Source organism: Pseudomonas sp. Sample_20 (assembly GCF_004307585.1).
In the GTDB taxonomy this organism is placed as follows: domain Bacteria; phylum Pseudomonadota; class Gammaproteobacteria; order Pseudomonadales; family Pseudomonadaceae; genus Aquipseudomonas; species Aquipseudomonas atacamensis.
The window spans coordinates 1-56,627 of the sequence record NZ_RCOA01000067.1; the positions used below are offsets into that span (position 1 = coordinate 1).

The following is a 56,627-nucleotide window of genomic DNA, read 5'->3' on the forward strand; positions in this document are numbered from 1 at the left end:
AGTCGGGGCGTAGCGCAGTCCGGTAGCGCACTAGCATGGGGTGCTAGGGGTCGAGTGTTCGAATCACTCCGTCCCGACCATATTTTTCAATGACTTAGGCCAATGTTCACAGCATTGGCCTTTTTCATGTGTGCGAGATTTTCGGGGCTACTCGATCACGCCTGCGACTCGCATCACCAAGTGTTTGGGTTAGTCAGAATGTCCGCTCGTCGAGCAAATAGCACTCTCTGTGCGCTGATCTCCTCTCACTTATTAAGCGCAGCCCCTGCGCCACTGATGGGAGAGAATGATGATCGACGACAACAATGGCCCTGAAGCGCCATATCCGGGACCAAGTGAGCAAAACCCTGACACTGGCGAGGGCCATCATTCCGGCCTGGAGCAAGCTGACTCTGAGCCAAAGCAGGGTACCGACGAACGACCAGAGGACTGGAATCCGCCACCCGGCAATCCTGGTTCAGATCAAGATGCCCAGACGGTCCGAAATAACGGCGGCGCAAAATAGACGCGTCGAATTATTTCGTGTACGAGACCCGGCCATCGCGCCGGGTTTTTTATTGCCACCGAATCCGCTCCCAACGTAGCCGAGATGTATGTGGGGACGGTTATCTGGGTTTTAAGGGCGAAGCCGAGCGGCGCCGTCGCCTGAATGATCAATCCAGGCGCCGGCAACAAGCATGTTCACTCTACGATGCAGATCCAGCGATGGTTGTATCGGTACGGCGCGCGAGTGAAATGAACATCTGAAACCAGCTTCATGCCGCGCTCTTGAAGCGCTTCAGTCAATTGTACGAGTGTCTCTGCCTGGATAGTCATTGCTGTCACCTCGTCAGATTTACTGCGTTCATAATTCTTGACCGAGAGATCAGGCGGCTAATTCATTTTTTCTACAGTGGTCATTAGCGCCGCATAAGCAGGAACGCAGCGTTACTTCGCGCCAACTACCTCACCCCATTCAAGCCCGAACCGCCCCAGATACTTCCTCAAGCGATCGGCATCATTGGGTTGCGCCTTGGCCTGCCGGGAAACCCCGAATAACTGTCGGCCGGCATCCGACAGGCTGTCCGCCTGCTGGCACACCTCAATGACAGCCTTCAATTGCAAGCGATCGAACAAGTCCATGCTCTCGCCATCTCCTGGCAACTCAGTCGATAGCGCAGAGGGATGCGCCAAGCCCCACGCATATCGCAATCGTTCGATCTCATCATCGACCTGCGCTTCATCGATGCGCCCGCTGTCGGCCAAAGTCGCCATCCGCGTAATCGATGCGGACAGCTCGCGAAAGTTGCCCAGCCAGGCTGCTGCAGGTGAGCTGGCGAAGGCCAGGTAGCGTCGGCGTGCTTCGAGATTGAAGCGCACCCGTTCACCCTGTTCTCGAGCATGGCGTTCCAGTTCGAAGTCGATGTTCGGTTCGATGTCCTCGCGGCGGCCGGCGAGGCCGGGCAGGTCGAATGTCCAGAGGTTGATCCGCGCATACAGGTCCTCGCGAAACGCGCCTTCGGCGACCCGGCTGCGCAGGTCGCGGTGGGTGCCAGCGATGATCAAAAAATCACTCTCGACTTCCTTGTCCGAGCCCAGCGGGAAGAAGCGTTTCTCTTCGATTGCTTTCAACAGCATCGCTTGTTCGTCTGCGCCGAGCTCACCGATTTCATCGAGAAACAACATGCCACCATCGGCGGCGCGCAGCAGGCCATCGCGAGAGTTCTGCGCGCCGGTGAAGGCGCCTTTGACGTGGCCGAACAAGGCCGACATCGCGCCGTCGCCACGCAAAGTGGCGCAGTTGACTTCGACAAAGCGTCCCTGCATCTGATGGCGATTGCGTTTGAGTTCGTAGATGCGCCGCGCCAGGAAGGATTTGCCGGCGCCGGTCGGGCCGATCAGCAGCATGGGGGCTTTGGAGCGCAGCGCAACGCGCTCGATCTGTTCAATGGAGCGGTTGAAGGCCGGGTTGCGCGTGGCGATGCCGGACTTGAGAAATTCCAGGCCTTCCAGACGTTTGCTGGCGAAGCGTGAAGCAATCCGATCATAGCGCGACAGATCGAGATCGATCAGCGCGTGAGTGCCACAGGCGGGCTCGTTCTCGCTCTTGCGCTTGGCTGGGGAGGTCTGGATCAGTCGGGCCGGCAGGTAGCGCGCCTCGGCGAGCAGAAACCAGCAGATCTGTGCGACGTGGGTGCCGGTGGTGATGTGGACGAGGTAATCCTCGTGCTCGGTGTCAAAGTTGTAAGCAGTGGTGAAGTCGTGCAGGGCGCCGTACACCTCTTCGAAATCCCAAGGGTTGCGCAGCGACATTGGATGCAGGCGTACTTCGGTGCTTGGAGAAATCTGCTGGATGTCCGCTCGGACGCGCTCGGCGAGGCTGACGTCGCGCGCGTCGAGGCCGTGAATCAATTCAAGCCGATGGATAGGGAGGTCTGTTTGTTGGCACAGACCTACGCTTGGTCGCCAATAATTCCACCGGCTGGCGCCTTTGCCGACACGATCCAGGGTGGCTCCGATAAATCCGATGGCGACCGTGCGTTTGTTGGGCATGCTTATCTCATAAGATAAATGACGATATGCAATGATAATTTTGCTGGTCTGATTTGTCTTCCATAGATTACCGATACTCGTCGCATCAGAGAATAAAAGCTAATAAAATCAAAAACATAGCAGAAACAACCATAGCCGCATCCAAAGCTGGCACAGCGGCTGCAATGCTGATGGAAACGAACATGGACACCAAGATATGAAAGACCAAACCTACCAGCTTCTCGAAGTCGCCAACGGCAAGCCCATCAAACTCTGGACCGAAGGTGTCCCGGTTGAAAACGAAGCCCGCGCACAGTTGATGAACACGGCAAAAATGCCGTTCATCTTCAAGCATCTGGCGGTCATGCCCGATGTGCACTTGGGCAAGGGCTCGACAATTGGCAGCGTGATTCCAACGGTCGGCGCGATCATTCCCGCAGCGGTGGGCGTCGACATCGGTTGCGGCATGATCGCTGCGCGTACGTCGCTGACGGCTGCAGATCTGCCAGACAACCTGCATGGATTGCGTACTGCAATCGAACAAGCGGTGCCGCACGGCCGCAGTTCGAATCGTTCGCGGCGAGACAAAGGCGCCTGGGACGAGGTTCCGCAGCAAGCCGATCAGGCCTGGGCGGGGTTGCAGCCGCGCTTCAAATTGATCACCGACAAGTATCCGAAACTGGCCAATACCAACAACCGGGCACATTTGGGGACGCTCGGCAGTGGCAACCACTTCGTCGAAGTGTGCCTGGATGAAGCCAACCGTGTCTGGTTCATGTTGCACAGCGGTTCGCGTGGCGTCGGCAACGCTATCGGCAACCTGTTCATCCAGATGGCCCAAGCCGATATGCGTCAGCACATTGCCAACCTGCCGGACCGTGACCTGGCCTATTTCGAAGAGGGCAGTCAGCATTTTGATGATTACGTCGAGGCGGTTGGCTGGGCGCAGGACTTCGCCAGACAGAACCGTGAACTGATGATGCGCGCAGTGATTCAGGCCACGCGGCAGATCATCCATAAGCCTTTCGAGGTCGCGCTCGAAGCGGTCAATTGCCATCACAACTACGTGCAGAAGGAACGGCATTACGGTGAAGACGTGCTGATTACCCGCAAAGGCGCCGTGTCAGCGAAGAAGGGCGAGCTGGGGATTATTCCGGGCTCGATGGGCGCCAAGAGCTTCATCGTTCGCGGTCTGGGCAATGAAGAATCATTCAGTTCCTGCAGCCATGGCGCCGGGCGCACGATGAGCCGCACGAAGGCCAAGAATACCTTCACCGTCGCCGATCAGATTCGCGCCACGGCCCACGTGGAATGCCGCAAGGACGAAGCGGTGATTGACGAAATTCCGATGGCCTACAAGGACATCGACAAAGTCATGCACGCCCAGCGTGAGCTGGTGGAAGTGCTGCACACCCTGCGTCAAGTGGTGTGCGTCAAAGGATAAGGAACTGCGGCGCTGGCGAGAGCACGTCATCGTTCAATACGCCGGTTCATCACGGCTGAGCTGAAGCGCGAATGACGAACTTTGGTCAAAACTCAGGAAGACCCACGACGGCTAAACGGTACCTCAGGAACACCGTCGGGCTGTACGCGTAAGGAATTGCAATGAAACAAGATGTAATTGAACTGGACGGTGCCATTGGTGGTGGCCAGGTGTTGCGCAGTGCGCTGAGCCTGTCGATGGTGACAGGCCGGGCGTTTCGTATTAAACAGATCCGCGCCAGACGCAGCCGTCCGGGATTGCTGCGTCAGCATCTGACAGCCGTGATGGCGGCGGCCGAGGTTTGTGGTGCAGAGATATCTGGTGCGCATCTGGGGTCGCAAGCCCTGAGCTTCGAACCGGGCGAAATTCGCGGAGGCAACTTTCAGTTCGCTATTGGCACGGCGGGCAGTTGCACGCTGGTGCTACAGACGCTGTTGCCAGCCTTGTTGCAGGCGCCGCAGGCCAGCCGAGTGACGATCTCCGGTGGCACCCACAATCCGCTGGCACCGCCGACGGATTTCCTCTCGCGCAGTTGGCTACCGCTGCTGCGGCGCATGGGCGGCGATGTCGAGCTGGAGTTGCTGCGTCATGGTTTCGTACCGGCTGGCGGTGGCGAGATTGCCGTGACGGTGCAGCCGTCGCGCCTGACGCGACTGGATGTGTGTGAGCGCGGCGAGGCGATTTCACGGCAGGCTCTGGCGCTGACTGCCGGACTTGCGCCTACCGTCGCTCAGCGAGAACTGAGCCAAGTGGCCAAGCGGTTGAACTGGCTTGCGGAGGCGCTGCAAGCGGTGACGCTTGATCCGGCGCGCGGCCCGGGCAATGTATTATTGCTGGAGTACGTTTTCGAACACGTCACTGAAGTGTTCAGCGCATTTGGCCAAGTGTCGTTACGCGCTGAGAAAGTAGCGGATGCCGCGATCAATCAGGCTGCTGACTGGCTGCGTAGTGGTGCTGCGGTGGCTGAGCATCTGGCCGATCAGTTGCTGTTGCCGATGGCGCTGGCCGGTGGTGGATCGTTCACCACGCCGCGCATGACTGATCATTTGCGCAGCAACATTGAAGTCATCCAGCTGTTTTTGCCCGTCCGTATCGATTGCCAGGAGGGGGGCGGTGATCGCTTGCGGATAGCAGTTTCACAAACTCATTAGTAGCGACCTGCGATCCCGAAGGCAGTCGCAAAACTTCACTGAGAGCGCCACTAGCCTTCAGCCATTAGCACATCCGACCTAATTGCCCCTGTTCCGGCTCGACCTTAAAGTCCTGTCGCTTGGCAGCTGACTGTCAAATTTTTCCGGTACAAAATCAAAAAGGTCGATCTGCAATGAACTCATCAAGGACTATTCCGGTTCTCGCTTTATTCGCAACAATGGTCCTCGCGGTCACTGGATGCCAGACCGTAAAGCCGGGGGAGAGTGATCTCAAGAATCGAGCACAGACCACCATCGGCAAACCCGTGATCAAGGTTTCCAACATCCGCAGCGACTTCAATACAACGTTCTACACCGCTCAAACCGAGAATGGCGAATATACCTGCGAACTACCGAGCGGTCCGATGGTAGCTCTGGGTTCCATGGGCATGGGACTTGGCGCTCAGTGCACCAAACAATGACGAACCAGTCTCTTCGCCGCTAAAAAAAGGCCAATGTCGATGACATTGGCCTTTTCTCTTTAGCGAATACTCGGCGCAGATCAGTTGGTTTTCGAGTTCAACTTGCGCAGTTCTTCATAGGTCGCCGATTGCACGAACCAGAAGCCGGAGACGATGCACCAGCCCAGGGTGCCGCCTACGAACATACCTAGACCCGAGAGAAAGCTCTGGCTCATCATGAAGAGGGAAACGATCAGGATGACCGCCAATGCGATGTAGAGAACGATGTTGTTGACGCCGATGACGAAATCTTTCATTTGCATTCCTTGGATGTATTTTCCTCTGGCCGCCCTCTATGGCGGCCAGTGCGCGCATCATATTGATATCACCCGGTGTTGCGCTAGTTTCGGTGTCGGATTTTCGTTACTAAAAGCGAAACCACTCTTACTGAGCGGGTTTTTTATCCAAGTCTTCGGAATCGCTCGACGTCGCCGCATCCTTCTCTGTCTCATGCGGCTCTGATCCCGCGTTGGCGCCTGAGGACTCTTCGCCTTTCTTGTTCGCCTTCTCGTCATGGTCGCGAGAGCTTTCTGCATGATTGACGCCGGGCAGGGCCGTGGCAGGGGTGGCGGCGCCCGCGGTGGATTCGGCTGCCGAAGCGTGAATCGGGCCGATCAGGCACAGGCTGAAAAACGACAGGGCGAAAATTTTCTTGTTCATCACGTGGGCCTTCTGCGCGGTGGGATGTACAGCGTTGGATAGGCCTGTCTGGCGAAGGTGCGCGGTATTGGACGAACGGCGAATTTCACCCTGATGAGAAAAATCCTGAGAGCAGGCAAATTGCTGGCCCCCAGAGACATTTCGCCCCGGCAAAATCGCCTTTTTTCAAAAGGTTAGGTTGGCTTATGCGGACGATTGTCATCACCGTTGCGATGCTTTCCCTGGCTTTGATCGCCTCGGGAGTGCAGGCAAAAGAGTTAAGCAAGGGCCATCGCTTTGCCTGCACTTGGGGCTCGGATATCGCTGCCGGGGCGCAGCGATCAAAATTGTCAGGAGTTTCACTGTATGGCGCGCGCAAGCAATTGCAGGTTCGCCGGTTCCAGCAGCCTTGGATGCGCATGACAGCGATGGGGATTACCGAGCAGACCTACAACAGCAGTTCCAAGCTCAAACCGGCAGCGGTCAAGCAGACCTATTATGAGCAATGCGTACGCCATGAGTTGGCTCGGCGCTGATGCCTCTTTATCCAGCACTGGTAACACAGCTTAGGAATCGCCAGAACCCTTGGCGACTGCCGGCCCGGCCACCCGCGGCAACGGCTTGCTCTGCATCAACGCATCCAGTGCCTTGCGATACCCCTGACCGCCAAGCGCCATGCTGTTGTTGTGCGTTGCTCCGGGCACCAGCAACAGGCGCTTGGGCTGCTCGGCGGCATTGAACAGCTGCTCGCTGAAGCGCGGCGGCACGAAGGCATCAGCCAGGCCATGCACCACCAAAAGCGGCATATGAATATCGGCGATCTTGTCGATGGAATCGAATTTCTGCGACAGCAACCAGCGCACCGGGAGCGAGGTGTTGGCCACGGCGGCGGCCACATCGGCCAAGGAAGTGAAGGTTGATTCGATGACCAGACCGCGAACCGGCAGAGGTGTGTGGTTGCGGGCCGCGTTCTGTCCCAGTTCGGCCGCCAGATCAATCGCCACCGCGCCACCGAGAGAGTGGCCGTAGATCAGGCGCTTGTTCGGGTCCGGTTGCAGCAACTGGAAGCGCTCCCACGCCACGCGGGCATCTTCATAAACGCTGCTTTCGGATGGTAAATCACCCTTGCTTTGTCCGAACCCTCGATAATCGATGGCCAGCACTGAATAACCCGCCGCTCGCAGTTGTTCGATGCGAAACAGTTGCCCGGTGAGGTTCCAGCGCACGCCATGCAAGTAAAGGATTGCCGGGGCATTGGCACGTTCCGCCGGCCACCACCAGGCATGGATGTTCTGCCCGGCCTTGAAACTCTTCGGTTGCAGATCGAGTTCCTGAACGCTGCCGGGCAGTCCGCGATACCAGCCGGCGGTGCCCGGCTCGATACGGAACAGCAGTTTGCGCTCGGTGTGTTCCAGCACCGCACAACTCGTCGGCACGCCAATGATCAGCGCGGCCATCATGGCGAATGCCAAGCGGCGGCGTCGCAGACGAGTCAGGAAGGACAGGAACATTAATCGTTTCACCACGGCGCAGACAAAGAACGCTTTTTAACAGATGCCTCGGTCTGCGCGTGATTATTTTCGACCACCGTGCATGTGCAACGATTACAAGATGCTGCAATCACTCACGCCACTTGCAGGACGATCTTGCCGATATGATCGCCGCCCTCCATGCGGGCATGGGCCTGAGCCGCGTCAGCCAGCGGGTAAACCTTGTCGATGATCGGCAGGCAGCGCCCGGCGCTGAGGGCAGGCCAAACGTGTTCTTGCAGTTGATCGGCGATCGCGGCTTTCTCCGCAGCGGTACGCGCGCGCAGCAGCGAACCGGTGACCACCGCGCGTTTGCCGAGGATCGCCAGCAGATCGATGTCGTTGGCGCGGGCGCCGCCGAGGAAACCGAGCATCACCAGTCGGCCGTCCATCGCCAGTGCGCTGATGTTGCCGTTCAGATACGAGCCACCCATGATGTCGAGAATCACGTTCACGCCTTGATCTGCGGTCTTCTCGGCAATGACTTTGGCAAAATCTTCTTCCCGATAGTTGATCGGCTGCCCGCCAAGTTTACTGATTGCGGCGCATTTTTCAGGACTGCCGGCGGTGGCGAACGCCTCAATACCGAATTCACGACAGAGCATCAGCGCGGTGGTACCGATGCCGCTGGTGCCGCCGTGAATCAGCACGCGCTGGCCGGCCTTGGCACCGCCGAGGCCGAACAGGTTGGCCCAGACGGTGAAAAACGTTTCCGGAATCGCGGCGGCCTGGACCCAATCGACTCCATCCGGCACAGGCAAAGTCTGGCCGGCTGGCACCGCGCAATACTCGGCGTATCCGCCGCCATTGGTCAGCGCGCAGACCCGATCGCCGACCGCGAAACGCGTTACTCCAGCGCCAACCGCGACCACTTCGCCAGCCACCTCAAGTCCGGGAATCGGGTCCATCCCGGGTTTCATCGGATATTTGCCGGCGCGCTGCAAGGCATCCGGACGATTGATGCCGGCAGCGTGAACGCGGATAAGCACTTGGCCTTCGGCAACGGTAGGCAGAGGCACGCGCCTGGCTTGCAATACTTCAGGGCCGCCGGGTTCGGTGATTTCAATACGGGTCATTTCGTTGGGCAGTGACATTGTCGATTCCTGTGAAAAAGGTCGTGTAGATGGGAACGCTGGCAGCGCGCAATGATTCCCTTCAGTTCGCCGCGCAACGGGGTTCAGTTGTAGAGGGCAGCCAGCGCATGGCTTGCTCCAGCAGTAGAGCGACGACGATCGCGCCAGCGGCGATCACAAACAGCAGCGTGTGCTGGCCGCCCGAGGCATTGAACAATGCCGAATAGGCAAACCCGGCCAGCGCCTGAAAGGTTGCGAATGACACAGTGGCACGGCTCCAGGCGATCTGCTGACGGTGATGCGACGGCACCAGTTCATGCACCCGGGCCAAGGCCAGCGGCACGATGCCCGGCGGGAAAGAGCCGAGAATCACCGCCAGTAAAGCCAGCGCCAGAAATGAATGGGAGACGGCAAGCAAACCGAGGGCGATGGCTTGCACTACCAACACCAGTCGAATACCAGTACGGGCGCCAAGCTGGTCGGCCAGAAAACCGTACGTCACCGGCCCGACAATCGCCCCCAAGCCATACATGACCCAGACCATCGCGCCGATATGCGCCCCGGCACCCAATCCACGCGCTACGTAATCCACCAGAAACACCATGGCAGGCACCAGCCCGGCGGCCATGAACGCGTATTGAGCGAATAACAGGTAGACGCCCGACGGTGTTGGCTCATCAGTCGACGTTGCGTGCGCAGCCACGGCATGCGTGGTATCCGCAGGCCAGCCGAACCAGCTCACCGCGGTCAGCAACAACGCCAGCGCGCCCAGTCCCAGCCATGTTGCCTGCAAGCCAAGAGTCAGCAGTGGCGGCACGATGGTGCCGGAGCCGGCAATCCCCAGGCCGATGCCAAGGAAGATTGCGCCACTGGCCAAGCCTCTGCGAGAAGCCGGAACGTGAGGCAGCACGGTTGCCGCCACCAGCACCATGATCGCGCCACCAGCAATCCCGGAGAGCAAACGCCAGCCGAAGAACCAGCTCACCGACAGCGGATAAGCACAGGCAAAAAATGCCGCCGTGACTACCAGCATCATCAGGCGCAAGGCGTTGCGGTTGCCTGTTCGGTGAGCCATGGGCCGACCGAGCAGGGCGCCGATCAAGTAGCCGACCAGATTGGCCGCGCCGAGGTAGACGACATCATTGGCCGAAAACCACTGCGCCTGAATCAGCGAAGGGATCAATGGCGTGTAAGCGAAACGCGCCAGACCAATGCTGACCAGACTGGCGCAAAGCCCGGCGAAGATCGGCAGCCAGATGCCGGAGGAATTTGCAGTACGCATGATAGCGATCTCACAAGAGGTGTATGGCGCTCAGCTTATCGGCTATCGTTGCTGCGCATACGCAGCGATTAAGCGGCACAATGATGCAAAAATGCTTCAAAGAGGATCCGTATGAATTGGGATGATGCGCGAGTGTTTCTGGCGGTCTGTCGCGAGTCGACATTGCGCGGGGCTGCGCGTGTTCTGGGCGTCGATCAGGCCACGGTCGGACGGCGCATTACTGCGCTGGAGAAGGCATTGAGCGCGACGCTGTTCCTGCGTACCTCCGACGGTTATGCGCTGACCGCCGTTGGTGAAACGGCGCGTAAAAGTGTGGAAAAAATGGAGCATTCGGCGCTGGAACTGGAGCGACACATCCACGGGCTGGATGACCGTCTGACCGGTAACGTACGGGTCAGCACCACCGACTCGATGGCCATTGACTTCATCATTCCGGCGATGGCACGCCTTCATGATCAACATCCAGATGTGCAGATCCAGCTGGATGCGTCGACGCAAATCCTCAGTCTGGCCAAGCGCGAGGCCGATATCGCGGTGCGCAATACCCGGCCGGATAACCCTGATCTGATCGCTCGACGAATCGCCCGTTGGCCTGTAGGACTTTTCGCAGCACAGGCCTATGTCGATCGCCATGGAGAACCGCAGCCCGGCAGCGCTTTCGAGGGCCATGATCTGGTGGTCTATCAGCCGTACTTACAGAGCAAAAAAGACCTTACGCTGGTCTCTGAACCGTTGACCCGCGGACGCATCGTCACCACGCTCAGCTCCAGCCTTCTGGTGCGCCGCTCGATTGCCGCTGGCCTCGGGGTAGGCGAGATACCTGTTTACATGGGCGAACGCGATGGTCTCGTCAGACTCTGGCCGGAGCGGACCCGGCCGCAGCCGTATGAAGTCTGGCTGGTCACCCACGCCGACCTGCGTCACACCGCGCGGGTACGGGCGGTCATCGAGCAGATCGTTGAGGCTTTTGCGCTGGAAAACGAATAAGTGGTTCAGGGTTTTGCCGAGGCTACAACTGCTGACGAAACAGCCTACGTCCGAGGCAGAATGGGCCGGCTTGTTGTAGGCAGTGATGAGTTCTATTGTGACTGCAGCTCGATGCGAACCTCAGTTACGCATCGAAACGAAGAGCCAGGGAAGGCCGCGTAGCCATAGAAAGGTGCCGAATTGAAAATCAGGGAAGTGAATCAATATGCGGTCACGGACAGATCGAATGCAGGGCGGGACAGGCAAACCATGAGCAGCACAAGTCGCGAAGAATTCGATGCCAGGATAGAGACCATCGAGACGAGGATGGACGGCCGCGTGGCAGAAATGCGCGCCGACATTCGCGGGTTCCTGGCTGCTCAGGCAGAGCGGGACAAGGTCTATCTTGAACGGGACAAGGCACTACAGGAACGGGACAAGCGTTATGACCTGATGTGGATGGGCGTGCAGAAAATTGCCGACGAATCGCGGGAAGCGATCAGGCAGGCATCGACGGTAAAGGCCAATTACTGGGCGGCCACCACTGTGCATTTCCTCGGCGTGGCTTCCTTGCTGGTTGGCGCACATTTCGCCAATCAGGCGGCGGTGTTGACCACCATACAGACCACGCTGGCAGCGATTCAGATTGGCAAAGAGGTATCGTCACCCAAACCTGTCGTACAGCCCTCAACAGTGCCGCCGCAATAAAAAACGGCCTTCAGTGGAAGGCCGTTCTGCGTCGCGCCAGATCATGGCATTTCCGGCAACTCCTGAGGGCGCAAGTCGAACACCAGCACTTCGGCATCGATACCGTTGCTCAAAGTGAGCAGCTGTTCTTCACGAACCCGCACGCCGTCGCCTTCCTGCAAGGCTTGGCCATTGAGTTCGACGTTGCCACGCGCAACGTGGACGTAGGCGTAACGATTGGCCGGCAATTTCAGCGTGGCACTCTCGTTGCCGTCGAATAATCCGGCATAGACCCGCGCATCCTGACGGACTTTCAGAGAACCGTTGCTACCGTCCGGCGAGATGATCAGTTGCAGGCGACCACGTTTTTTCTGCGCGCTGAAGTGTTCCTGTTGATAGCGCGGCTTGGCGCCACTGACATCCGGCACGATCCAGATTTGCAGAAAGTGCACGGGCTTGGTGGCCGAGTGGTTGAACTCACTGTGCGCCACGCCGCTGCCGGCACTCATCAATTGCACGTCCCCGGGACGGATCACCGAGCCAGTGCCGAGGGTGTCCTTGTGTTCCAGCGCGCCTTCGAGCACATAGGAAAAGATCTCCATGTCGCGGTGCGGGTGCTGGCCAAAACCTTTGCCTGCCGCGACCCGGTCATCGTTGATCACCAGCAGATCGGAGAAACCCTGTTCACGCGGATTGCGGTAGCTGGCGAAAGAAAAGGTGTGAAACGACTTCAACCAGCCGTGATTGGCGAGGCCGCGATCGGAGGCTTTGCGAAGAGTCAGCATGATGAAATCTCCTGGTTGGACGTGAATTCGTCCGAGTGAGGAGAAGGTTACTGGTTACCTTGGGAGGCAATAAGTAGATGGAAATTGAAAGACTGTCCGGATCAGGTTGACAGTTTTGCGTTATGGTTCACGCATTCGAACACGCTCATGACGACACAGTCGGCCATAATGCCCCGGCCGTAGCGTGCGTATTGACCCTTGAATATGTGTGATGCCTCCCATGAAAACCGTGGCAATGGTGCTGTTCCCCGACTTTCTGATGCTCGACATGGCCGGGCCGCTGGAAGTGTTTTCAGTCGCCAACCGTTATCTGAAACCTGATTTGCACTATCAACTGACGACACTAGGGACGGAGCGCGGCTTGCTCAAGGCTTCCAATGGTGTACAGGTTCAGGCTGATCTGCACATCGACGAGGCGGCCGAGCGCTATGACCTGTTATTGGTGCCCGGCGGCCCCGGCGCCTATAACCAGAGATTTCCCGAGCTGTTTGGCTGGCTGAAGCAAGCCGTGCCGCGCGCGGAGCGTTACGGTTCGATTTGTACCGGCGCATTCATCCTCGGCCATGCCTGCCTGCTTGATGGTTATCGCGTCACCACGCACTGGAACTACACCGAGCGCCTGATCAAGGCTTTCCCGAAAACCACGGTGACCACCGACCAGATCTACGTTGAGGATCGCAATCTCATCACTTCGGGGGGCGTAACCGCTGGCATCGATCTGGCGCTGGCGGTGGTGGCCAGGGATCACGGCAAGAAAATCGCCCAGGACGTCGCCAAGGTGTTGTTGGTGGTCATGAAGCGTCAGGGCGGGCAAGCGCAGTTCAGCCCGTTGATGGCGGCAGTCTCACCGCAAGAAACGCCCATCACCCGCGCGCAGAATTACGTACTTGAACACTTGGATGAGCCCTTCACAGTGGAGCGCATGGCCGGATTGGCCAATATGAGCGCACGGCACTTTGCTCGCCTGTTTGCTCGTGACATCAACATGACGCCGATGGAGTTTCTGCAGAATGCCCGCATTGACTGCGCGCGAAACCTGTTGGAAACCAGCGATCTGCCACTGAAAACCATCGCCTACAAAAGTGGTTTCGGCAGTGTCCGGCACATGCGCTCGCTGTTCGCCGAGAAGCTCGGTCTTACGCCGTTACAATACCGCGAACAGTTCAGCTAGAGCGGTTGTGTCCGTCAGACGCAGCCGGATGTCCGTGCTGCGTCGGCTCCGGCGGTTGTATCGTCACGCAACAGTGCCAAGATGTTTGGCATGAATAATCACAACGACACAAGCCAAGGTTCGGTGCTGCGTTTTGGCCCTTACGCCTTTCATGTGCGCCAACGTCTGGTCCTTGAAGGCGAGCAGCCGCTACGCATGGGCGGGCGCGCCATGGATATTCTGCAGGTGCTGCTTGAATACGCGGGGCAGGTGGTCAGCAAAGAGCAGTTGATTGCTCGTGTGTGGCCGACATCGATCGTCGAAGAGATCAACCTGCGGGTGCACATCGCAGCGTTGCGCCGCGCACTGGGTGACGGCATAAACGGTCAGCGTTTCATCATTCACGTGGCGCAGTGCGGCTACAGCTTTGTCGCCCCGGTGGAGCAGGGCACCAGTGATGCGCTGACCATGCCCGCTGCCGCGCTCACGCCCCTGCACAATCTTCCGGCACGACTGACGCCAGTCAGTGGGCGCGACGCCCTGATCGGTAGTCTGGTTCGACAAATGCCGGTGTGCCGCTTGATGACCATTACCGGTGCGCCGGGTGTTGGCAAAACCACTGTGGCACTGCGCGTGGCGGAGTTGCTGCTGCAATACTTTCGTGATGGCGCCTGGTGGGTCGACCTTGCCAGGCTCGAAGATGACAAACCCTTGCTCGACCACCTGTTGCACACCCTGAACGCAGACTTTTTCACACTGACGGGCCGGCACGCCTTGTTGGTGCTGGATAACTGCGATCACCAGCGCGACAGTTGCGCGGCTCTGGTAGAGACCCTGTTGCATGTCGCGCCTCGCCTGTCGATTCTGGTCACCGGCCGCGAAGCCTTGCACATTCCACAGGAAGCCGTTCATTACGTGCCGCTGCTGGCGATTCCCAAGCGCTCGACATTGAACACCGTCGAAGAAACCATGGGCTATCCGGCGGTGCAGTTGTTCGTCAATCGCGCGCGAGCGCGGCAACAGGGCTTCAGTTTGCGTCAACAGGATTTGCCAGGTGTGCGCGAAATCTGCCGCCAACTGGACGGTCTGCCGCTGGCGATCGAGCTCGCCGCTGCGCAGATCGACGCGCTGGGCTTGATCGGCTTACAGGCCCAGGTTGAAAACGGTCTGCAGTTGCTTGGCCAAGGCCGGCGCACCGCGGAACCACGCCATCAGTCGATGGCCGCTGCGATCGATTGGAGCTTCCAGTACCTGACGGAAATGGAACAGCGTGTGCTGCTGCGTCTGTCGGTGTTCAGCACGGGCTTTACTCTGGAGGCTGCGCTTAGCGTGATCAGCAGCGTGGATCTGGCGGGATCCAGGTTGAGCGCAATTATCGAAGGGTTGGCGCGCAAGTCGTTGCTCATTCAAGAACCCAACCGGGCAACGGCGCGCTATTGGATGCTCAACACCGTACGCCGCTATGCTCGTGATCGCTTTGAGCGCAGCGACGACAGGCTCGAACTGCAACAGCGTCATGCGCGCTATCTCAGCCGCACGCGCAATGCGTCAGGCCGGGCACTGCTCGCGCAGGCTGTCGAGTAGCAGGCGGACCTTGCGCAAGTCCGGTGTGGCGTAGCCTTCGGTGAAGCGCTGGTAGAGGGGGCTGAGCAAATCCAAAGCTTCGCGATGGCGGGACTGGCGTTGCCATAGCTGAGCAAGGTCCGTGGCGCTGCGCAGTTCCCAGGCCAACGCGCCTTGGCTTCTGGCGATGGTCAGCGCTTGTTGCAGGATTTGTTCGGCTTCTCGGGTTTCAGCGGTGTCTGAGCAGGCCGATTCGCGAGCAGGCTCGCTCCCACAGGAAACAGCGCACAACTCGGAATTTGCGCCCGACACCGACCCCTTGTGGGAGCGAGCCTGCTCGCGAAGGGGCCACTCTGAACCCTTCACTAATGCCGCCGCCCGTGCCCGCAGTATTTCCGCTGCACTCCATCCCGCATCGCCATTGCGCGCGCGCTCCACCAGTGCCTCATCGACAAAACGCTCATCCAGCGTAACCATCACTTCCCGGATCAGACCGCTGCTCTGCGTCGATATCGGCGCGGGATTATCCGGATCGATCACCTGCGCGTAGTGCCGCGCCCAATTATTGAACAGCAGCACCGAATGCTTCTGCGACTGCTCCAGCAACAATTGCAGGAGCGCGCGGGCGTTAGCAGCGTCACCGTTGTAATGGGCGATCAGACAACTGGCCAGCGCCAGGGTGTAACAGATCGATGTGCCATGGTCGATCTGCACGGCAATATCCAGCGCCTGCCGTGCCGCGCGCCATGCCTGTTCTGGCAGACCCTGCAACCACAGCACGCGAGCCAGCACCGTCAGCGAAGCGACGCTTTGGTCGTACTGCACGCCAAAGCCATGGGTGAAACGATTGAGATGGCCGCTGTGGGCCATGCGTTGCAGCACCTGCTCGGCATGTACGCGGGCCTGCGGTTGGTCGCCGGCATAATGCAGGGCCAGCACCCGCAAGCGATGCGTGCTCAGCGACAGCAATGGCTCGCCGTGCACGCCGATGCGATCAAATTGCTCACTCTGCGCCAGCGCCATGCGGTAATGCCCGCAACTCAGATTGACCGCCATATGCCCCGATATCGCCCGCAGTTGCCCGGCCAGATCGCCGTGTTCTTCGGCTAAGCGGCAGGCGTCGACGAAGGCCTGGATGGTTTGGGGCGTGCCGCCCCAGGTGTGGTAGCTGGCGCTGCCGAGCGCCAGTTTCAAGGCGATTTGCAGGCGAGGGCAGGGCGGCAGGAGCGAGCCTGCTGGCGAAGCCTCCAGCAGACTCAGTGACCGGCGCACATAGCGGCTGTAATCGCGCAGCAACGACAGCTCCTGCCACAACGGTGCCGACGCGGCTGCCAGTTGCACACCCAGCTCATCCGGGCCCGGCCCGTCGAGGCTCCAGTCCAGCGCCGCGCGCAAATCCTCCAGCCCCCTGGCATAGCGCTCCATCCACAATACAGTCGGAGTATTGTCCCAATCCGCTTGCGCCTGCTGCATCAATGTCAGGCAGCGCTCGGCGTGGCGTTGGCGGGTTGCGCTGAGCTCGTCGGCCTGCTCGAGTTTCTCCAGTGCGTAGTGGCGCGTGGTGTCGAGCAACCGGTAGAAAACATCTTCGTCACCCACTTCGACGCTCAGCAGGGATTTCGCCACCAGTTGCGTGACAGCGGTGAACACCGCGCCGGGGTCGATCTGTTGGCCGATGACCACCGCTGCCGCCGAGGCGAGCGTGAAGCTGCCGCGGAAAATTCCCAGTCGCCGCAGACAGGTTTGCTCGCAGGCGTTGAGCAGGTTGAAGCTCCAGTCCATCGTTGCGCGCAGGGTCAGGTGGCGCTCGGCGCTGCTGTGGTGTCCGGCCGACAATGGCGGCAAACCCTCGCGCAATTGCTTGAGCAATCCGTCCATGCCCAATTCGCTGACCTGCGCGGCGGCCAGTTCCAGAGCCAGCGGAATGCCGTCCAGGCGCTGGCAGATTTCAATCGCTTGCGGCAGCTGTGCAGGGCTCAGTTCAAAGCTTTCCCGCGCCGCGGTCGCGCGCTCGACAAACAGTTGCAGCGCGGCAAAGCCCAGCGCCTGAGCCGGCTCCATCGGCGACGACATGGACGGGCATTCGAGCGTTTCCAGACGCTGCACGAATTCGCCCTCAGCACGCAGGCTCTCGCGGCTGGTGGCGAGAATATGCACTTTGGGCGCGCCGCGCAGAATCTGCTCGCTGAGCGACGCGACCGCATCGATCAAGTGCTCGCAGTTGTCGATCACCAACAACATTTGCCGTTCTCGCAGGCCGTCGACCAGACTAGCCTGCGCATCGCCTTCTGGCGCGGACAGATCAAGCAGCGTCGCCAGATGCGAGCCGATCAGCGCGGGATCGGCGATGGGCGCCAAGTCCACCAGGCGGATGCCGTCGCGATACTGGTCGAGCAATTGTTCGGCGACGCGCAGGGCGACGGTGGTCTTGCCGATGCCGCCGGGACCGACCAGAGTGATGCAGCGTCGGCGCGGCAGTTGCGCGATCAGGTGATCGATCACGGGCTGGCGCCCAATCATCCGCGTACGACGCAGCGGCAGGTTGTGTCTGGCGACGGGCATCGCCGGTTTTTGTTCGATGCTGTCGAGCACGATCGGTGCGACAAAACTGTAGCCGCGCTGCGCCACGGTGACGATGTAGCGCTGGCCGTTCTGTCCGTCGCCCAGCGCCTTACGCAGCGCCGCCATGTGCACGCGCAGGTTGATGTCTTCGACGACGCTGTCTGGCCAGACCCCGGCCATCAATTGCTGTTTGCTCACCACTTCACCGGCGTGGGCCAGCAAAATCAGGAGGATATCCATCGCCCGCCGTCCCAGGCGCAAAGGCTGTTGGCCTTCAAGTAGCAATCGTTGCCCGGGATGAATCCGATAGGGGCCAAAGGCAATGGCCTGATTCGGGGAAAAGCTCAACAGCGCGCTCCTGCGGTGATGCGGCGGACAGGGCGAATCAGTCCCTGGCGCATGCGCAGGCCGTCTGATCCGGGGTGTCCGGGCATAATCCTCAGGTTTGAGCATCAGTGCAACGGGTGGCGTAACGGCAGCAGTCAAAACACCGCAGGCTGTGCTGCGGTGTTTTTCGGCTTGCCCATGACTCGACAGCGCCAGGCGAAGGGGTTGATGCCCTCGCTGCGGGTGAACATGTGGCAGAAGTGCGCCTGATCGCAGAAGCCGCATTCGAGGCTGATTTGCGTCAGGCTCAAGTCGGTGTGCTGGATCAGCAACTTGGCCCGGGCCAGGCGCTGGGCGCGGATCCAGTCCTGTGGCGACAGGCCGGTGCTGCACTTGAATGCGCGGGAGAAATGACTGCGCGACAGTGAGCAGGCACGGGCCAGTTCAGCCACTTCGAGACTTTCGCCCAAGCGATCGAGGATCAACTGTTTGATCTGGCGTTCGCGCTGCGGACTGAGTCCGCCAGTCGTGTTTTTACGCGGTTCGCTGGCAGGGGCGAGGGCGACGGTTTGCTGTAGATAAGCCATGGCCAAGGTCCGTGTCGGTGGGGAAGGCACGGTCGGCGCATTCCCTCAGGTCAAAAAAGCAACGCTGCGCAGAGGGCTTCATTGTTGGGCGATGCCTTGAGGCTGACGAGTTAATCGTTGTTAATTTCCTCGCTCGGGCTGGAACTCAGCACATCCTTGCAAGTCAGCGCCGGGCACTTTGCGCGACGATGTCGACAAAGCGCGGCCGCCGTTGGCCAGGTTTAAAGGGGAATGCAATGAAAGGCTTGGTGAAAGCAGCAACGGCCCTGGCGGTCGTGCTGGCAATGTCCAGCGCGATGGCGCAGGCACCGCAGGTTGGTACTCAGGCGCCGGGTTATTTCCGGCTGGCTGTCGGCGATTACGAAGTCACCGCGTTGTTCGACGGTTACAACGATTTGTCGCCAAAGTTGTTGCAGGGCATGAGCCAGAGTCAGATTCGCGCGCTGCTTGCGCGCCGTTCGATTGAAACCCCGGGCGTGCAGACGGCGTTCAATGCCTTTCTGGTCAACACTGGCAAACAACTGATTTTGGTCGACACCGGCGCAGGACAGTGCATCGGCGCCACCGCAGGCCAACTCTCGGCCAACATGCAGGCCGCCGGTTACAAGCCTGAACAGGTCGACACGATTCTGCTGACGCACCTGCACCTCGATCACGTCTGTGGTCTGGTCGATGCAGAGAAGAAGCCGCTGTTCGCCAATGCCACCGTCTATGCGGCCAAGGCCGAGGCCGATTACTGGCTTGATCCGGCAGCACTGGCCAAGGCTGCGGCCGGCGCCAAAGAGTTTTTCAAGATAGCCCAGGACTCTACGACGCCCTATGTTGCCGCTGGCCGCTTCAAGACGTTCGCCGCCGGGCAGTCGCCATTGCCGGGACTGGTCGAAGCAACCCTCGAAGCAGGGCATACGCCGGGCAGCACCACCTACCGCTTCACCTCGCAGCAGCAGAGCATCGTGTTCATGGGCGATCTGGTGCACAACCTCGCGGTGCAGTTCTTGCACCCGGAAGTCTCGATCGGTTTCGACGTCAACAGTCAGCAAGCGATCGCCAGTCGGCAGGCAGTGTTCAGTGCTGCGGCCGCGAGCAAGACCTGGGTGACGGCAGCGCATCTGCCGTTCCCGGGCATCGGCCACATCACCGCCGAGGGCAAACATTTCCAGTGGGTGCCGGTGGAGTACGGCCCTTACAAACGCGCGGCGAAAGTGCCGTTGATCGAGTAAAGTGCCCAGCGCCAGTGGCAAAAAGCGTCTGACACCGATAAGGAAACCACGCCCATGAACCGTAACGATCTGCGCCGCGTCGACATGAACCTGCTGGTGATTTTCGAAGCGTTGATGTTCGAAAAGAACCTGACCCGCGTTGCCGAAAAACTGTTCATGGGCCAACCGGCGGTCAGTGCTGCGCTGGGGCGCTTGCGTGATCTGTTCGACGATCCGTTGCTGCTGCGCAACGGTCGCGGTATGGAACCGACGGCGCGGGCGCTGGCGATCCTCAAGGAGCTGCAACCGGCGATGGACGTGATTTCCGGCGCGGTCAGCCGCGCCAAGGAATTCGAACCGGCGAGCAGTTGCGACGTGTTTCGCATCGGTCTGTCGGACGATGCCGAGTTCGGTCTGTTTCCGCCGCTGTTGCGCCAGCTTCAGCAGGAGGCGCCGGGGATTGTCGTGGTGGTACGCCGCGCCAACTACCTGTTGATGCCGGCGCTGTTGGCCTCTGGAGAAATCTCCGTGGGCGTCAGCTACACCACGGATCTGCCGGCCAATGCCAAGCGCAAGAAGCTGCGTGATATTCCCTGCAAAGTGCTGCGCGGCGACGACCGTCCGGGGCCGCTGACGCTGGACGAATATTGCGAACGTCCGCATGCAATGGTGTCGTTCTCCGGTGATCTGAGCGGCAATATCGACCTGGATCTGGCCAAGATCGGCCGCTGCCGCCGGGTGGTTCTTGGTGTGCCGCAGTTCAGCGGCTTGCGCGCCTTGCTCGCCGGTACCGAGATGATCGCCACGGTGCCGGATTACGCCGCCTGTGCCCTTGTTGAAGGCTGCGCCCTGCGTGCCGAAGATCCGCCATTCCCGATCGATGCCGCGCAATTGTCCATGGCGTGGAGCGGGGTGCACGACAACGACCCGGCAGAGAAATGGCTGCGCTCGCGGATCAGCCAGTTCATGGCGGCGCCGCTGGATATTCCGGCGATATAAATCCCGCGCCGATCTCAGATGCTGATCGTTCCCACGCGCAGCAAAGGAATGCCTCAACGGACGCTCCGCGTTCGGCGTTGGATGGGACGCGGAGCGTCCCGAGCTGCATTCCCACGCAGAGCGTGGGAACGATCAAACGCAGGGAATTCCGTGGTCTGAAAAGCAACTAAGCACACCCATCCAATTTCTCCCGCGCCGGCCTTGGCATGATTCCCGTCAATGACATTCAAAGGGTCGGGTCATGATTGCTACGAGGGATGAACAGGCGCGCGACATCGGGTTGCTATTCCTGCGGGTCAGCGGCGGGTTGTTTCTGTTGTGGGTGCACGGCTTGCCGAAGTTGCTGGACTTCACCGCGCAGCTGCAACTGATCGAGGACCCGTTCCATCTCGGCGCCCACCTGACCCTGATCCTGGCGATTTTCGCCGAAGTCCTCTGCCCGTTGCTGATCGTCGCCGGTGTGCTGGCGCGTTTGGCCTGCTTGCCTATTCTCTTTGTACTGCTCGTGGCGCTGCTGGTCGTGCATCCGCAATGGAGTGTGGCTGAGGGGCAGTTTGGCTGGTTGCTGTTGATTCTTTTCACCACCGTATTGATCGCCGGGCCCGGAAGGCTGGCGATTCCTGTTCGTTTGCCCGGAGTGCTGCGTTATGCCTGAAGTCCTCAATTCACAAGCACCGGGGGCCGATGAGACCGTCACGTTGATCATCAAACACTCGGTCAAGGCCGGTTTCGAATCGGCGTATGAAGCATGGCTGCGCAACATCGTGCGCGTCGCCGGCCAGCGCGAAGGGCATTTGGGTGTGGACGTGGTGCGCGGCAAGCGCGGGCGTCTGGATTTCTACACGTGCGTATTGCGCTTCAGCTCCACCGAAGCGATGCAGGGCTGGCTGGAATCCTCCGAGCGTCAGGCGCTGGTGGCTGAAGCCGCACCGATGCTGGCCGACGGCGATCAGACCGAAGTCGCGCCGGTCAATGAATTCTGGTTCACACCGCTGGCCGAAGCCGGCTCGCCACCGCCGCGCTGGAAGCAGGCTGTCGTCACGCTGTTGGTGATTCTGCCGCACACCCTGCTGGTGCCGCTGATCTGGGGCCCGCTGCTGGCGCTGCATCCGCTTCTGTCCAACTACGTGGTCGCCACGTTCCTGATTACCCTGACCATCGTCCTCTCGGTGGTCTACGTGGTGATGCCGCCGGTCACCCGTTTGTTTACCCCGTGGCTGGAAGCCAGTCAGGCCCATGAACACCTCGATTCCCAAGAAACCTCGCCGCGTTGAGCGGGGTTTGCTTCTTTTCACTTTCGCTTGAGGAACTGCGATGAGCGCCGATCTGATTTTATTCAATGGCCAGTTTCATACCGTGGACCGGGAAAAACCACTGGCCAGTGCGGTGGCGATCAAGGACGGCCGCTTCGTCGCCGTCGGTAACGATGCCGAGGCCATGGCCCTCAAAGGCAACGCCACACAAGTGGTCGACATGAAGGGCCGCTGCGTCATCCCTGGCCTCAACGACTCGCACTTGCACCTGATTCGTGGCGGTTTGAACTACAACCTCGAACTGCGCTGGGAAGGTGTGCCATCGCTCGCCGACGCACTGCGTATGCTCAAGGACCAGGCCGATCGCACACCGACCCCGCAATGGGTGCGCGTGGTCGGTGGCTGGAACGAATTCCAGTTCGCCGAAAAACGCATGCCGACCCTGGAAGAAATCAACCAGGCCGCGCCGGATACTCCGGTGTTCATCCTGCACCTCTACGACCGTGCGCTGCTCAACCGCGCTGCCCTGCGCGTAGCCGGCTACACCCGCGACACGCCGAACCCGCCGGGCGGCGAGATCGTGCGCGACAGCAACGGCAACCCGACCGGCATGCTGGTCGCGCGGCCGAACGCGATGATTCTCTACTCGACCCTGGCCAAGGGTCCAAAGCTGCCGCTGGAATATCAGGTCAACTCGACCCGCCAGTTCATGCGCGAGCTCAATCGTCTCGGCCTGACCAGTGCGATCGACGCCGGCGGTGGTTTCCAGAACTATCCGGACGATTACCAAGTGATCGAACAACTGGCCAAAGACGACCAGTTGACCGTACGCATCGCCTACAACCTGTTCACCCAGAAGCCGAAAGAAGAACTGACCGATTTCCAGAACTGGACCGGCAGCGTCAAGCTGCATCAGGGCGACGATTACCTGCGCCACAACGGCGCCGGCGAAATGCTGGTGTTCTCCGCCGCCGACTTCGAAGACTTCCTCGAACCGCGTCCGGACCTGCCGCAGACCATGGAACAGGAGCTGGAACCGGTGGTGCGCCACCTCGTTGAGCAGCGCTGGCCGTTCCGTCTGCACGCCACATACAACGAATCGATCAGCCGTATGCTCGACGTGTTTGAGAAGGTCAACCGCGACATTCCGTTCAACGGTCTGCCGTGGTTCTTCGACCACGCTGAAACCATCACCCCGCAAAACATCGAGCGCGTGAAGGCGCTAGGCGGCGGCATTGCGATTCAGGATCGCATGGCGTTCCAGGGTGAATACTTCGTCGATCGCTACGGCAAACAAGCTGCCGAAGCCACGCCACCGATCAAGCGCATGCTCGCCGAAGGCGTGCCGGTCGGCGCCGGTACCGACGCCACGCGCGTATCGAGCTACAACCCGTGGACCTCGCTGTACTGGATGGTCAGCGGTCGCACCGTTGGCGGTCTGGCGTTGTACGAAGAAGGTTTGCCACGTAGCACCGCGCTGGAGCTGTTCACCCACGGCAGCGCGTGGTTCTCCTCGGAGCAGGGCAAGAAGGGCCAGATCCGCGTCGGCCAACTGGCAGACCTCGCGGCACTGAGCGCGGACTTCTTCAGCGTTGAAGAAGAAGCGATCAAGTGGATCGAGTCGGTCATGACCGTGGTCGGCGGCAAGATTGTCTACGCCGCCGGCGATTTCGAAGACCTCGGCCCGCGCTCGATTCCGGTGCTGCCGGACTGGTCGCCGGTAGTCAAAGTCCCGGGCCACTGGCGCCCGAACTCGCCACTGCAAGCGCAGGTTCACCAGTGCAGCGGACCGTGCGCCGTGCACACCCACAGCCATGAAAAAGCGCGGATGTCGAATGCGCCGGTCAGCGATTTCGCCGGTTTCTGGGGCGCGTTCGGCTGTTCCTGCTTCGCGTTCTGAGTTTGAAAAAAAGCGCCGGGCATCAGGGCCGGCGCTTACCGCAACAACCATCCATCCAGGAGTTTTGCCATGAGCGTTCCTTACAAGCGTCTGAACAAAGATGATGCCGTCGTCCTGCTGGTCGATCACCAGACCGGTCTGATCTCGCTGGTGCAGGATTTCTCGCCGAACGAGTTCAAGAACAACGTGCTGGCACTGGGCGACATCGCCAAGTTCTTCAAGCTGCCGACCATTCTGACCACCAGCTTCGACGCAGGTCCAAACGGCCCGATCGTGCCTGAGCTGCTCGAGCAATTCCCCGACGCGCCGTTCATTCAGCGTCCAGGCCAGATCAACGCCTGGGACAACGAAGACTTCGTCAAAGCGATCAAGGCCACCGGCCGCAAGCAACTGATCATCGCCGGTGTAGTGACCGACGTTTGCGTAGCTTTCCCGACCCTGTCGGCGATCGCTGAAGGCTTCGAAGTGTTCGTCGTCACCGACTCGTCGGGTACCTTCAACACCACCGTGCAACAAGCGGCGTGGGCGCGGATGTCCGCCGCCGGTGCACATCTGATGAACTGGTTCGCTGTGGCCTGCGAGCTGCAGGGCGACTGGCGCAACGACATGGAAGGTCTGGCGCATCTGCTGTCCGAGCGTCTGCCTAACTATCGCAACCTGATCAACAGCTACACCAAGTTCACTGCCAAGTAATCTGGTCGAAAGTCAAAAGCCCCTCACCCTAGCCCTCTCCCGGAGGGAGAGGGGACTGACCGCGTTGTTTGCTAGAGTTGCATCGACCTGCAATACCGAGCCGAGCTCCGCTCTTGAAACGCATGGAGATCGGCTCCCTTTCACCCTCGCCCCCTTAGGGGGAGAGGGCTGGGGTGAGGGGGTGAGCTTTTGATCTTCAAAGTTTCAGATCAGCGTTTTTGCAACCAACCCAAGAAACCACCTTTTTTCACCGCCACCGGTTTGGCCATCAACGCGAGGCGACTGTTCTGCTGACGCACCGCCTGCAACTTGTTCAAGGCCCGGCCGACTTCGCTGCGCTTGTCCATGCACTCACGGGTCAACTGTTTGTCGAGACGATAGATGATGCTCGACGTCAGCGCTGTGAACGTCGCCTGCGACGGTGTATCGGCAAGAATGCTCTGTTCGCCCATGACCTCGCTCGGCCCCATGCGCCCGGCCTCGGTCTGGCCATTGCCGTCCGGCACCGTCGCGCTGACCACGCCCGTGGCGATCACAAACAGACTGTCCGGCACCTCGTCCAGATCCAGCACCACCTGACCCGCCGTGTACTGCTGCGCGACCATCGACTCAGCGAGGCGATCGCGCTCTTCACTGCTCAGCGAACGGAAAATCTTCACCTCATCCAGCAATGCACGAGCACGGCTCGACGGTTCGATCACGCCGTCGGGATGCCGGGAAATACCCGCCGCTTCGAGATGGCGGTGGGCGAGGTCGAACAGTTGATTGCGCACTTCGCTCTTCTTGCCCAGCTCAGCGATGAAACCGCTGGCAACGTATTCCGACATGGTTTCGCCGGCCTCTTTGAGCACGGCTTTCGGCGCCGGGCTGAGCAGCAGCGAACTGCTGCCCTGCAAGGTGCGATCAAGGGCATCCAATACCCGACGCGGGCGGATGTGGTTCGGCACTTTGATACTGATCGAGACGCCGTGCATGTTGCTCGGCCGGCTGAGGTTGACGATTTTCGCCTTGGCCGCCACCGAGTTCGGTACTACGGCCATGGTGCCGGCGCTGGTCAGCAGGTGCGTGGCGCGCCAGTCGATATCGAAGACCTTGCCTTCGACGCCGTCGATCATCACCAGATCGTCCACCTGATACGGCTTGGTGGTGTTGAGGACGATGCCGGAAAACACGTCGGCGAGGGTGCTTTGCAGCGCCAGACCGACCACGATGGCGACCACCCCGGAGGTGGCCAGCAGACCTTTGACCGGCAGCTCCAGCACGTAACCGGCTGCCGCAACAATGGCGACCAGAAACACCAGCGCGCCGATGACATCCTGCAACAAGCGCCCGCTGTGACCGATGCGGCGCATCAGCGCCAGGCCGATCACTTCGGTCAGCACCCGTGCTGCGTACAACCACCAGAGAATCCCCAGCGCCGTCGCACCCAGCTGCGCCACGCGATCATCGGCGAACAATGGAGCCTGCAACGGGCTGACACCGGCGTTGATCACCAGCGCGCTGAATGCCAGAAACAGTGCCAGACGTACGCCGACTCGCGGCGCGCGATGGCTGAAGGGCGAGAAATGCCAGAGCGCGGCGTCGAGCAGCAACAGCACAGCGCTCCAGGACAGCAGGTGGGCGTAGAAAAGAGTCATGACCGGTACTCCGCGACGCTGATGAGAAAAAAGATCGCAGCCTGCGGCGGCTCCTACAGGGAATCGTATTCCCGGGTAGGCGCTGCCGAAGGTTGCGATCTTTTGCTTTTATGGATTCAGATGAGTCTTCAGTTCAGCCGCCGCCTGACGCACCGCGGCCTTCACTTCCGGAATCTGGCTCAGCGGATTGAGCAGACCAAAGTCATGAATCATCCCGTTGTAACGCACCGAGGTCACCGGTACGCCGGCCGCATCCAGATGCCGCGCATAGCCTTCACCTTCATCACGCAGCACGTCGAACTCGGCGGTCTGCACCAGGGCAGCGGGCAGGCCCTTGAGCTGTTCGGCGCTGGCTTTGAGCGGCGAGGCATGGATCTGCGCACGCTCGGCCGGGTTGGTGGTGTAGTTGTCCCAGAACCACTGCATCATGCCCTTGGTGAGGAAGTGGCCTTCGGCAAATTGCTGGTACGAACCGTCGTCGAACTGCGCATTGGTCACCGGCCACATCAACAGCTGGAAGCGCAGGGCAGGGGTTTTCTGCTCCTTGGCCATCAACGCCACGACCGCTGCCATGTTGCCGCCGACGCTGTTGCCGGCCACCGCCAGACGCTTGCCATCGACACCGATGTCCTTGCCGTGCTCAGCCACCCATTTCGTCGCAGCGTAAGCCTGATTGATCGCGGTCGGGTACTGCGCTTCCGGCGATGGCGTGTAATCGACATACACCGCAACAGCGCCCGAGCCGACCACCAGATCACGAATCAGGCGCTGGTGCGTCGGGAAGTCACCCAGTACCCAGCCGCCACCGTGAAAGAACATGAAAACCGGCAACTCGCCTTTGACCTTGGCCGGGCGCACCACTTTCAGGTTGAGGGTCTGGCCATCGACCTTGATCGCCTTGTCGCTGACTTCCACACCGGACAGATCAACCTTCACCGAAGCCTGCGCACCGGTCAGCACCGCACGGGCGTCTTTCGGGCTCAGTTGCTCCAGCGGACGACCGCCGCCAGCGGCGAGGGCATCGAGGAACGCTTGGGTGTTGTGTTCGACGCCAGGGCTGCCAGCGGCGAAAGCGCTGCTGACGGAGAGGGCGAGGAGGGACGCGGCGAGGGTTTTCTTGACGATGTTCATGGTGAAATCCTTTTGAATGATTTTGATTTTCTGATCGTTCCCACGCTCTGCGTGGGAATGCAGCCGGGGACGCTCCGCGTCCCAACGATCAGATGGCTGCCTTCGGCAGCTCTTTGTGTTCAGGATTGTTTTCAAACCGTGAGCACAGATTAATGGGCTGCTGAAAAGCGAAAAAGCGGCTATAAAGCGTTTAACTGTCCACCAGAGAGTGACAATGAACCCGTTCGAAGACATGCGTATTTTTTGCCAGGTCATGGACTCCGGCAGCTTCACCGCTGCGGCCGATCAGTTGGGCCTGTCCAAGCAGTTCGTCAGCCGCCGTTTGATGCAACTGGAAGAGCGCCTCGGTGTGCGCTTGTTGAATCGCTCGACCCGCCGCCTCGACGTCACCCCGCTGGGGCAGAGCTATTACGAATCGGCGTTGCGCTTGTTGGGTGAGGTGGAACAGGTCGAGCAGGGCATCGCCGGCGAAACCGCCGAGCCGCGCGGCACGATTCGCCTCAGCGCGCCGCTGTCGTTCGCGGTGGCGCATCTGGGTTGTCTGCTGCCGCTGTTCCTGCAGCGTTATCGCGAGGTCACCGTCGAGGTCGACCTGAGCGATCGCCCGGTCGACCTGCTCGGCGAAGGTTACGACCTGGCCCTGCGCATCGGCGTGCTGGAAGACTCGACACTGATCGCCCGGCGCATCGCCAGTATCGAACGGGTCTACTGCGCCAGCCCGGCCTACCTCGCCGAACGCGGCACACCACTCAAACCTGAAGACCTGCACAGCCACGATTGCCTGCCTTACGGCCACGGTCGCTCGGTGCAATGGCGCTTCAACGAAGCACCGGGCAAACCGCTGCTGATCAACGTCACCGGGCGCATGCGCGTCAACAACGGCGAACTGCTGCGGGACGCCGCGGTGCAGGGGATGGGAATTACTTATCTGCCGACCTTCATCGTCGGCGCGGCGCTGAAGGATGGGCGGCTGGTGCCAGTGCTGGATGATTTACGCCCGGAGCCACTGACCCTGTCGGCGGTTTATCCGCAGCATCGCCAGGCTTCGCGGCCGGTGCAGGCGCTGGTGGAGTTTTTGCGTGAGCGGCTTAACCAGAGTCATGTGAATCTTTGATTTATTTACCGTCGAGTATCGCGTTCTGTCGGGCCAAATAGCGGTGCATGGGCAGTTATGATTAACTTTGATTCAATTTGTATCAAAGCTGAGCGAACACAAGGGGGCAGGACTACTCTGATCAACGGTGAACCCCCGCTGCCCGCAATCTCAAGGAGTCAACTGACATGGCCGCGCCAATGAAAACCCGATCCGTGACTGCCCATGTACCCGTGCAATTGGCCGAAAAGGTCGATCTGATGGCTGAGCGTCTGGAACGCTCGCGTAACTGGATTGTGAAACAGGCCCTGAGCGCCTGGATTGATCAAGAGGAAGAGCGCAGCCGTTTGACGCGCGAAGCCTTGGCTGATGTGGACGCCGGGCGCGTTATCGATCATCAATCAGTGCAGGCATGGGCGGACAGCTTGAGTTCCGATACGCCTCTCAAGGCTCCACTTTGATATGGAGTTGAAGTGGACCAGCAAAGGGCTTTCCGACCTGACCAGGCTTTATGAGTTTTTGGCAGCAGTTAATCAACCTGCCGCTGCGCGCACTGTGCAACAGCTGACCGCCGCTCCGATAATGCTGCTAGCCAATCCGCGCTTGGGTGAACGTCTGGAAGAATTTGAACCGCGAGATGTTCGAAGGATTCTGGTCGGGCACTACGAAATGCGCTACGAAATTGTCGATTCGACTATCTACCTGCTGCGCCTTTGGCACACTCGCGAAGAACGATAATTCATCGCCAGAATCGCGCTTACAACATCGCAACAACCCCAACTCCGGGTCTGTTCTAGACTCACGCCGCTCAATCACGAGCCTCACCCGGAGTAGCGCCATGGAAGTGCCCACCCCCAAAACCGCCATCGAAAGCAATCGACAGGCGTGGAACGATTCCGCCCGTCATCATCAGGACTCACCGGACTGGCAGGCATTGCTCAGCGATGTCGCGCAGGCAGAGTTTTGCTGCCTTGATGACACTTTGCGCGGCTTGCTGGACGTCGACGGCAAAGACGTGATTCAACTGGGCTGCAATAACGGTCGGGAAAGCCTGTCGCTGTTTGCGCTGGGTGCGCGCAGTGTCGTCGGCGTCGATCAATCGGCAGCGTTTCTTGAGCAGGCCCGCGAGCTCAACAGCCGCTCGCCGCATACTGCCGAATTCGTCGAGAGCGACATCCACCATCTGCCCGCATCGCTGCATAACCGCTTCGACGTAGCCCTGATCACCATCGGGGTACTCAACTGGATGCCTGACATCGGCGAATTCTTCCGTCATGTCGCGCAGGTGCTGAAGCCGGGCGGCAAAATGGTGATCTACGAAACCCATCCGTTTCTGGAGATGGTTGATCCGCAGGCTGAAGATCCCTACCGCCTCGCCAGCTCGTATTTCCGTGTCGAGCCGTTTGTGCAGCAAGAGCCGATCGTTTACGTAGGTAAAGTCGAGCAGCCGGCGGCAAAGTCGTACTGGTTCGTGCATACGCTGGGCGCGATCTTCAGCGGCGCCATCGGAGCGGGGCTGAGCGTCGTTGATTTTCAGGAGTATGCGCATTCGAACCGGGAAGAGGTGTATGACTGCTATCTGAACCAGCAGGCGCAGCTGCCGATGTGCTTTAGCCTGGTGGCGAGCAAGGCCTGAGAACCTTTTTTGCGACGGCTGGCCTCTTCGCGAGCAGGCTCGCTCCCACAGGGAAACGCATTCCAGTGTAGGAGCGAGCCTGCTCGCGATGGCGGCCTTGCGACCGCTACAAAATTCAGGTAACGGCGCGATTGAGTACGTGCCCCGGCTGCGCATAAAGATCAATGCCCAACGCATGAATCACCTTCAACACTGTGTCAAAGCGCGGCTTCGCTCCGGGAGCAAAAGCCTTGTACAAACTTTCACGACCCATGCCTGAATTCTTGGCGATCTGCGTCATTCCTCGCGCTCTCAAAACGTGACCGATTGCGCGAAGGAATTCTTCGCTGTCTCCGTCTGCAAGCACCTGTGACAGGTACTCACTGATGGCTTCATCACTGTCGAGCAGCGCGACCATGTCGAAATTCGTCAAAGTCTGGCTCATGGTTAAACCTCCTTTGCCATTTTTTGTGCGCGTCGGATGTCTGCGCTTTGTGAGGATTTGTCGCGCCCGATGTCGTGCTTGACTCTATCCAAGTGGATACAGATAAACAGTCGGCCAAGTCTTTTCCGAATGTTGGAAGTGTCGTCACAGTTTGTAGGCAACCAGCCAATCGCTTGTGAGAGCTGCGGGTGCAGCTACTGGCCTTATCGCAAGCAGGCTCGCTCCCACAGGGAAACGCATTCCAGTGTGGGAGCGAGGCTGCTCGCGATGGCGGTATCAAAACCGCCGCAAATATTCAGCCTGAATCAAGCCTGCGCGGGCGTACTTACTACTGGTCTTTCCGGCTTGCGCAGCGCCTCCAGCCTCGACTCGCTGTAGCGCGTTTCGCGGAAGAAGCGCCAGTGGCCGAACAGGTCGTAAACATGCGTGATCCGCCCTTGTTCCTTATAGCCCAGGCGCACATGCATCTTCAGGGCCTGGATATTGGCGTTGTCACAGATATCCACCACCTTTTTATACCCCACGGCGTCCATGACTTGCCAAAGTGCGGTCTGTGCGTCGACGGTCAAGGTGCTGCCGAAATAGGGCCGGGCAATTTCGGCACCGAACTGGAAGTATTCACCGGGCTGGATCGTGAACGTGTAGCGGTAGAAGTGCCGATCGTAATAGTCGCGGGTACTGGCCCAGACGAACCCGACGGTGTGGCCTTCCTGGTCCAGGTACATGTGCCCCGTGTGCCCTTCAGCGGCCAATTCGGCCATGGTCTGCACACGGTCACCAAAGTACTTGCCGAAAGCCTTGGCGTTGTCCTCGGTGATGTCGACTCTATGCAAACCTTCACAGGGACGCAGTTTGTTCGGCGCGATCGGCGTGACCAGATCGCGCTCCATCCACAGCAATTCACGGTGAGCGAAGACATAACGTTTGCCGAAAGCGCCAAGGGTGCGGCGCAGGCCTTTTTGTTTGATGCGCAGAAGCAGTTTGTCGATGACGTTCATGATGCTCTCCGAGGCGCTAGCCCTGGTGTGGTGGATGATGTTGCCGGTTGAGTTGCGCAGGTATTTACCGCTTTCGGTTTGCCGGCACGCTGTGCGCGCCATTTTTGCAGGGCCGGTTTGACGCAGTACCAAAGACGCAGGCCCAGGCCCAGCAGCAAGCCACTGGGGCGCCATGAGTAGAAGCTCCAGCGCCAGTGTTCCAGTTGTCCGGTCATGCGCTCGTGCAGTTGATGACTGGAGTTTTCCAGGCTGACCCGCGAGGCATCGATCCAGTGCCATTGCTCGTCCAGGCCCCAGCGAATCCATTCCTCCAGCAGCACTCGACCACTGCCCAGATCGGCATGTTGCGGCAGGAACGCCAGGTTGTAGTCGTAGAGGCGGCCCTGCTCGAGCAGGCCCAGCCGATAACTGATGCAGCGGCCGTCCAGCTCCAGTGTCACCACTCGCACCAGCCCTTGAGCGGCGAGGGCGGTGAAGGCGTTCTGTATCCATTGACGACTGTGGTCAGTTGCGAAAATGCCGACGCCCTCGTCACCTTTCCAACTGACCGACTCGACTTCTTGCAACGCCTGTAAAACCGTAGGCATCGACAGCGCATCGGGGATGATGCGCCGCACTTGGGCGCCGCACGCGGCAATCCGTTTGCGCGCCCGGCGCAGTTTGTAGCGCGGGTCGCCGGAAACTTCCTGCTGGTCGGCGTCGCTGATCAGATGCACCGGCACCCGGCAACTCAGGCGCCGTTCAGCCGTGGAGCTACGCGCCATCCAATCGGTGAGGGCACTTTCTTCCCCGGCAGGTTCCGACAGTTCGTTGAGTTGCAGCAGCGCGTGGGGCAGGCGCTGACGGATCAGCATCAGCGCATCGCGCATATCCTCTGCGCCGAGCAACGACAGCAGGGCCAACCGATCGGCCAGCGGATAACCCAAGTGGCGCAAGACGCGAAATGGCACGCCCGCGAAGCGTTCGCGGCTGGACACCAGGGGCAGGCACAGGCGCAAAGCCTCTGCTTCCCAGCCGAGCAGAACGTGCAGGCACTGATTCTCTTCCAACGCCTGTTCTGCCGCGCACAACCAGCCGAGATTGTTGAACGGCGTGTGGTCGGTCACGCGCAGGCGCAATGCCTCGTAGGCCGTCGCCGGGAAGTCGGCAGCGCACAGCGATGTGCGCCATTCGAATCGCATCGCCATGGTTCAGGCCGCCGTTGCTGGGACAGGTGGACGGGAAGTTTTGCGCAGTGCGTTCAGGCGCGACCCGCTGTAACGGGTTTCGCGATAAAAGCGCCAGCGACCGAACAGCGTGTAGATATTCATGATCCGCTGTTGTTCGGTATAGCCCATGCGCAGGTGCAGCTTGAGCGCCGGGATGTTTGTCGATTCACAGACATCGACCACTTTGCGGCAGCCTTTCACGGCCATGGCTTTCCATAAGCGTAGTTGCAGATCTACCGACAATTCGGTGCCCCAGTAGGCGCGAGTCAGTTCGCCACCGAACTCGAAAAACTCGCCAGGTTTCACCGGGAACCGGCAACCGTAGTAATGCCGATCAAAATAATCACGCGGCGAGCCCCAGATAAACGCCACGGCATCGCCATGCTCGTCGACATGCATATGCCCGGTGTGACCTTCATTGGCGAGTTCGGCCATGACGCCGACACGGTCGCCGAAGTAACGGGTGAAGGCGCTGGCGTTGTCTGCGGTGATCCGCATTAATCGCAGTGGCGGGTATGGTTTGAGGTTGTGCGGCGGCACGGGGCTGACCAGATCCCGTTCCATCCACAGCAGTTGCCGATGGGAAAAAATGTACATTCTGCGGATCTTCGCCAAGGTCGCTCGCAGACCTTTGCGACGGATATGTCCGCTGAGTTTTTTAAAGATATCCATGGTCTCTTCTCCTGATGAAAGTGCCGCGCGTAGCATCACGCTCGCAGGGCAGAAGGGCGGTTCATGAAGCGTTCCAGTTCAGGGCAAACAGGGTTTGCCCGGGTAATTCGAAACGCACGCGCCCGTGTTCGCAGGCAAATGGTGCGTCGCGGGCGCGATTGTCAGCGCCGAAGAAATGCAGGGCGCCTTGGTTGAGCGGGCACTTGGCACCGCTCAGAGCAACGCGTTGCAGGCGCGTGCCTTTGTTCACCCCGAGCAACGTGCGCTGCTCGTCGCCGGCCATCGCCAGTACGTCCACTTCGAAGGCGTCGTTATCCAGTTGCAGCACGTGCGGCAGCCAATGCCGGGCGATGAATTGCTGGGCCAGGCCCACCGGTTTCAGCTCGAAGCGATCGCCGGCCAACACGCGCACCATGCCCTTGGCGTAGGGCGGTTCGTCGGCCGCCTGAAACCAGTTGAGCATGCTCAGCAAGCCGTCCTGAGAAGCATTGATGACCACCGATGCCCACCACAGGGCGGCGTAATGAGTTTCCTGGTCGTACGGGCTCAGGCTCGAGCCACTGGACAGATTGGTCTGATCGAGCAGCAAGGCTTTGCGCGGCTGACCCTTTGCGTCGAGGCCGACCAGTTGCGCGGCGCGGCGCACGCTGTCGCGGTAGACGCGAGTGGCGAGCAGGTCGCGGATCATCCATTCGTGCCAGGCCAACGCGTCAATCTGATCGGGCGCTTCACTGAGCAGACGCCGTGCCCAATCGATCCCGCGTTTGTCTGCGGCGTTATTGGCGAACGGGCCGTTGACCAGACGCGAAGTGGCCGGCATGGCGATGCGCACACCGGCACTGGCATTGGCCGGATTGCTGCGCACCTGGCGGGCCATGCTGACGAAAATCGAGCGGTATTCGTCGTAGCTCGAATAGTTGAGGTTCGGCTCGTCGGCGAAGCCGATGTAATGCGTGCCTTGACCACCCAAGGCACGAGTGCCGGCGAGCCACGTCTCAAGGCCGTTGCTGCTTTGCACATCGGCGCGCAGATTGGCCTGACGCCCGGTGCCGGCGAGCAGGGTGATGTCCTGGCGGATGCCGAAGCGCGTCTGATAAAGCTGACGAACCGGGTCTTCGAAGCGGGCACTTTTCGACGTTATGTCAACGTAGCTGTAGTAGCTCGCCGCACTCGGTTTCAACGCATCCAATGCGGCATGACTGCTCGCGGGCGGCATCAGATTGGGCAGCGCGATGCCCAGATCCGGAGTGCGCCCGAGCACCATGGCGTGCAGGGTCAGGCGGACCTCACCCGATTCTTCATGCACTGGCTGCAGCTGCTGCGGATTCTGCGCAAACAGGTTGGCCGTGCCATCGAGCCAGAACGCCGCTTTGCCGCTGCCCTGCAGGCGCAAGCGCCAGGCCTGAGGCCGGTCACTGACCGGCAAGGCCACTTGATCGAATTGCCAATAGGCGCGGTGGGGCTTGAGGGCCAGCGACAGCTGTTGTCCATCGTCCACACGCTGTGCTTGCAGCGCGTTGACGCCGCCATGGTACTTGCCGTTCAGCACCGCATGCTCTCCCGGTGCGACCTGGAAAAACAGCTCAGTACCATTGCGGGTTTCGACGCTGAAATGCACTTTGGCCGGACTGAACAGCGCCACGGTGGTTGCGTCATGCTCGACGCGGTAACTACGGAAGCTGTAGCCGGGAATCTCCAGGCGATAACCGGCAGCTCCCGGCACCAGCGGCCAGCTTTGCGAACCGCGAACCTCACTGGCCTTGATGAAGCGATCACCTTGCAAGCGGCCATGGCCGTCAAGCAGGTAGATATGCTCTTCATTGGCCTCGGCCTGCCACGCCGGAACCCAGCGCACGGTGACTGTATCCGGGCGGTCGGCTTGCAGATACAGGCTGCCATCGCGGATGTCGCCCCACTGCATGGGCGCAGCGAAGGCATTCAGCGTCATGCCGAGTCCGAACAGCAGGGCCAGGCGCTTCATGCGGCTTTCCTGCGGTGCAGCATCAGCCACATCGGGCTGAGGTCGCCGGGCAGAATGAACAGCGTGTGCCAGAACGGTACGCCGCTCAGCCTGCAATAAAGCACCAGCATCGCCAGGGTCACTGCCAGATAGGCAATCGAGGACGCCGCCGCTGCGCCGACGATGCCGTAGCTCGGGATCAGCAGCAGATTCAGGCCCAGATTCAGCAACGCGCCCACCCCCATCATCAGCGAGACGGTGGCAGGGCGATTCTTGCCGATCAGGTCCAGGCGCAGAATGCTTGCGTAGCACAGGCCCAACAGCCCCGGCAGCAAAGCCAGCAGCGCCGGATACGCGGGTTGGTAGGCGACGCCGAACAGGATGATGATCAGCCATTCGCCGATCAGCGCCATGGTGATGCAGGCGCAAAGCATTACCGTCGCGGTCAGGCGCAGCGCCAGCGGCGTGACCTTGTCCATGCCCTTGTCCTGTTGCAGCAGACGCTTCATCAGCGGTGTGGTGACCGCTTCCGGAACGATCAGCAACAGTTCAGCAGCGGCGCTGGCCATGGCGTAATGGCCGAGCGCGCTGCTACCGAGCAGGGCGCCGATAAACAAGTAATCGGAGCGCAGGATCACCTGTTGGAACAGCAGGTCCGGATGGCTGCGTGCACTGAATTTCAGCAGCTCCTTCTGGCTTGCACGATCCCATTGCAGTTGCAGCGGCTGTGCGCGTTTGAGCCACATCCAGCCCACCAGTACCACCAGGCTGATACCGGCCAGCCAACTGATGAGCGCCGCTTCGAGTGCCGCCTCTTTCCACATCCAGAACAGCGCAACAAAAAGCAGTAATGGTGCCAGCGATTCGATCAGACGCAGGACATTGAAGGCGACCACGCCACCCGACGCGTTGTGCAAGGTCAGCAGGCCGCTTTTGAGCACGGTCAGCGGTACCGCCAGCAACAACAGCCACGCCAGCAGACCGAGCTGCATCGTGACGTCGAGTTCGCTGCCGAATTCTCGCGCCAGCGCCACCACCAGCAACGTCAGCAGCCCGGCCAGCAGACAACCGAACACCAGCACCTGGGCGAGCAACAGCCCCATCGGCCGCTGGTTAGCCGCTTGATAACCGACCGCTGAATTCAGGCCGCCGCTGGTCGCCGCACTGATCAGATCCGGCAGGGTGCTGAGCAGCGCGAACAGACCGCGTTCGCTCGGCCCGAGAATCCGCGCCAGCAACACATTGCGCAGCAGGCGCAGGGCGATCATCGCCAGTTTGGTGCCCATGCTCAGGGCGAGGTGCTTGATGTAGCTGCCGCGACTCATGACCGTGCCCCGCGAAAGATCCGTAGCGACAGCAGCTCCGGATTGCGCGCGGTACGTTGGCTGACGCCGAAGCGCGGCAGGTTCAGCGGGTCGCCGGCGCCGCGATAGAGTCCGGTGGACGTGCCAAGCGCAAACGGATAATCGTGATTGGCGACCTGCTCGCGCACGCGCTCATCGTTGTCGCCGTTGGGGTAGCAATACACCGGCAGTGGCCGATTGCAGCCGTTGTGCAGGGCGTCGCGGCTGCGGCTGATTTCTTCGTGCAGACGCATGTCATCCAGGCCAGTGAGGATCGCATGACTGGCGCCGTGGGGGCCGAAGCGCACCAGACCGGACGCTTCCATGGCGCGCACCTGATGCCAGTCCAGCGCTTGTGGCAGAGAATCCGGCGGACACTCATTGGTCAGACGTTCGAGTTCCTGCGGATCGAGGCTCTTCAGCTCTTGCAGGTAATGCAGCAGTGCCAGGCTGCGCCGGTCGACATCGATATCGTCGAGCAGCACCGGCAGCGGATGACCGGTGATGCGCAGGTGCTCGATCAGGTGCATGCGCGCCTTTTCGCCATGGCTGCCCCACAGCGTTTCACCGACGCTTTCCCACCAGAACCGTTGCCGACTGCCAATGAAATCGGTGGAAAGAAAAATGCTCGCCGGCACCTGATATTTTTGCAGCAGCGGATAGGCATTAACCGCGTTGTCACGCCAGCCGTCATCGAAGGTCAGCGCCACGCGTGGGCGCTCGGTGCGCAGGGCGTTGGGCTGCAACAGCTCCATTAGCGGCACGCAATCGAAATGCTTGCGCAACCATATCAGCAAGTGTTCGAACGCCTGCGGGCCTACGCACAGTTCATTGCGGTGCGGCAGGTTGGCGGCACGGTCGTTGGCCAGCACTCGGTGGAGCATCAGGATGACTCCGGCCCCGTGCAACTGGCTGCGCCCCACGGACGAGTTGAGATAGAGCCAGCCGCTGGTGCGTTTTATCAGTTGTTTGATAGCCATGGCATGCGCCCCCTCAACGATTCTGGTCAGGATTCCACTGTGCGTACCGTTGCCCGCGCAGGAACTGCCACAGGCCGACGCTCATGCCTGCCAGCGTCACCAGCAGGAAGGCCGCGAGGCGGAACGGTTTCGGTAAACGGTGTTGCGAATCCAGCAGGCCGGCGATGGCAATCGAGTAACCGAGCAATTGCGCGAGCAGGCTCAGGCGATAGAAACCGTGCTGGTTCCACAGCCAGAAATTGCTCAGCAGCAGCGGCAACAACAGCACCGGCGCCAGTCGACGAATCAGTTTGTGGCTGATCAACGCGATCGAATACAGGCCGTGCTTGAAGGGATTGAGCAGTTCACGGCGTTGCGCCAGGCTCTGCAGGCCACCGACGGTGACCCGCTGGCGGCGACGCCATTGCTTGTCCGCTTCGTCGACGCCCTGATCGATCACCTGCGCCTCGGGCACGTAGACGATGCGTTTATGCGCCACCGGTGCGCAGGTACTGATGAAGAAATCATCGTTGACCTCGGCCGGCACGGTCTGGAACAGCTCGCGACGCAAGGCGAGCAGGGCGCCGTCGGCGGAGACCATGCAGCCGGTGCGATTCTCGACCCGGCGCAACCAGCCTTCGTAATGCCGATACAGGCTGTCGCCGATGCTCAGGCCGCCACCGGTAACCGGGATCACCATGTGCCCCGCGCAGGCGCCGACCTGCGGATCGCTCAACGGCGCGAGCAAGTGGCCGAGGGTGTCGCGCGACCACTGGTTGTCGGCATCGGTGAACACCAGAATGTCGCCGCTGCTCAGGGCGGCGCCGGCATTCAGCGTGGCGGCTTTGCCCTGGCGCGGCAGGTCGAGCACGGTGATGCGCGGATCAATTACTTTGTGCGCGCAAGCCACGGTGTCATCGGTCGAACCGTCGCTGGCCAGAATGATCTGCAACGCGGCCGGCTGATAGTCCTGAGCCAGCAGCGTGCGCAGCTTGTGCTCGATATGGCGTGCCTCGTTGTGCGCGGCAATCACGATGCTGACGTTCAGCGGCGGTGCGGGGGCATGTCGCCAGGCCGGGAACAGTGGCGCGAGCAAGGTGAGCAGCAGCGGATAGCCGATGTAGGCGTACGCTGGCAACAACAGGCACAGGCAAAAAATGAGTTCAGCCACGGGCAGGCCTCCTTGCATTCCAATGACACAGACCGAGAATCAATGCTGCGCTTGCCAAGTGCAGGCGCACCCAGTGCAGGCCCCAGAGCTGCAAGGTCAGGCTGAGGTTATGCTGGCGAATGCTTTGCCGCAGGCTGAGCAGCAGACTGGGCAGCAGGCCTGCCGTCAGCAGCAGTAACGCCTGCTGCGCGTAGCCGCCCAGCAACGCAAGAATCGCCAGAGCATCAATCAGCCACACCAGTAACGAGAGCAGCGGAAACCGCAGCAGACGCAAGCTCATGCCGTGGGCCCGGACCAATTGCAGATGACTGCCCTGACGCCACAGTTCCTTGCCGACCCATTCGCGCCAGGTCATTTCGTAGCCCCAATGCAGAGCGACGCTGGTATTGACCGACAGCAGACGAGCACCGTGTCTGTGCAGACGCAGGGTGTATTCCTTGTCCTCGCCGGTGCGCAGGGTTTCGTTGAATCCGCCGACGTTGTCGAACCACTGCTTGCGCATCAGCAGGTTGGCACTGGGCAGCCATTGCACAGTGCGCGTGGCGCCACCCGACGGGCGCAAAGAGCGGCGCTGCCACGCGGCGGCGAACCATGGCGCGGCAGCAGGGGTGTGCAGGTCGAGGCCGAAAACGTCGCCCTGGTCGCCCGCAGCCAAAGCCAACATCTGCTTCAGCCAGTCTTCCGGCATCTCGATATCGGCATCAATGAACGCCAGCCATTCACCACGGGCAACCGTTGCGCCACGATTGCGCAAGGCGCCGATCAGCAGGCCGGGCAGCAGCAGAACCTGCGCGCCGAATGCGCGGGCAATCTGCGGCCCTTCGTCGGTGGAGCCGTTGTCGACGACTATCAATCTACAGTCGATGTCGGCTGCGTGCGCGGCCTTGCTGGCGGCCAGCAGCGTGCGGCCGATGTGCCGGGCTTCGTTGTACATCGGAATGACAATGCTGATCCGGCTCATGCTTTGGTCTCCGTCAGCGCTGCCTGCTCGGCTTTCAGGCGCAGCACCCAGGTCAGCGCCAGCATGATCCACAGGTATTTCAGGTTCGGCGCACTGAGGAACATCAGGAACAGCGTCAATGACAGAAAGCTCATGCCCAGATGGGTAACCATGCCTGCGTGCTGCCACTCGCGCCGCTGCAGCCACGTGCGTCGTGCGCGGATCAGGTTGTAGAAACCCTGCACCAGCATGCCGACAAACAGCAGGCCGGCGGGAATCCCCAGTTCGCTGAAGATCTCCAGATAAGTGTTATGCGCCCGGCGATACAGGTCGCCGATCTTGCGGTTGGCCGAGAACGCCTTGGCATAACCGGTGGTCGCGTAGTGCAGCGGGAAGGTGCCAGGGCCGGAGCCGAGCAGCGGATGCTCGCGAATGATCTGGCTGCCAACGACAATGTAGGAGGCGCGACGGCCGAGGGATTCGTCCTGGGCCTTGGCCCCGGCGCTGAGGATGCTCAGCGATTGAATGCGTGCCAGATAACCGGCCGGCATCGCATAGATCGCCAAGGGCAGGATGATCGCAGCACCGAGCATGGCGAAGCCGAAATGCCGTGGACGAATGCGGGTCAACTGCTGGCGGTAGTGCCAGACCCCGATTGCCAGACTCAACGCCAGTACGACCAGCCCTGAGCGCGACTCGGTTTTGGTCATGCCGCCGAGCAGCAGCAGACAGCAACCAGCCCAGAACAAACGGTGCAGCAGGTTCGGGCTGCGAATCACCAGCAGCAGGCCCAGCGGCACGGCGAAAGCGATCAGCAGGGCAAAGGCATTCGGGTCTTCGAGCAGGCCGGCGGCGCGGCCCTTGTCCTGGAATCGGCTGGAAAACATCGCCATCGCGCAGGTCGCGCTGACACTGAGCGTGACCAGTCGGGCGAACAGATCCAGATTCAACTCACGGCCGATCAACAGGGTGATCACGAACAGGACCAGACCCACGCTCAGTTCACGCAGATGAGTCTGCGACATGCCCAGATTGTCGCTGGCGAACAGGCTCAGCAGGTATAGCGCCATGAAACCGATCAAGTAACGCCACAGATTGCTGCGCAGGCGCTGCGAGGGGATCTGGTGCAGCGCCAATTGCAGCATCACGATCACTGCCAGCGAGGCGCCGAGCAACTTGCTGCCCGACACCGAGCTGTCCTTGAAGAACCCTTCGAACGGCACCAGCGCGGCAATGCCGAGCAGGCCCCAGGTCGGCTTGCGGTACAGAACGGTGAAACCGACCAGACCAATAACCGCCCCCGGTGCCAGATACGGCCAGGGACTGGCCAGCAGACCGAGGCTGACCAGGGCGAACAGACTGACGATCGAGAGCGGGAAAATCATGCGCGTGTCTCCCGTGCCGTTTGGATGTACAGCTGCGACCAGCGTTCGGCCAAAGCCTTGAGGTCGTAGCGCTCCTGTTGGGTGCGTCTGGCGTTGTCGCGCAACTGCGCGGCCAGCTTCGGTTCGGCCAGCAAGGTGTCGAGCTGGCGGGCGAGGGCGGCGGTATCCGTCGGCGCCGCGAGCAGGCCGTTGTGACGGTCCTGCAGGACATCGGGAATGCCGCCGACCGCGAACGCCACCACCGGCACGCCGGCCTGCATCGCTTCGAGCAGAATCATCGGCGTGCCCTCGGTGCGCGAGCTGATCACCAGCGCATCGAGTTGCTGCCACCAGCCTTGCATCGCCGTCTGGTAGCCCGGCAAGCGAATCCGCTGCTGCAACCCGGCAGCATCGATACGCGCCTGCAAGGCCTCGCGTTCCGGGCCGTCGCCGAGCATCACCGCGTCCAGTTGCGGATGCTGGTGACACAACGCAATCAGCGCATCGAGAAACAGGTCCGGGCCTTTTTCACTGCTCAACCGGCCGACGTAACCGGCCAGCCAGCGTTGCCGCTCTGCCAGCGGCGGCATCGCTGGCGCCGCTGGCAAACCGTTGGGAATCACCTGCAACTTCTCCGCGCTCACGCTGGCCTTCAGATGCAGCGTGGCGATGCTGTGCGCCACGCAAACCACCCGTTTCACCGACGCCGTGCGGCACAGTTGCAGGCTCAGCCAGGTGTAGAACTTCTGCTTGCGACTGCGCGGCGTGAAGCCGTGCTGGGTGATCACCAGCGGCACGCGCAACAGCGTGGCGCCAACCCAGCCGAACAGCAGACCTTTGAAGTTGTGGGTGTTGAGCAACGGTTGGTCGCCACGGCGCTGACGCAAGTGCCGCAGCAATTCGCCGAGCCCGGCACAAGCGCGAGCGTCCACCCCGGCTTCACGAAAGCGCGCGATCAGTTCTGGCGGCGCGTCGAGGAACAGCACCTGGTGCTGCCCCGGCGTGGCCAGGCAATGATCCAGCAACATTCGCTCGGCCCCGTAGAAGCCGCCGCTGCTGAGCAAATGAATGATCGGCAGGGCGACGATTGGGGTGGACACCGCGTTCAATTGCGCACCCAGTGAACCAGGCTCGGCATGGTCCAGTTCTTGTGCGGATTGCCCGGCTGCGACGTTTCTTCGTTGAGCACCAACAGCACTGGCACGCCCAGTTCATGGCTGATTTGCGCCGGATGCTTGAACCGATGGTCGAAGAACTCACGCACGTAGACGAACGCGATTGCCAGCAGCAGCCCGGTGAACAGCCCGAACGGAATGATCAGCATCGGCTTGGGAAAAGCCGCCTCGGTCGGCTCGAACGGTGGACTCAATACCCGGGCGTTGGACAAGTCGTTGTCCAAAGCGCGTGTCGTGCTGCTCTCGGCGAAGCGTTGCGCGTAGGTGGAAAACGCTGCGTGCAAGGCGCCGATCTCGGTGTCCATCTGGCGCAGCTTGCTTTGGGTCTGCTGCAATTGATGGATGCGATTCTTGAACTCGGCAATGCGCGCGGTTTTCTGCTCGATGACCTGGCTCACCACCGACAAGTCGATTGTGCGTTCCTGGATGCGGTTGTTGACCACTTTGAGGAACTGTTGGCGGGTGCGGGCAATTTGCTCGCGGGCCAGCAACATCGGCTCGCTGCCAGGCTGGAATACCGCCAGGTCATTCATATAGCGGCTGACTTGAGTGGTCAGCGCCTCGCCCATCTGCCTGATCTCGCGGTCCTCGAAGGCAATGTTGTCCACCGTCGTGGTGAAGGTGAACGGGAAGGTGTAGTCGTTGAGTTTGTTGGTGTTGGCGGCGGCCAGGCTGGTTTTCAGATAATCGAGCCAGCGCTGACTTTGCAGCAAGCGATCGCGATACAGGTTGAGTGCCTGCTCTTCGGTGTTGATCGCGTTGAGGCGAAAGGTGATTTCCTCTTTCGGGTCGGAAGAACCGACGCTTTCCAGCAGGCTCAGCCGCGCGCCTTCTAGACCATCGAGGCGCACCTGATACTGATGCTTCTTGGTTTCGTAGAACGAATGCGGCAGCTCGATCGACTGCAACGCCTGACGATCGACCAGATAGTTCTGCAGCAACGCGGCAACAAACGTTGTGCCCTGGGCCGGATCGGGAAAGCTGTAGACGATCGAGATCACATTGGAACCCGGCAGGGTTTCGATCTTCAGGTTGTCGATGGCGTCCTGGGTCAAACCGTCCAGTGCCGTGTCGCGCACCGGATCGGTTTGCATGCCCAGCGCATCACGCAGCGGATTTATCACGTATTCGCGCAGCGGCGTGCTGACGTAACGCTTGAACGGCTCGCCCGCCAGCTTGCTGAGCATCCCCGGCGGCGGGTTGTACTGACCCATGTCGCGCAGTTCGCTGATGGTCTGACGGATCAGCGCCGGCGAACGGAGGATATTGCTTTCGGTTTCCATGTCCGCCAGCGATGGCGGAATGAAGGTGGCGCTGTCCTGGGTCAGCGAGGTGGTCGCATCGCCCTGAGACAGCTTTTTCGACTGCACGATGACCTGCGCGGTGATATCGAAGCTCTGTTTGAGCAGCAACGGCAGGAGCAGGGCGATCACTGCAAAGGTCAGGAAGATGCGCTTCACCGTTTGCTTGTTGGCGAAGAAAATCCTGAAGAACTCGTGCAGGTAATTTTCTTTTGGGTTCATGTCGGTCACCTGAGAGTCAGTTGTCACTGCCTTTGTTGTCGACGCGGTAGCCGAAGCTGAAACCGACGCCCTGGAACAGCACCACATCAGCCAGTTGGCGGGCGAGTTCGCCGGCGCTGGCCAGTTTGGTTTTTGGCACGTAGAGCATGTCGTCCGGCTGCAGATACGCGATTTGTGGCGCGTCACCCGACAGCGCTTTCTCGACGTCGTAGTTCATCGCCTGCACCTGATTGCCGTTGCGCCGCATGATCACCACCGAATCCAGCCGCGCCTTGACGTTGGTACCGCGCGCCAGAGTCAGCGCCTCAAGCACCGACACCGGCCGGCGGATCGGGTAGGAGCCCGGTTGTGCGACTTCGCCGAGCACGTAGATCTCGTTGCCGGCGGTGGACTTGAGCAGCACGTCCACGGTCATTCGCCCCGGCAGTTGCGCGTATCTCTGATTGAGGAAGGTTTCCAGCTGATTGACGGTCATGCCTTGCAGCGGCACCGCGCCGATTTCCGGAAAACTCGCGTAGCCATCAGTGCCGACGGTGATCTCCCGGCTCATGCCGGTGGCCGGATGGTTCAGCGCACTTTTAAGGTTCTGCTCGTTGCTCAGCGGGCTGAGAATCTGTACCGAGAGCTGATTGCGGTTGGGCTGGAACAGTTGCTTGCGCTGATACGCACGCTGAATTTCCTGGCGCGCTTCTTCGCTGGTCAGCCCGGCGATTTTTACCGAGGTGTTGGCGCCCGGCAGTTCGATGGTGCCGTCGGGCAGCACCAGTTGCGTGCCGTTGAGCTGACTGGCGGCGGTGAAATTCAGGCCGATCTGGTCACCTGATTGCACGCGGTAAGCGTCCGAACCGCTGGTGCTGATGTGAAAGATCACATCCAGCACGTCTTTCGGGCGCAGGGTCTGTTCGACCCGCGGCATGTCGGTGGCCTGGGCGTTGGCCGGTGTGGCGGTGAGAATATTCACCGGCATGTTGCGGGTCTCGGAAGTGCTGGTGCAGCCCGCAAGCGGCAGCAACAGCAGGACAAGCATTCTGGCGTTCATGGCGTCATCCTTTGCGTTCGCTTACAGGTTTTTGTAAAGCCATTTGGGCATGTAGTACTTGCGCCGGTTGAACACGCTGCCGACCACTTTCGCCCCGGCCTGAGTCAGGCGTTGCACAGCGGCCTGGGCGACTTCCCAGCGGGTGTCTTCGGCGCGCACGACAAACACCACGCCGTCGACCTGAGTGCTGATGACCAGGGTGTCGGCGGCGGAATACACCGCGTCGCCGTCGATCACCACAAAGCGGTACTGGCTGCCCAACTGGTCGAGCAACGGGCTCAGGCGCTCGGCGGTCAGGTGTTCCAGCGTGCGGATCGGCCGGCCGTTGGGCAGCACATGGAAGGGCAGGCTCGAGACCTGCACCACGCAGTCCTGCAACAGCGGCGGGTTGCCCGGGTTGAACAGCAGGTCGCGCAGGCCGCGCTCCTTGCCGAGGTTCATCTGCTGGGTGAGGTTGTTCGCCGACTGGCTGGCATCGACCAGCAGCACCTGGCCGCTGCTCATCTGCGCCAGTTGACTGGCCAGTGCCAGCGCGCTGGTGGTGGTGCCGGCGCCGGGGTTGGCGGCGGTCAGGAACAGAATGCGCAGATCGAGATCCAGCACGGTCGAAGTCAGATTCGATTCGCTGGGGCTGGCGATGCTCAGGCTTTTATTGGTTGAACCGTCCATTAGCTTGCTCCGTGGCCGCTGAATACTTTGAAGGGGGTTTTCAACAGAATCTTCAGATCAAGCAGAAGGCTCTGCTCGGCGATGTAGCTGAGGTCCAACTCAACGCGCTGGTCGAAGTCGATGTTGCTGCGTCCGGAGATCTGCCACAGACCGGTCATACCGGGGTAGATCGCCAGACGCGCGAGGTGATTGTCCTTGTAGCGGTAAGCGTTGAACGAGGTCGGGCGAGGGCCGACCAGGCGCATGTCGCCGGTCACCACGTTGATCAGGTTGGGCAGCTCGTCGAGGCTGGTGCGCCGCAGAAAACTGCCGATGCCGGTGACGCGCGGGTCTTTGTCGATCTTGAAGTCGATGGCATCTGCCCCGTGCTTGTTCAGGTGGCGCAGCGACTCTTTGAGTTCTTCGGCATTGCTGACCATGGTGCGGAACTTGAACATGCCGAACTTGCGCCCGCGATAACCGGTGCGTTTCTGCACGAACAGCACCGGCCCCGGGCTGGTGAGCTTGATGGCCAGGGCCAGACCCAGCAGCACTGGCGAGATCAGCACGAGAATCGTCAGCGCGCCGAGGCAGGCGACCACCCGGTTGGTCCGCGACAGCTGCCATGGGCGGCCGCCATCGCGGCCGCTGAACCAGCCGCGACCCTGACGATGGATCGCCGCGTCGAGGCGCATGCGATGTTCCGGGTCGACGCGCTTGTCAGGGCGCATCTGTGCAATCGACACACTTCTTTCATGTCCAGTCATGGCGTCCTCCGCATTCAATCAGCCGCAAGCGGCGCACGGGCAGTGGGGTAGTAGTCGCGGAACCAGGCGATGAAGCGGCCCAGTCCCTCATCCAGTTCTATCCGGGGCTGGAATCCGGTGGCTTGGGCCAGATCGCTGGCCTCGGCGCAGGTGTTGAGCACGTCGCCCGGTTGCAGCGGCAGCAGCTCGACAATGGCTTGCTGATCGAGATGTTTTTCCATCAGCGCGAGGTAGGTTTTCAGCGCGACCGGCTGCTGCCCGCCGATGTTGAACAGGCGCCACGGCGCCATGCTGCTGGCCGGGTCGGGCTGCTCGCGATCCCACTGCGGGTTGGCTTGCGGTGGCTGATCGATGAGGCGAGCGATGCTTTCGATGATGTCGTCGATGTAGGTGAAGTCGCGCTGGTGCTCGCCGTAATTGAACAGCTTCAGCGGCTCGCCTTCGCTGATCGCCCGGGCGAACTGGATCGGCGACATGTCCGGCCGCCCCCAAGGCCCGTACACGGTGAAAAAGCGCAGGCCGGTGCAGGGAATGCCGAACAGATGGCTGTAGCTGTGCGCCATCAGTTCATTGGCTTTTTTGGTCGCGGCGTACAGCGACAGCGGATGGTTGACGCCATCCTTGACCGAGTAAGGTGTGTGCTGATTGGCGCCGTACACCGAACTCGACGAGGCGTAGATCAAGTGCTCGACCGGGTGATGCCGGCAGCTCTCGAGAATGTTCAGGAAACCGTTGAGGTTGCTGTCCAGATACGCCCGTGGATTGTCCAGCGAATAACGCACCCCGGCCTGCGCAGCCAGATGGATCACCACTTGCGGCTGCTCGCGGGCAAACAATGCGTCGATCGCCGAAGCGTGGGCCAGATCCACCGTGGCCAGCGGAAAATCGCCGACCTGCTCGCGCACCCACTGCACGCGGTCGTGCTTGAGCTGCGGGTCGTAGTAGTGGTTGAAATTGTCCAGGCCGACCACCGAATGCCCGTCGCGCAGCAAGCGCAGGACGCAATGAGCACCAATGAAGCCGGCGGCACCGGTCACCAGAATCTTCATGGCCGCAGCCCTTCAGGGGCGATGTGGCGCAGGCCGATGCCGCTGTAATGCAGGCCGGCGGCGGCAACCTGCTCCGGGTTGTAAAGGTTGCGCCCATCGATGATCACCTTCGAACGCAGCTTCTCGGCGAGCAGTTCGAAATCGACTACGCGGAAGTTTTTCCACTCGGTGCAGATCACCAGCGCGTCGGCGTCTTCGAGGGTATCGTCGCGGGTCGCGCACAGGTGCAGGTCGTTGCGGTAGCCGTAGATGCGCCGGCACTCGGACATGGCTTCCGGATCGTAGGCCTGCACGCTGGCGCCTTCGGCCCACAACGCGTCCATCAGATAACGGCTCGGGGCTTCGCGCATGTCGTCGGTGTTCGGTTTGAACGCCAGGCCCCAGACGGCGATGGATTTGCCGGCCAGGCCTTGCGGGAACTGCGCGCGCAATTTGCTGAACAGGATGTGCCGTTGGCTGTCATTGACGTCGGTGACGCTGCGCAGCAGTTTCAACGGCATGCCGTTGTGTTCGGCGGTGTGCAGCAGGGCACGCAGATCCTTGGGAAAGCACGAGCCACCGAAGCCGCAGCCCGGATAAATGAAGTGGTAGCCGATGCGCGGGTCGGAGCCGATGCCTTTGCGCACCGCTTCGATGTCGGCGCCGAGCAGCTCGGTGAGATTGGCCAGTTCGTTCATGAAACTGATGCGGGTGGCGAGCATCGCGTTGGCCGCGTACTTGGTCAGCTCGGCGCTGCGATTGTCCATGAACATCAGTTTTTCGTGGTTGCGACAGAACGGTGCGTACAGCTCGCTCATCTGTTCGCGGGCAGCGTCGTCGCGGGTGCCGATGATGATCCGGTCCGGGCGCATGCAGTCGGCGAGGGCGCTGCCTTCCTTGAGAAATTCCGGGTTGGATACCACGCGCACCTGCAGCTCGGTTTTGCCGCGCAAAAGCAATTCGCTGGTGGCCGTGGCCAGAACTTGATCGGCAGTCCCGACCGGCACCGTGGATTTGATGATCAACGTGCGATCGGCCTCCATCAGGCCGGCAATTTGCCGGGCGACGTTGAGCACATGGCTGAGGTCGGCAGAGCCGTCTTCGTCCGCCGGGGTGCCGACGGCGATGAAAATCAGCTCGGCGTGAGTCACCGCATCACTGGCCTGAGTGCTGAACAACAAGCGCCCGGCCTTGATGTTTTCTTCAAGTGTTGCGGACAGGCCTGGTTCACTGATGGGCGGCACCGCTTGTTGCAGTTGTTTGATCTTGTTCGGATCAATATCAATGCATAAAACCCGATGGCCGACATCGGCAAGTGCAGCAGCTTGTATAAGTCCGACATAGCCAGTGCCAAATACGCTCACGTCCATCTGCGCACCTCAATAAAACCAGAAAAGTTAACTACGGAATGAGATTGTTAAAGGGGTATAGCGCAGGGTTTGGAAAGCGTGTCAGCAAAATGACATGTTGCACGGGTATAACACTTGAGGCGTTTTTGGCGATTGGCCATCAAGTCATTGCTGCGATTGAATTTGTTGTTTCTCTGCAGATTTGTTCAGATTCCATTTAACCGACAGACGGTCTAAGTCCCCGAAATTAAAGGATTTCATCCCCGCGGGTGTGTCAGATTTGAGTCACCGTTTTTTTGACGCTTTCCCCGGCTATCAGTCATTTCTTGCGCTTTGATGGCCGGGTGCTAGTGTCAGGTTCTGACCGACAAAGCTTTGACAACCTCCCATTTCGGACGGCCGGTATCGCCATGTTCAAATACGCCAAGGAATTGCTCTTAGTTGCCTATCTATTGCTCTTTTCCGACTATTATCTGGACCGGTTAAATGCTATCGGGTGGGGTTTTAATGTACTTGTTTTTGGCGCGATGTTTTTGGCGCTTACTTTCGCGTTATATCTAACTGCCTATATACGTCAGGCTCTCGTTCGACATGCATTCGCATTAACGATGTTTGCCGCAGCGGTTTTTTTTGATGTATACACACGGGTTACCGCGGATTACCTGAGGTACAGCGATTTTGTCTCGCTGGTGTACTCCGGCGGCTTCATTCAGGAAGCGGCCTATCAGTATCGCGATGCGATCCTGCGCGCGGTGCTCAGTGGCTTGCTGCTGTTGTTCGGCATTGGACTCAAACCGCGTCATGCGCTGTTCTTTCCCAACACGTTGCGAGTCGCGGCGCCCCTCGTCGGCGTATTGATGCTCAGCGGATTGCTGTTTCTACGAGCGGGTGAGGGCGCACGCGGTCTGCCGATCATGTACACGCCGCTGGCCTACCTGAACCTGTTTGCCTACGAGGCGCTGCACGATACCGTTGGCCCCCGTGAAGCGGTGACGCTTGCGCGCGCCACGTCTGCCGTCGGTCATGACATCGTGCTGATCATCGACGAAAGCATTTCCGGCAATTACCTCGACATCAACGCGCCGTTCGGCGTGCACAGCAACCTCAAGCAAGCGCCGGCCGGGGTCGATGTCTTCAACTTCGGTTATGCCGCGTCCATTGCCAATTGCAGCGCCGACACCAACGTCACCCTGCGCTACGGCGGCACCCGCGCCGATTACAGGCGCATCAACAGCACGTTGCCGTCGATCTGGCAGTACGCGAAAAAGGCCGGGCTCGGCACGGTCTACATCGACGCCCAGCGCACCGCCGGCAACCTGCAGAACCTGATGACCGCCGCTGAGAAAAACGACATCGACAGTTTCGTGCAATTCGACCAGACCAGCGTGCGCGACCGCGACATGGCGGCAGCGGCGAAGCTGATCGAACTGCTCAACGACAATCGCCCCGAGCTGATCGTGATCAACAAGGTCGGCGCGCATTTTCCGGTGCATGACAAGTACCCGGACGCGTTCATGGCCTACCGGCCAACGCTGCCCCGCGGACAGTTCACTGAAGTCGCCGACACTGGCGAACGCACCGGTTTCAACGGCCAGCCGGATGACTGGGTGCTGTATCGCAACGCCTACAAGAACACGCTGTTGTGGAACGTCGGCGAGTTTTTCGCCCGGGTGTTTGCCCAGGCCAACCTGAACAACGCGCTGCTGATCTACACCTCCGATCATGGCCAGGATCTGCACGAGCGCGGCAACCCGGGCTTGAATACTCATTGCGGCGGCGACCCGGTGGAAGAGGAGGGGCTGGTGCCGCTGGTGGTGATTCAGGGTAGTGGCCTCAGGACGCCGGACTGGGCGGCGAATCTGCCAGCAAACAAGGACCGCTCCAGCCACTACAACATCTTCCCGACACTGTTGCAGGTGATGGGCTACGACTTGGGCGCAATCGAAGCGGTGTATGGCAAACCGCTGAGCGTGCCGACGGCGGATGAGTTCACCTTCAACTACCGCTTCAATGCGCGGTTGGGCGCCAAGCCTGAGTGGAAGCATATTGATCTGGGCAGCATCGTGACGCCTGAGCGGGCGCCGGCGAGTGTGGCTGCGGGGCAATGAGTTTTGAGTTGCTCGGGCGGGCCTCTTCGCTGGCAAGCCAGCTCCCACAGGGTTCGAGGTTGTTCACAAATCCTGTGTCAGCACTGGCCTCTGTGGGAGCTGGCTTGCCAGCGATGGGGCCAGCACTGACACCAGCCAATTCAAAGCTTCAGCCACCGCGCCCGATACTCCCCAGGCGCGCACCCCAGCCAGCGCGCGAAAGCCCGGTTGAATCCCTGCACATCGCTGTAACCCAACCGATCAGCCACTTCGACCAGCTCCAGCGCTCCGGACTGCAACAGGTCCTCGGCCCGATAGCGGCGATGCTCATCAAGCAGTTCGCTGAAAGTCCAGCCCAACGCCTTCAAGCGCCTTGCCGCCGTGCGCTCAAGCACATGCTGCGTAGCACAGAACTGCTGCCAATCCGCTGAAGCCAGATCTTCGATCAGAAAATCGCTGAGCTGTCCGAGCAAGGTCGATTCACTGTGGCGGCGGGTCTGCTCCAGCAGATCGACAAGCGTTGTTTCCAATGCCGGATTACCCGATGTCAACGGCATCACGAACAGCTGAGGATCCAGATGAATCGCCGCGCATGACTGCTCTGCGCTCACCGGGGTGCGCAATGCCGATTGATGCTGCTCGCGGCTTGCCGATGCCAGTGCCACACCCAGCACCGGATCACCGGGCACGCCGCTGGCGAGCAACTTGCGTCGCACCAGGCTGCACAGGCTGACGAGGATGTAATCGGTCAGCGCCGCCGGAGCGTCAAGACTGCCGGCTTCGACCAGACGCAGTGTTACGCCGTCATCTTGACGCAGGATTTGCACACGGAAGTGTCCGTTGAAAAACGCAAAGTACTCGGCGAAAAACTCACAGGCACGCTCCAGCGACATGGCGACATCGAACAGATAGGTCAGTCCATTGGTGGCCGTCGAAACGAAGCGTTCACCCGCCGCCAGACCGATCAGTGGATCGCCGCTCTGTTCCACGGCAAACGCCCAGAAGCGCCGTGACATCAGCAGCGGCATGCGCGTGAACGGCGTGCGCAGATCGAACAGGCTGCGGCGCAGTTGTGCTTCGATTGCGCCTTGGCTAATGCCGCGCGCGAGCAATTCTTCAATGGCCGGCAGCAGGGTCGGCGCGTAAAAAGCGTTGGCGGGTTGCGGATGGGTTTTGCTCATGTTGTGCGCGCGTCTCCCGTCGCTCCGTTAGCCGCCAGCAAACGCTGATCGACGCTGAGGATCGCCTCGATCATCGCCCGCGCTGCTGGCGTCAGGGTAAAACCGGCGCGGCTGACGATGCCATAACCCAGTTGCAGCGCCGGCTCGTCATGGGGGACGTCGACAAAGTCGAGCAGCTCGATCAGGCCGCGATCAAGTTGTTCACGCAAGGCCTCAAGCGTGGCGAGCCCCACCGCGTCTGAACGCAGCACTACGCGCTGGATCGCGTCAAATTGTGCGCACTCGACGCTCGGGGTGAAATCCTGCTCACCGAGGATATCGGCGAGCACCTTGCGGATCATCGGTGGAATGCGCGTGCCGACGATCGGGTAATCGAGCAGGGCGCGCAATCGCAGGTCTCGTTGCGCGAGGAGCGGATGGCCGGCGCGACAGAAAAACCGTCCCGGCCGCGTGCGCAGCAGGTGCACCTGATACTGCGGATCGCTGACAAAGTGTCGCGCATCGGCGACGAAAAACTCGATCTGCTGCTCGCGCAACCACAGCGTCAATTGCTGCCAGTCGCCCTGATGAAACCGCGTGCGAATCGCCGGATGCGCATCAATGAAGTCGGCCAGCGCTTCCGGCACCAGCACTTGCGCCGGATACGGGCCGCAACCGAATTGCAGTTCGCCGCCGGTGAGGCCGTTGTATTGCGTCAATTCGTTGTGCAGCGCCTGACTGCCAGCGAGCAGGCGCCGCGCATGTTGCAGCACCAGTTCGCCTTGCCCGGTCAGGCGAAACTCACGGCTGCTGCGCTCGACCAGCTCGCAGTCAAGGTCACGCTCCAGAGTCTGGATGCTGCGGCTGAACGCCGGTTGGCTGAGGTTGATCGCCTCGGCGGCGCGACCGAAGTTGCGGTAATCAGCGAGGGCGACCAAATGGCGAAGTTGGCGAAGATCCATCATGCGTCTCCTGCATTTTGCGGATACTTTTAATGCATTGGATCGATAGCACGTCCGCTGGCATAAGTACACGCCTGTTCTTCGATGGCACGCCTTCATGTCTCAGTCTCTGTTCGCCTCCAGCGCGTTTACCCGCACGATTCTCGCGCATGCCCGCCAGTCCGGACTGTGCCCGCAACGCTTGATGGCGCGCGTGGGGATCTGCCCGTCAGTGCTCGCCGGGCAGCATCAATTGATCGCCGCACAAGCGGTTGAACAGTTGTGGCGTGAGTGTGAATGGTCAGGGGTAGCGCCGACGTTTGGCTGTGAACTGGCCGACGGGATGGCGACCGATTGCCTGCAAGGACTGAATATTCTGCTCGACTCGTCCGCGACCTTGCGGGCCAGTCTGAAGTGCTTCATCGACTGCTTGCCAAGGGTGATCAATTACGTTGCGGTGGAACTGGTCGAGGCGGGCGACGTGGCTCATTTGCGCCTGCGTTCGCAGCAGGGGCAGTTGCATCATTTCGCTCTGGATGCGGCAGTGATAACGCTGGTGCGTAATATTGCCCGTCGACTCGGCGGGGCGCCTGGATATTTGTTTGTGAGTGTCAGCCTGCGCCCGGCGCAAATGGCCGGTGGCTGGCTGCGTGGAGTGGGCATCGCGGTGGAGCAGGGCGAGCAGCTGTGCCTGACTTTGCCGCGATATAGCCTCGATCAGGCCTTGCTGGGCGCCAACCCGTTTCTGCACCAGAGCATGCTGCGTCACTGGCACGTTGAAACTCGCGCACCTGCGCGTGAGGACAATCTGACAATGGCGCGGCACTGGCTGACGGCGGGTGATCAACCGATCGAACGGATAGCTGAGCGGCTGGGTTATCGCCAGCCGAGCAACTTCATCCGCGCGTTTCGCAAACAGTTCGGGATTACGCCGAAGCAGTTTCGGTTGAATCCGGGGCAGGTTTGTTGAAAGCACGATTGAGGTGATTGATCGTTATTGAGGGTGCCAACAAGATTTACCCCCTCACCCCAGCCCTCTCCCCCAAGGGGGCGAGGGGGAAAGGGAGCCGATCTTCATGGCGTTCGGAATCTGAGTTCAACTCGGTATCCCACGTCGGCGTATCTCGTACATCCAACACGGTCAGTCCCCTCTCTCTCCGGGAAGGGGGCTTATGAATCATGGGAGCTGATGTGCGTGTTATTCAAAATTGCATTCAACTCGTTATCCCACGTCGGCGTATCTCGTACATGCAACTCGGTCGGTCCCCTCTCCCTTTGGGAGAGGGCTAGGGTGAGGGGCTTTTGACTTACGGCGTGACGATATTGAACTGCGGCCCGAACGTATCCAGGCTGCCCATCAATAATCCGAATTTCTGACCATTGCCCTGCAACTTCACCAGCCCTTTTTGCATCGCCGTCGGGAAGTCCAATTGTTTCAGGCTGATCTTCTCCAGCGTATCGCGGCTCAGGCTGACGCTCGCATCCGCCGCCGGATTCAGACCGGCGCGGTGAGTCAGCACGCCGTTGCGCAAGGTCAGGGTGAAATCCTTTTGCACATCGTCGAACGTCCAGTTCAGCGTCAGGTCATGGGCCACGGCTTTGTCGCTGTCCAGGCGTACCGCGAGGTAATCGAAGAACATTTCCGGACTCATCGCCCGGACCATATCCACCGACACGGTATTGGCTGACTGCGGCGGCACGCCGTTGCGCAGCTCCATCGCACCGGTCAGGTACATGTTCCGCCAGGTGGCGTTCTCGCTTTGATAACCCAACTGCTCCAGCGTCTCGGCTTGAGCCTTGCGTGCATCCGCGTTGTCCGGATCGGCGAACAGCAACTGGTTGCCCAACTGCGCGGCCCATCGGTAGTCAGCGCTGGCCATCGCACTGCGCATTTTCTCCAGCACCGACGCGGTACCGCCCATGGCCTCGACCGAGCGTTTAGCCGCATCGACCGGGGGCAGCGGATTGAGGTTGGCCGGGTTGCCGTCGTAGAAACCCATGTAGCGCTGATACACCGCGCGCGTATTGAAACTCAGCGAGCCGTAATAGCCTCGGGTGTACCACTTCTGATCGAGCGAGCCGGGCAGTTTCTTGATTGCTTCGGCAATTTCCAGCGGCGTCAGGCCCTGGTTGAGCAAGTGCAAGGTGCGGTCGTTGATGAACGCGTACATGTCGCGCTGATCGGCGAGCAGAGTACGAATCCGCTCGCCACCCCAGGTCGGCCAGTTGTGCTGAGCGAACAGCACGTCGGCCTTGTCACCGTAGCGCATGAGGCTGTCGTCGAGGTATTGCGACCAGGCTTTGGCGTCACGCACCTGCGCACCGCGCGGGGTGAGGATGTTGTGCATCATCTGCGTGGCGTTTTCGGCCATGCACAGGGCTTTCAACTCCGGTAGATAAAGGTTCATTTCCGCAGGCGCTTCGGTGCCCGGGGTCAGCTGGAATTCGACTTGCAGGCCAGCGATGGTGCGGGTTTCCAACGGCTCGGCAATCAGATCGGTAGGCGCAATCAGTGTGACCGTGCCACCGCTGGGCGCACTCTTGCCGAGGCCGGCATCGACCTGACCTTTTTCACTGCGCGGCAACAGGCTGCCGAACTGGTACTGCGCGCGGCGGCTCATGGCATTGCCGGCCATGACGTTCTCGCTCATCACGTGTTCCATGAAGCCGACCGGCGCGTAGACCTTGACCTTGCCGGACTTGACATCGGCCTCGTCGATTACCCCGCGCACGCCGCCGAAATGATCGACATGAGTGTGGCTGTAGATCACCGCGACGACCGGTTTGCGCGGGCGATTGGCGTAGTACAGATCCAGCGCCGTCCTGGCGGTTTCGGCCATGGTCAGCGGATCGATGATGATCAACCCGTCGTCACCTTCGATGATGGTCATGTTGGCGAGGTCGAGGCCGCGCACCTGATACAGCTTGGGGCTGACCTCGAACAGGCCGGCGTGGGCATTGAGCTGGGCCAGCCGCCACAGGCTCGGATTGACCGATTCCGGCGCCTTGTCTTTGGCGAGGAAGTCATAGGCATTGACGTTCCAGATGACTTTGCCGGCGGCATCCTTGATCTGACCCTTGAACGGTGCGATCAAGCCTTTGCTGACGGATTCGAAATCGGTGCGGTCGCTGAAAGGCAGGGTTTGCAGGACGGCAGCGTTGCTTGCGGCGGTTTGCATGCTCGGCGCAACCGGACCGTCAGCAGCGAGCAACGGTTGGCTCAGGCAAGCGGTGATCAGGCAGGTCAGCAGGCCGCGCGGGCTCAGGATGAAACGGGGCATGGGTGTCTCCGGTTTTTTATCGTTATGGCCGAACAGCCAGCAGCTTAAGGCGCGGCGCTAGGTTGACGATGATCATCAGCGGACAAAAACCATTCAGGGCCGCTATCCTAGGCCCAGGTTCACTGATCGGGTTTGCCCATGCTTGAGGTTCGCGACGTTTTCAAAAGCTATGCCACGCCACAGGGATTGTTGCCGGTGCTGCAAGGCGTCGACCTGACGCTGGAGGCCGGTGGCAGCCTCGCGCTGATGGGCGA

The 56,627-nt window shown here is 60.5% G+C and carries 53 protein-coding genes and 1 tRNA gene (1 of these 54 running past the window's edge); 23 read left to right on the forward strand and 31 right to left on the reverse strand.

Annotated features, from left to right (window positions below; genetic code table 11):
• The first annotated feature begins 3 nt into the window (after window positions 1-3).
• Both D8U70_RS14695 and D8U70_RS14700 read left to right on the forward strand, forming a co-directional pair.
• Window positions 4-80: transfer RNA gene (locus D8U70_RS14695), tRNA-Pro, on the forward strand.
• A gap of 209 nt (window positions 81-289) precedes the next feature.
• Window positions 290-505 carry a hypothetical protein gene (locus D8U70_RS14700; RefSeq protein ID WP_130929165.1) on the forward strand — a complete coding sequence of 72 codons (216 nt, stop codon included), beginning with the start codon at window positions 290-292 and terminating at the stop codon, window positions 503-505.
• Between the two features lie 422 nt (window positions 506-927).
• Here D8U70_RS14700 and rtcR read toward each other — a convergent pair whose 3' ends face one another.
• The gene (gene rtcR / locus D8U70_RS14705; protein ID WP_122747220.1) at window positions 928-2,532 is read right to left on the reverse strand and encodes an RNA repair transcriptional activator RtcR; all 1,605 of its coding nucleotides are present in this window, start codon (window positions 2,530-2,532) and stop codon (window positions 928-930) included.
• Window positions 2,533-2,728: 196 nt separating this feature from the next.
• Between rtcR and D8U70_RS14710 the strand changes: the two genes are divergently transcribed.
• From D8U70_RS14710 to D8U70_RS14720, 3 genes are all read left to right on the forward strand, one after another.
• Window positions 2,729-3,955, forward strand: a complete 1,227-nt coding sequence (locus D8U70_RS14710) for an RtcB family protein (RefSeq protein ID WP_130929166.1) — start codon at window positions 2,729-2,731, stop codon at window positions 3,953-3,955.
• A 161-nt stretch (window positions 3,956-4,116) separates the two neighbouring features.
• Complete coding sequence (gene rtcA / locus D8U70_RS14715) at window positions 4,117-5,145, forward strand: RNA 3'-terminal phosphate cyclase (RefSeq protein WP_130929167.1); 1,029 nt, start codon at window positions 4,117-4,119, stop codon at window positions 5,143-5,145.
• Window positions 5,146-5,318: 173 nt separating this feature from the next.
• Window positions 5,319-5,606: a hypothetical protein gene (locus D8U70_RS14720; RefSeq protein ID WP_038861489.1), complete on the forward strand. Its 288-nt coding sequence runs from the start codon at window positions 5,319-5,321 to the stop codon at window positions 5,604-5,606.
• Window positions 5,607-5,686: 80 nt separating this feature from the next.
• Here the strand turns inward: D8U70_RS14720 and D8U70_RS14725 are convergent, their stop codons facing one another.
• Complete coding sequence (locus D8U70_RS14725) at window positions 5,687-5,902, reverse strand: hypothetical protein (RefSeq protein ID WP_016774063.1); 216 nt, start codon at window positions 5,900-5,902, stop codon at window positions 5,687-5,689.
• Window positions 5,903-6,029: 127 nt separating this feature from the next.
• A complete protein-coding gene (locus tag D8U70_RS14730) occupies window positions 6,030-6,305 on the reverse strand; it encodes a hypothetical protein (RefSeq protein WP_024012416.1) in 276 nt (91 codons plus the stop codon).
• 185 nt (window positions 6,306-6,490) lie between these two features.
• Between D8U70_RS14730 and D8U70_RS14735 the strand changes: the two genes are divergently transcribed.
• The gene (locus D8U70_RS14735) at window positions 6,491-6,820 is read left to right on the forward strand and encodes a hypothetical protein (RefSeq protein ID WP_024012417.1); all 330 of its coding nucleotides are present in this window, start codon (window positions 6,491-6,493) and stop codon (window positions 6,818-6,820) included.
• Window positions 6,821-6,850: 30 nt separating this feature from the next.
• Here D8U70_RS14735 and D8U70_RS14740 read toward each other — a convergent pair whose 3' ends face one another.
• The 3 genes from D8U70_RS14740 to D8U70_RS14750 form a co-directional block, all read right to left on the reverse strand.
• Window positions 6,851-7,795, reverse strand: coding sequence for an alpha/beta hydrolase (locus D8U70_RS14740; RefSeq protein ID WP_130929168.1), 945 nt, complete (start codon window positions 7,793-7,795; stop codon window positions 6,851-6,853).
• Between the two features lie 113 nt (window positions 7,796-7,908).
• Complete coding sequence (locus tag D8U70_RS14745) at window positions 7,909-8,907, reverse strand: NAD(P)H-quinone oxidoreductase (RefSeq protein ID WP_073474259.1); 999 nt, start codon at window positions 8,905-8,907, stop codon at window positions 7,909-7,911.
• A 61-nt stretch (window positions 8,908-8,968) separates the two neighbouring features.
• Window positions 8,969-10,168 (reverse strand): YbfB/YjiJ family MFS transporter, encoded by a 1,200-nt coding sequence (locus D8U70_RS14750; RefSeq protein WP_130929169.1) that lies wholly within the window; start codon window positions 10,166-10,168, stop codon window positions 8,969-8,971.
• Between the two features lie 111 nt (window positions 10,169-10,279).
• Here D8U70_RS14750 and D8U70_RS14755 point away from each other — a divergent pair, with 111 nt between their 5' ends.
• Both D8U70_RS14755 and D8U70_RS14760 read left to right on the forward strand, forming a co-directional pair.
• Window positions 10,280-11,155, forward strand: coding sequence for a LysR family transcriptional regulator (locus D8U70_RS14755; RefSeq protein WP_130929170.1), 876 nt, complete (start codon window positions 10,280-10,282; stop codon window positions 11,153-11,155).
• A gap of 249 nt (window positions 11,156-11,404) precedes the next feature.
• A complete protein-coding gene (locus D8U70_RS14760; RefSeq protein WP_122707128.1) occupies window positions 11,405-11,842 on the forward strand; it encodes a hypothetical protein in 438 nt (145 codons plus the stop codon).
• Between the two features lie 41 nt (window positions 11,843-11,883).
• On the opposite strand, the gene D8U70_RS14765 is transcribed toward D8U70_RS14760, so the two are convergent.
• Window positions 11,884-12,606: a pirin family protein gene (locus D8U70_RS14765; protein ID WP_130929171.1), complete on the reverse strand. Its 723-nt coding sequence runs from the start codon at window positions 12,604-12,606 to the stop codon at window positions 11,884-11,886.
• A 220-nt stretch (window positions 12,607-12,826) separates the two neighbouring features.
• Between D8U70_RS14765 and D8U70_RS14770 the strand changes: the two genes are divergently transcribed.
• A complete protein-coding gene (locus D8U70_RS14770) occupies window positions 12,827-13,777 on the forward strand; it encodes a GlxA family transcriptional regulator (protein ID WP_122707072.1) in 951 nt (316 codons plus the stop codon).
• A gap of 90 nt (window positions 13,778-13,867) precedes the next feature.
• Window positions 13,868-15,340, forward strand: coding sequence for a winged helix-turn-helix domain-containing protein (locus D8U70_RS14775; RefSeq protein WP_130929172.1), 1,473 nt, complete (start codon window positions 13,868-13,870; stop codon window positions 15,338-15,340).
• Here the strand turns inward: D8U70_RS14775 and D8U70_RS14780 are convergent.
• Window positions 15,305-18,229 carry a winged helix-turn-helix domain-containing protein gene (locus D8U70_RS14780; protein WP_130929173.1) on the reverse strand — a complete coding sequence of 975 codons (2,925 nt, stop codon included), beginning with the start codon at window positions 18,227-18,229 and terminating at the stop codon, window positions 15,305-15,307. The two genes, D8U70_RS14775 and D8U70_RS14780, sit on opposite strands and share 36 nt — an antisense overlap.
• Before the next feature lie 134 nt (window positions 18,230-18,363).
• Complete coding sequence (locus tag D8U70_RS14785; RefSeq protein WP_130929174.1) at window positions 18,364-18,795, reverse strand: AraC family transcriptional regulator; 432 nt, start codon at window positions 18,793-18,795, stop codon at window positions 18,364-18,366.
• Between the two features lie 236 nt (window positions 18,796-19,031).
• Between D8U70_RS14785 and D8U70_RS14790 the strand changes: the two genes are divergently transcribed.
• The 6 genes from D8U70_RS14790 (at window position 19,032) to ycaC (ending at window position 24,839) form a co-directional block, all read left to right on the forward strand.
• The gene (locus D8U70_RS14790; RefSeq protein WP_130929175.1) at window positions 19,032-20,015 is read left to right on the forward strand and encodes an MBL fold metallo-hydrolase; all 984 of its coding nucleotides are present in this window, start codon (window positions 19,032-19,034) and stop codon (window positions 20,013-20,015) included.
• A gap of 54 nt (window positions 20,016-20,069) precedes the next feature.
• Window positions 20,070-20,993: a LysR family transcriptional regulator gene (locus D8U70_RS14795; RefSeq protein WP_122707082.1), complete on the forward strand. Its 924-nt coding sequence runs from the start codon at window positions 20,070-20,072 to the stop codon at window positions 20,991-20,993.
• 241 nt (window positions 20,994-21,234) lie between these two features.
• Window positions 21,235-21,648 (forward strand): DoxX family protein, encoded by a 414-nt coding sequence (locus tag D8U70_RS14800; RefSeq protein WP_024012430.1) that lies wholly within the window; start codon window positions 21,235-21,237, stop codon window positions 21,646-21,648.
• Complete coding sequence (locus D8U70_RS14805) at window positions 21,641-22,267, forward strand: antibiotic biosynthesis monooxygenase (protein WP_041478579.1); 627 nt, start codon at window positions 21,641-21,643, stop codon at window positions 22,265-22,267. Before D8U70_RS14800 ends, D8U70_RS14805 begins: the two co-directional genes overlap by 8 nt.
• Window positions 22,268-22,307: 40 nt before the next feature.
• Window positions 22,308-24,146 (forward strand): amidohydrolase, encoded by a 1,839-nt coding sequence (locus tag D8U70_RS14810; protein ID WP_073474275.1) that lies wholly within the window; start codon window positions 22,308-22,310, stop codon window positions 24,144-24,146.
• Window positions 24,147-24,215: 69 nt separating this feature from the next.
• The gene (ycaC, locus tag D8U70_RS14815; RefSeq protein ID WP_016774080.1) at window positions 24,216-24,839 is read left to right on the forward strand and encodes an isochorismate family cysteine hydrolase YcaC; all 624 of its coding nucleotides are present in this window, start codon (window positions 24,216-24,218) and stop codon (window positions 24,837-24,839) included.
• Window positions 24,840-25,048: 209 nt separating this feature from the next.
• Here ycaC and D8U70_RS14820 read toward each other — a convergent pair whose 3' ends face one another.
• Both D8U70_RS14820 and D8U70_RS14825 read right to left on the reverse strand, forming a co-directional pair.
• On the reverse strand, window positions 25,049-26,476 hold the full coding sequence (locus D8U70_RS14820; RefSeq protein ID WP_073474277.1) for a mechanosensitive ion channel family protein: 1,428 nt from the start codon (window positions 26,474-26,476) through the stop codon (window positions 25,049-25,051).
• Between the two features lie 108 nt (window positions 26,477-26,584).
• A complete protein-coding gene (locus D8U70_RS14825; RefSeq protein ID WP_024012434.1) occupies window positions 26,585-27,607 on the reverse strand; it encodes an alpha/beta hydrolase in 1,023 nt (340 codons plus the stop codon).
• A 214-nt stretch (window positions 27,608-27,821) separates the two neighbouring features.
• Between D8U70_RS14825 and D8U70_RS14830 the strand changes: the two genes are divergently transcribed.
• From D8U70_RS14830 to D8U70_RS14845, 4 genes are all read left to right on the forward strand, one after another.
• Entirely contained in the window at window positions 27,822-28,721 is a 900-nt protein-coding gene (locus D8U70_RS14830) for a LysR family transcriptional regulator (protein ID WP_024012435.1), read from the forward strand.
• A gap of 167 nt (window positions 28,722-28,888) precedes the next feature.
• Window positions 28,889-29,161 carry a ribbon-helix-helix domain-containing protein gene (locus D8U70_RS14835; protein WP_041478584.1) on the forward strand — a complete coding sequence of 91 codons (273 nt, stop codon included), beginning with the start codon at window positions 28,889-28,891 and terminating at the stop codon, window positions 29,159-29,161.
• 1 nt (window position 29,162) lies between these two features.
• Window positions 29,163-29,438, forward strand: coding sequence for a type II toxin-antitoxin system RelE/ParE family toxin (locus D8U70_RS14840; RefSeq protein WP_041478585.1), 276 nt, complete (start codon window positions 29,163-29,165; stop codon window positions 29,436-29,438).
• 100 nt (window positions 29,439-29,538) lie between these two features.
• A complete protein-coding gene (locus D8U70_RS14845) occupies window positions 29,539-30,336 on the forward strand; it encodes a class I SAM-dependent methyltransferase (protein WP_073474279.1) in 798 nt (265 codons plus the stop codon).
• Between the two features lie 115 nt (window positions 30,337-30,451).
• On the opposite strand, the gene D8U70_RS14850 is transcribed toward D8U70_RS14845, so the two are convergent.
• The 17 genes from D8U70_RS14850 to D8U70_RS14930 form a co-directional block, all read right to left on the reverse strand.
• Window positions 30,452-30,760, reverse strand: a complete 309-nt coding sequence (locus D8U70_RS14850; protein WP_110646475.1) for an addiction module antidote protein — start codon at window positions 30,758-30,760, stop codon at window positions 30,452-30,454.
• Window positions 30,761-31,065: 305 nt separating this feature from the next.
• Window positions 31,066-31,758, reverse strand: a complete 693-nt coding sequence (locus tag D8U70_RS14855; protein ID WP_130929176.1) for an N-acetyltransferase — start codon at window positions 31,756-31,758, stop codon at window positions 31,066-31,068.
• Window positions 31,755-32,945, reverse strand: a complete 1,191-nt coding sequence (locus D8U70_RS14860; RefSeq protein WP_122707092.1) for a GNAT family N-acetyltransferase — start codon at window positions 32,943-32,945, stop codon at window positions 31,755-31,757. Before D8U70_RS14860 ends, D8U70_RS14855 begins: the two co-directional genes overlap by 4 nt.
• A gap of 3 nt (window positions 32,946-32,948) precedes the next feature.
• On the reverse strand, window positions 32,949-33,638 hold the full coding sequence (locus D8U70_RS14865) for an N-acetyltransferase (RefSeq protein WP_073474287.1): 690 nt from the start codon (window positions 33,636-33,638) through the stop codon (window positions 32,949-32,951).
• Between the two features lie 61 nt (window positions 33,639-33,699).
• On the reverse strand, window positions 33,700-35,619 hold the full coding sequence (locus tag D8U70_RS14870; protein WP_130929177.1) for a hypothetical protein: 1,920 nt from the start codon (window positions 35,617-35,619) through the stop codon (window positions 33,700-33,702).
• Entirely contained in the window at window positions 35,616-36,923 is a 1,308-nt protein-coding gene (locus tag D8U70_RS14875) for an oligosaccharide flippase family protein (protein WP_073474291.1), read from the reverse strand. The genes D8U70_RS14870 and D8U70_RS14875 overlap by 4 nt, the downstream gene beginning before the upstream one ends.
• The gene (locus D8U70_RS14880; protein WP_130929178.1) at window positions 36,920-37,921 is read right to left on the reverse strand and encodes a polysaccharide deacetylase family protein; all 1,002 of its coding nucleotides are present in this window, start codon (window positions 37,919-37,921) and stop codon (window positions 36,920-36,922) included. Before D8U70_RS14880 ends, D8U70_RS14875 begins: the two co-directional genes overlap by 4 nt.
• Before the next feature lie 13 nt (window positions 37,922-37,934).
• Window positions 37,935-39,071, reverse strand: coding sequence for a glycosyltransferase (locus D8U70_RS14885; protein ID WP_056784525.1), 1,137 nt, complete (start codon window positions 39,069-39,071; stop codon window positions 37,935-37,937).
• Window positions 39,064-40,032 carry a glycosyltransferase gene (locus D8U70_RS14890; protein ID WP_130929179.1) on the reverse strand — a complete coding sequence of 323 codons (969 nt, stop codon included), beginning with the start codon at window positions 40,030-40,032 and terminating at the stop codon, window positions 39,064-39,066. The genes D8U70_RS14885 and D8U70_RS14890 overlap by 8 nt, the downstream gene beginning before the upstream one ends.
• Window positions 40,029-41,396, reverse strand: coding sequence for an O-antigen ligase family protein (locus D8U70_RS14895; protein WP_073474296.1), 1,368 nt, complete (start codon window positions 41,394-41,396; stop codon window positions 40,029-40,031). Before D8U70_RS14895 ends, D8U70_RS14890 begins: the two co-directional genes overlap by 4 nt.
• Window positions 41,393-42,484, reverse strand: a complete 1,092-nt coding sequence (locus D8U70_RS14900) for a glycosyltransferase family 4 protein (RefSeq protein ID WP_073474298.1) — start codon at window positions 42,482-42,484, stop codon at window positions 41,393-41,395. Before D8U70_RS14900 ends, D8U70_RS14895 begins: the two co-directional genes overlap by 4 nt.
• On the reverse strand, window positions 42,481-44,073 hold the full coding sequence (locus tag D8U70_RS14905; protein WP_056784537.1) for a Wzz/FepE/Etk N-terminal domain-containing protein: 1,593 nt from the start codon (window positions 44,071-44,073) through the stop codon (window positions 42,481-42,483). Before D8U70_RS14905 ends, D8U70_RS14900 begins: the two co-directional genes overlap by 4 nt.
• Before the next feature lie 16 nt (window positions 44,074-44,089).
• Window positions 44,090-45,112, reverse strand: coding sequence for a polysaccharide biosynthesis/export family protein (locus D8U70_RS14910; protein ID WP_016774099.1), 1,023 nt, complete (start codon window positions 45,110-45,112; stop codon window positions 44,090-44,092).
• A gap of 21 nt (window positions 45,113-45,133) precedes the next feature.
• Window positions 45,134-45,781: a CpsD/CapB family tyrosine-protein kinase gene (locus tag D8U70_RS14915; RefSeq protein ID WP_024012451.1), complete on the reverse strand. Its 648-nt coding sequence runs from the start codon at window positions 45,779-45,781 to the stop codon at window positions 45,134-45,136.
• Complete coding sequence (locus tag D8U70_RS14920) at window positions 45,781-46,527, reverse strand: sugar transferase (RefSeq protein WP_073474300.1); 747 nt, start codon at window positions 46,525-46,527, stop codon at window positions 45,781-45,783. The genes D8U70_RS14915 and D8U70_RS14920 overlap by 1 nt, the downstream gene beginning before the upstream one ends.
• Before the next feature lie 14 nt (window positions 46,528-46,541).
• A complete protein-coding gene (locus tag D8U70_RS14925; RefSeq protein WP_076567416.1) occupies window positions 46,542-47,576 on the reverse strand; it encodes an NAD-dependent epimerase in 1,035 nt (344 codons plus the stop codon).
• Window positions 47,573-48,925 (reverse strand): UDP-glucose/GDP-mannose dehydrogenase family protein, encoded by a 1,353-nt coding sequence (locus D8U70_RS14930; RefSeq protein ID WP_016774103.1) that lies wholly within the window; start codon window positions 48,923-48,925, stop codon window positions 47,573-47,575. Before D8U70_RS14930 ends, D8U70_RS14925 begins: the two co-directional genes overlap by 4 nt.
• A gap of 389 nt (window positions 48,926-49,314) precedes the next feature.
• Between D8U70_RS14930 and D8U70_RS14935 the strand changes: the two genes are divergently transcribed.
• Window positions 49,315-51,012, forward strand: coding sequence for a sulfatase-like hydrolase/transferase (locus D8U70_RS14935; RefSeq protein WP_130929180.1), 1,698 nt, complete (start codon window positions 49,315-49,317; stop codon window positions 51,010-51,012).
• A gap of 140 nt (window positions 51,013-51,152) precedes the next feature.
• On the opposite strand, the gene D8U70_RS14940 is transcribed toward D8U70_RS14935, so the two are convergent.
• Entirely contained in the window at window positions 51,153-52,172 is a 1,020-nt protein-coding gene (locus D8U70_RS14940) for an AraC family transcriptional regulator (protein WP_130929181.1), read from the reverse strand.
• Complete coding sequence (locus D8U70_RS14945) at window positions 52,169-53,113, reverse strand: LysR family transcriptional regulator (RefSeq protein ID WP_130929182.1); 945 nt, start codon at window positions 53,111-53,113, stop codon at window positions 52,169-52,171. Before D8U70_RS14945 ends, D8U70_RS14940 begins: the two co-directional genes overlap by 4 nt.
• Before the next feature lie 97 nt (window positions 53,114-53,210).
• On the opposite strand from D8U70_RS14945, the gene D8U70_RS14950 reads away from it, so the two are divergent.
• Window positions 53,211-54,062, forward strand: coding sequence for an AraC family transcriptional regulator (locus D8U70_RS14950; RefSeq protein WP_130929183.1), 852 nt, complete (start codon window positions 53,211-53,213; stop codon window positions 54,060-54,062).
• Between the two features lie 337 nt (window positions 54,063-54,399).
• Here D8U70_RS14950 and D8U70_RS14955 read toward each other — a convergent pair whose 3' ends face one another.
• Entirely contained in the window at window positions 54,400-56,373 is a 1,974-nt protein-coding gene (locus tag D8U70_RS14955; protein WP_130929184.1) for an alkyl sulfatase dimerization domain-containing protein, read from the reverse strand.
• Between the two features lie 138 nt (window positions 56,374-56,511).
• Between D8U70_RS14955 and D8U70_RS14960 the strand changes: the two genes are divergently transcribed.
• On the forward strand, window positions 56,512-56,627 hold the start of the coding sequence (locus tag D8U70_RS14960; protein ID WP_076567429.1) for an ABC transporter ATP-binding protein. The gene runs 538 nt beyond the window's last position; only the first 116 of its 654 coding nucleotides appear in the window; the start codon lies at window positions 56,512-56,514; its stop codon lies off the right edge, out of view.

Coding starts and splice junctions, on each gene's coding strand:
- D8U70_RS14880 (WP_130929178.1), bottom strand. CDS start 37,921: ATGGCTATCAAACAACTGATAAAACGCACCAGCGGCTGGCTCTATCTC.
- D8U70_RS14785 (WP_130929174.1), bottom strand. CDS start 18,795: ATGGCTTATCTACAGCAAACCGTCGCCCTCGCCCCTGCCAGCGAACCG.
- D8U70_RS14725 (WP_016774063.1), bottom strand. CDS start 5,902: ATGAAAGATTTCGTCATCGGCGTCAACAACATCGTTCTCTACATCGCA.
- D8U70_RS14810 (WP_073474275.1), top strand. CDS start 22,308: ATGAGCGCCGATCTGATTTTATTCAATGGCCAGTTTCATACCGTGGAC.
- D8U70_RS14790 (WP_130929175.1), top strand. CDS start 19,032: ATGAAAGGCTTGGTGAAAGCAGCAACGGCCCTGGCGGTCGTGCTGGCA.
- D8U70_RS14950 (WP_130929183.1), top strand. CDS start 53,211: ATGTCTCAGTCTCTGTTCGCCTCCAGCGCGTTTACCCGCACGATTCTC.
- D8U70_RS14710 (WP_130929166.1), top strand. CDS start 2,729: ATGAAAGACCAAACCTACCAGCTTCTCGAAGTCGCCAACGGCAAGCCC.
- D8U70_RS14765 (WP_130929171.1), bottom strand. CDS start 12,606: ATGCTGACTCTTCGCAAAGCCTCCGATCGCGGCCTCGCCAATCACGGC.
- D8U70_RS14770 (WP_122707072.1), top strand. CDS start 12,827: ATGAAAACCGTGGCAATGGTGCTGTTCCCCGACTTTCTGATGCTCGAC.
- D8U70_RS14930 (WP_016774103.1), bottom strand. CDS start 48,925: ATGGACGTGAGCGTATTTGGCACTGGCTATGTCGGACTTATACAAGCT.
- D8U70_RS14860 (WP_122707092.1), bottom strand. CDS start 32,945: ATGGCGATGCGATTCGAATGGCGCACATCGCTGTGCGCTGCCGACTTC.
- D8U70_RS14940 (WP_130929181.1), bottom strand. CDS start 52,172: ATGAGCAAAACCCATCCGCAACCCGCCAACGCTTTTTACGCGCCGACC.
- D8U70_RS14905 (WP_056784537.1), bottom strand. CDS start 44,073: ATGAACCCAAAAGAAAATTACCTGCACGAGTTCTTCAGGATTTTCTTC.
- rtcA (WP_130929167.1), top strand. CDS start 4,117: ATGAAACAAGATGTAATTGAACTGGACGGTGCCATTGGTGGTGGCCAG.
- D8U70_RS14935 (WP_130929180.1), top strand. CDS start 49,315: ATGTTCAAATACGCCAAGGAATTGCTCTTAGTTGCCTATCTATTGCTC.
- D8U70_RS14730 (WP_024012416.1), bottom strand. CDS start 6,305: ATGAACAAGAAAATTTTCGCCCTGTCGTTTTTCAGCCTGTGCCTGATC.
- D8U70_RS14865 (WP_073474287.1), bottom strand. CDS start 33,638: ATGGATATCTTTAAAAAACTCAGCGGACATATCCGTCGCAAAGGTCTG.
- D8U70_RS14795 (WP_122707082.1), top strand. CDS start 20,070: ATGAACCGTAACGATCTGCGCCGCGTCGACATGAACCTGCTGGTGATT.
- D8U70_RS14805 (WP_041478579.1), top strand. CDS start 21,641: ATGCCTGAAGTCCTCAATTCACAAGCACCGGGGGCCGATGAGACCGTC.
- D8U70_RS14955 (WP_130929184.1), bottom strand. CDS start 56,373: ATGCCCCGTTTCATCCTGAGCCCGCGCGGCCTGCTGACCTGCCTGATC.
- D8U70_RS14740 (WP_130929168.1), bottom strand. CDS start 7,795: ATGTTCCTGTCCTTCCTGACTCGTCTGCGACGCCGCCGCTTGGCATTC.
- D8U70_RS14845 (WP_073474279.1), top strand. CDS start 29,539: ATGGAAGTGCCCACCCCCAAAACCGCCATCGAAAGCAATCGACAGGCG.
- D8U70_RS14895 (WP_073474296.1), bottom strand. CDS start 41,396: ATGATTTTCCCGCTCTCGATCGTCAGTCTGTTCGCCCTGGTCAGCCTC.
- D8U70_RS14755 (WP_130929170.1), top strand. CDS start 10,280: ATGAATTGGGATGATGCGCGAGTGTTTCTGGCGGTCTGTCGCGAGTCG.
- D8U70_RS14735 (WP_024012417.1), top strand. CDS start 6,491: ATGCGGACGATTGTCATCACCGTTGCGATGCTTTCCCTGGCTTTGATC.
- ycaC (WP_016774080.1), top strand. CDS start 24,216: ATGAGCGTTCCTTACAAGCGTCTGAACAAAGATGATGCCGTCGTCCTG.
- rtcR (WP_122747220.1), bottom strand. CDS start 2,532: ATGCCCAACAAACGCACGGTCGCCATCGGATTTATCGGAGCCACCCTG.
- D8U70_RS14925 (WP_076567416.1), bottom strand. CDS start 47,576: ATGAAGATTCTGGTGACCGGTGCCGCCGGCTTCATTGGTGCTCATTGC.
- D8U70_RS14800 (WP_024012430.1), top strand. CDS start 21,235: ATGATTGCTACGAGGGATGAACAGGCGCGCGACATCGGGTTGCTATTC.
- D8U70_RS14870 (WP_130929177.1), bottom strand. CDS start 35,619: ATGAAGCGCCTGGCCCTGCTGTTCGGACTCGGCATGACGCTGAATGCC.
- D8U70_RS14915 (WP_024012451.1), bottom strand. CDS start 45,781: ATGGACGGTTCAACCAATAAAAGCCTGAGCATCGCCAGCCCCAGCGAA.
- D8U70_RS14920 (WP_073474300.1), bottom strand. CDS start 46,527: ATGACTGGACATGAAAGAAGTGTGTCGATTGCACAGATGCGCCCTGAC.
- D8U70_RS14875 (WP_073474291.1), bottom strand. CDS start 36,923: ATGAGTCGCGGCAGCTACATCAAGCACCTCGCCCTGAGCATGGGCACC.
- D8U70_RS14830 (WP_024012435.1), top strand. CDS start 27,822: ATGAACCCGTTCGAAGACATGCGTATTTTTTGCCAGGTCATGGACTCC.
- D8U70_RS14840 (WP_041478585.1), top strand. CDS start 29,163: ATGGAGTTGAAGTGGACCAGCAAAGGGCTTTCCGACCTGACCAGGCTT.
- D8U70_RS14945 (WP_130929182.1), bottom strand. CDS start 53,113: ATGGATCTTCGCCAACTTCGCCATTTGGTCGCCCTCGCTGATTACCGC.
- D8U70_RS14910 (WP_016774099.1), bottom strand. CDS start 45,112: ATGAACGCCAGAATGCTTGTCCTGCTGTTGCTGCCGCTTGCGGGCTGC.
- D8U70_RS14775 (WP_130929172.1), top strand. CDS start 13,868: ATGAATAATCACAACGACACAAGCCAAGGTTCGGTGCTGCGTTTTGGC.
- D8U70_RS14850 (WP_110646475.1), bottom strand. CDS start 30,760: ATGAGCCAGACTTTGACGAATTTCGACATGGTCGCGCTGCTCGACAGT.
- D8U70_RS14855 (WP_130929176.1), bottom strand. CDS start 31,758: ATGAACGTCATCGACAAACTGCTTCTGCGCATCAAACAAAAAGGCCTG.
- D8U70_RS14835 (WP_041478584.1), top strand. CDS start 28,889: ATGGCCGCGCCAATGAAAACCCGATCCGTGACTGCCCATGTACCCGTG.
- D8U70_RS14745 (WP_073474259.1), bottom strand. CDS start 8,907: ATGTCACTGCCCAACGAAATGACCCGTATTGAAATCACCGAACCCGGC.
- D8U70_RS14720 (WP_038861489.1), top strand. CDS start 5,319: ATGAACTCATCAAGGACTATTCCGGTTCTCGCTTTATTCGCAACAATG.
- D8U70_RS14825 (WP_024012434.1), bottom strand. CDS start 27,607: ATGAACATCGTCAAGAAAACCCTCGCCGCGTCCCTCCTCGCCCTCTCC.
- D8U70_RS14820 (WP_073474277.1), bottom strand. CDS start 26,476: ATGACTCTTTTCTACGCCCACCTGCTGTCCTGGAGCGCTGTGCTGTTG.
- D8U70_RS14760 (WP_122707128.1), top strand. CDS start 11,405: ATGAGCAGCACAAGTCGCGAAGAATTCGATGCCAGGATAGAGACCATC.
- D8U70_RS14750 (WP_130929169.1), bottom strand. CDS start 10,168: ATGCGTACTGCAAATTCCTCCGGCATCTGGCTGCCGATCTTCGCCGGG.
- D8U70_RS14700 (WP_130929165.1), top strand. CDS start 290: ATGATCGACGACAACAATGGCCCTGAAGCGCCATATCCGGGACCAAGT.
- D8U70_RS14890 (WP_130929179.1), bottom strand. CDS start 40,032: ATGAGCCGGATCAGCATTGTCATTCCGATGTACAACGAAGCCCGGCAC.